General features: G+C 54.2%; 49 protein-coding genes (1 of these 49 running past the window's edge). 6 read left to right on the top strand and 43 right to left on the bottom strand.

The genetic code is table 11. The features are described from left to right. Nucleotides 1-154 precede the first annotated feature (154 nt). Nucleotides 155-2,308, bottom strand: a complete 2,154-nt coding sequence (gene glgB / locus JCM17207_RS04830; RefSeq protein ID WP_238316537.1) for a 1,4-alpha-glucan branching protein GlgB — start codon at nucleotides 2,306-2,308, stop codon at nucleotides 155-157. A gap of 278 nt (nucleotides 2,309-2,586) precedes the next feature. After that, a complete protein-coding gene (locus tag JCM17207_RS04835) occupies nucleotides 2,587-3,597 on the bottom strand; it encodes a resuscitation-promoting factor (RefSeq protein WP_238316538.1) in 1,011 nt (336 codons plus the stop codon). A 575-nt stretch (nucleotides 3,598-4,172) separates the two neighbouring features. Between JCM17207_RS04835 and JCM17207_RS04840 the strand changes: the two genes are divergently transcribed. Further along, nucleotides 4,173-5,759 carry a phage tail protein gene (locus JCM17207_RS04840; RefSeq protein WP_238316539.1) on the top strand — a complete coding sequence of 529 codons (1,587 nt, stop codon included), beginning with the start codon at nucleotides 4,173-4,175 and terminating at the stop codon, nucleotides 5,757-5,759. Nucleotides 5,760-5,813: 54 nt separating this feature from the next. On the opposite strand, the gene JCM17207_RS04845 is transcribed toward JCM17207_RS04840, so the two are convergent. From JCM17207_RS04845 to thiC, 8 genes are all read right to left on the bottom strand, one after another. Further along, the gene (locus JCM17207_RS04845) at nucleotides 5,814-6,245 is read right to left on the bottom strand and encodes a DUF2871 domain-containing protein (protein WP_238316540.1); all 432 of its coding nucleotides are present in this window, start codon (nucleotides 6,243-6,245) and stop codon (nucleotides 5,814-5,816) included. 19 nt (nucleotides 6,246-6,264) lie between these two features. Continuing rightward, a complete protein-coding gene (locus JCM17207_RS04850; RefSeq protein ID WP_238316541.1) occupies nucleotides 6,265-6,927 on the bottom strand; it encodes a hypothetical protein in 663 nt (220 codons plus the stop codon). Between the two features lie 131 nt (nucleotides 6,928-7,058). After that, a complete protein-coding gene (locus tag JCM17207_RS04855) occupies nucleotides 7,059-7,616 on the bottom strand; it encodes a TetR/AcrR family transcriptional regulator (protein ID WP_238316542.1) in 558 nt (185 codons plus the stop codon). Between the two features lie 168 nt (nucleotides 7,617-7,784). Next, nucleotides 7,785-9,176, bottom strand: a complete 1,392-nt coding sequence (locus JCM17207_RS04860) for a 6-phospho-beta-glucosidase (RefSeq protein ID WP_238316543.1) — start codon at nucleotides 9,174-9,176, stop codon at nucleotides 7,785-7,787. Between the two features lie 158 nt (nucleotides 9,177-9,334). Further along, the gene (locus JCM17207_RS04865; protein ID WP_238316544.1) at nucleotides 9,335-10,219 is read right to left on the bottom strand and encodes a MurR/RpiR family transcriptional regulator; all 885 of its coding nucleotides are present in this window, start codon (nucleotides 10,217-10,219) and stop codon (nucleotides 9,335-9,337) included. A 145-nt stretch (nucleotides 10,220-10,364) separates the two neighbouring features. Then, nucleotides 10,365-11,615 (bottom strand): tetratricopeptide repeat protein, encoded by a 1,251-nt coding sequence (locus JCM17207_RS04870; RefSeq protein ID WP_238316545.1) that lies wholly within the window; start codon nucleotides 11,613-11,615, stop codon nucleotides 10,365-10,367. 13 nt (nucleotides 11,616-11,628) lie between these two features. After that, nucleotides 11,629-13,278, bottom strand: coding sequence for a hypothetical protein (locus tag JCM17207_RS04875; RefSeq protein ID WP_238316546.1), 1,650 nt, complete (start codon nucleotides 13,276-13,278; stop codon nucleotides 11,629-11,631). A 134-nt stretch (nucleotides 13,279-13,412) separates the two neighbouring features. Beyond that, the gene (gene thiC, locus JCM17207_RS04880) at nucleotides 13,413-14,717 is read right to left on the bottom strand and encodes a phosphomethylpyrimidine synthase ThiC (RefSeq protein WP_238316547.1); all 1,305 of its coding nucleotides are present in this window, start codon (nucleotides 14,715-14,717) and stop codon (nucleotides 13,413-13,415) included. A gap of 563 nt (nucleotides 14,718-15,280) precedes the next feature. Here thiC and JCM17207_RS04885 point away from each other — a divergent pair. Continuing rightward, nucleotides 15,281-15,670, top strand: coding sequence for a TnpV protein (locus JCM17207_RS04885; protein ID WP_238316548.1), 390 nt, complete (start codon nucleotides 15,281-15,283; stop codon nucleotides 15,668-15,670). Then, nucleotides 15,667-15,930 carry a DUF6809 family protein gene (locus JCM17207_RS04890; protein WP_238316549.1) on the top strand — a complete coding sequence of 88 codons (264 nt, stop codon included), beginning with the start codon at nucleotides 15,667-15,669 and terminating at the stop codon, nucleotides 15,928-15,930. Before JCM17207_RS04885 ends, JCM17207_RS04890 begins: the two co-directional genes overlap by 4 nt. 109 nt (nucleotides 15,931-16,039) lie before the next feature. Here the strand turns inward: JCM17207_RS04890 and JCM17207_RS04895 are convergent, their stop codons facing one another. The 10 genes from JCM17207_RS04895 to JCM17207_RS04940 form a co-directional block, all read right to left on the bottom strand. Beyond that, nucleotides 16,040-16,618, bottom strand: coding sequence for a hypothetical protein (locus JCM17207_RS04895; protein WP_238316550.1), 579 nt, complete (start codon nucleotides 16,616-16,618; stop codon nucleotides 16,040-16,042). Nucleotides 16,619-16,624: 6 nt separating this feature from the next. Beyond that, on the bottom strand, nucleotides 16,625-16,843 hold the full coding sequence (locus JCM17207_RS04900; RefSeq protein WP_238316551.1) for a hypothetical protein: 219 nt from the start codon (nucleotides 16,841-16,843) through the stop codon (nucleotides 16,625-16,627). Further along, complete coding sequence (locus JCM17207_RS04905) at nucleotides 16,836-17,618, bottom strand: TIGR04255 family protein (protein ID WP_238316552.1); 783 nt, start codon at nucleotides 17,616-17,618, stop codon at nucleotides 16,836-16,838. Before JCM17207_RS04905 ends, JCM17207_RS04900 begins: the two co-directional genes overlap by 8 nt. 63 nt (nucleotides 17,619-17,681) lie before the next feature. Beyond that, nucleotides 17,682-20,684, bottom strand: a complete 3,003-nt coding sequence (locus tag JCM17207_RS04910) for a type I restriction endonuclease subunit R (RefSeq protein WP_238316553.1) — start codon at nucleotides 20,682-20,684, stop codon at nucleotides 17,682-17,684. Between the two features lies 1 nt (nucleotide 20,685). Then, nucleotides 20,686-21,936, bottom strand: coding sequence for a restriction endonuclease subunit S (locus JCM17207_RS04915; RefSeq protein ID WP_238316554.1), 1,251 nt, complete (start codon nucleotides 21,934-21,936; stop codon nucleotides 20,686-20,688). Next, nucleotides 21,936-24,068 (bottom strand): type I restriction-modification system subunit M, encoded by a 2,133-nt coding sequence (locus JCM17207_RS04920; protein WP_238316555.1) that lies wholly within the window; start codon nucleotides 24,066-24,068, stop codon nucleotides 21,936-21,938. Before JCM17207_RS04920 ends, JCM17207_RS04915 begins: the two co-directional genes overlap by 1 nt. Further along, nucleotides 24,065-24,484 (bottom strand): helix-turn-helix domain-containing protein, encoded by a 420-nt coding sequence (locus JCM17207_RS04925; protein WP_204897441.1) that lies wholly within the window; start codon nucleotides 24,482-24,484, stop codon nucleotides 24,065-24,067. Before JCM17207_RS04925 ends, JCM17207_RS04920 begins: the two co-directional genes overlap by 4 nt. Before the next feature lie 160 nt (nucleotides 24,485-24,644). After that, complete coding sequence (locus tag JCM17207_RS04930; RefSeq protein WP_238316556.1) at nucleotides 24,645-25,913, bottom strand: plasmid recombination protein; 1,269 nt, start codon at nucleotides 25,911-25,913, stop codon at nucleotides 24,645-24,647. Nucleotides 25,914-26,265: 352 nt separating this feature from the next. Then, nucleotides 26,266-28,575, bottom strand: a complete 2,310-nt coding sequence (locus JCM17207_RS04935) for a phage NrS-1 polymerase family protein (protein ID WP_238316557.1) — start codon at nucleotides 28,573-28,575, stop codon at nucleotides 26,266-26,268. Between the two features lie 136 nt (nucleotides 28,576-28,711). Further along, on the bottom strand, nucleotides 28,712-28,945 hold the full coding sequence (locus JCM17207_RS04940) for a hypothetical protein (protein WP_033121804.1): 234 nt from the start codon (nucleotides 28,943-28,945) through the stop codon (nucleotides 28,712-28,714). A 159-nt stretch (nucleotides 28,946-29,104) separates the two neighbouring features. Here JCM17207_RS04940 and JCM17207_RS04945 point away from each other — a divergent pair, with 159 nt between their 5' ends. Both JCM17207_RS04945 and JCM17207_RS04950 read left to right on the top strand, forming a co-directional pair. Continuing rightward, the gene (locus JCM17207_RS04945; protein ID WP_238316558.1) at nucleotides 29,105-29,731 is read left to right on the top strand and encodes a helix-turn-helix domain-containing protein; all 627 of its coding nucleotides are present in this window, start codon (nucleotides 29,105-29,107) and stop codon (nucleotides 29,729-29,731) included. Nucleotides 29,732-29,966: 235 nt separating this feature from the next. Beyond that, the gene (locus tag JCM17207_RS04950) at nucleotides 29,967-30,851 is read left to right on the top strand and encodes a tyrosine-type recombinase/integrase (RefSeq protein WP_309295402.1); all 885 of its coding nucleotides are present in this window, start codon (nucleotides 29,967-29,969) and stop codon (nucleotides 30,849-30,851) included. A 397-nt stretch (nucleotides 30,852-31,248) separates the two neighbouring features. On the opposite strand, the gene JCM17207_RS04955 is transcribed toward JCM17207_RS04950, so the two are convergent. The 9 genes from JCM17207_RS04955 to JCM17207_RS13780 all read right to left on the bottom strand — a co-directional run bounded on the left by JCM17207_RS04955 (nucleotide 31,249) and on the right by JCM17207_RS13780 (nucleotide 38,715). Continuing rightward, entirely contained in the window at nucleotides 31,249-32,460 is a 1,212-nt protein-coding gene (locus tag JCM17207_RS04955; protein ID WP_002576318.1) for a tyrosine-type recombinase/integrase, read from the bottom strand. Between the two features lie 145 nt (nucleotides 32,461-32,605). Beyond that, entirely contained in the window at nucleotides 32,606-33,817 is a 1,212-nt protein-coding gene (locus JCM17207_RS04960; protein ID WP_002576319.1) for a tyrosine-type recombinase/integrase, read from the bottom strand. 84 nt (nucleotides 33,818-33,901) lie between these two features. Next, complete coding sequence (locus JCM17207_RS04965; RefSeq protein WP_002576320.1) at nucleotides 33,902-34,132, bottom strand: hypothetical protein; 231 nt, start codon at nucleotides 34,130-34,132, stop codon at nucleotides 33,902-33,904. Nucleotides 34,133-34,608: 476 nt separating this feature from the next. Then, the gene (locus tag JCM17207_RS04970; protein ID WP_002576321.1) at nucleotides 34,609-35,079 is read right to left on the bottom strand and encodes an RNA polymerase subunit sigma-73; all 471 of its coding nucleotides are present in this window, start codon (nucleotides 35,077-35,079) and stop codon (nucleotides 34,609-34,611) included. A gap of 167 nt (nucleotides 35,080-35,246) precedes the next feature. Then, a complete protein-coding gene (bcrD, locus tag JCM17207_RS04975) occupies nucleotides 35,247-36,074 on the bottom strand; it encodes a bacitracin resistance undecaprenyl-diphosphatase BcrD (protein WP_002576322.1) in 828 nt (275 codons plus the stop codon). Further along, nucleotides 36,074-36,823: an ABC transporter permease gene (locus JCM17207_RS04980; RefSeq protein ID WP_002576323.1), complete on the bottom strand. Its 750-nt coding sequence runs from the start codon at nucleotides 36,821-36,823 to the stop codon at nucleotides 36,074-36,076. Before JCM17207_RS04980 ends, bcrD begins: the two co-directional genes overlap by 1 nt. Further along, nucleotides 36,816-37,733 (bottom strand): bacitracin ABC transporter ATP-binding protein BcrA, encoded by a 918-nt coding sequence (gene bcrA / locus JCM17207_RS04985; protein WP_002576324.1) that lies wholly within the window; start codon nucleotides 37,731-37,733, stop codon nucleotides 36,816-36,818. Before bcrA ends, JCM17207_RS04980 begins: the two co-directional genes overlap by 8 nt. Before the next feature lie 180 nt (nucleotides 37,734-37,913). Beyond that, nucleotides 37,914-38,528, bottom strand: coding sequence for a bacitracin resistance transcriptional activator BcrR (gene bcrR, locus JCM17207_RS04990; protein ID WP_002576325.1), 615 nt, complete (start codon nucleotides 38,526-38,528; stop codon nucleotides 37,914-37,916). Continuing rightward, nucleotides 38,518-38,715 carry a helix-turn-helix domain-containing protein gene (locus JCM17207_RS13780; RefSeq protein ID WP_009246557.1) on the bottom strand — a complete coding sequence of 66 codons (198 nt, stop codon included), beginning with the start codon at nucleotides 38,713-38,715 and terminating at the stop codon, nucleotides 38,518-38,520. Before JCM17207_RS13780 ends, bcrR begins: the two co-directional genes overlap by 11 nt. A gap of 159 nt (nucleotides 38,716-38,874) precedes the next feature. On the opposite strand from JCM17207_RS13780, the gene JCM17207_RS05000 reads away from it, so the two are divergent. Then, the gene (locus JCM17207_RS05000; protein ID WP_425330774.1) at nucleotides 38,875-39,234 is read left to right on the top strand and encodes a helix-turn-helix domain-containing protein; all 360 of its coding nucleotides are present in this window, start codon (nucleotides 38,875-38,877) and stop codon (nucleotides 39,232-39,234) included. 80 nt (nucleotides 39,235-39,314) lie between these two features. On the opposite strand, the gene JCM17207_RS05005 is transcribed toward JCM17207_RS05000, so the two are convergent. From JCM17207_RS05005 to JCM17207_RS05075, 14 genes are all read right to left on the bottom strand, one after another. Further along, complete coding sequence (locus JCM17207_RS05005) at nucleotides 39,315-39,611, bottom strand: hypothetical protein (protein WP_002576327.1); 297 nt, start codon at nucleotides 39,609-39,611, stop codon at nucleotides 39,315-39,317. Between the two features lie 251 nt (nucleotides 39,612-39,862). Then, nucleotides 39,863-41,275 carry a relaxase/mobilization nuclease domain-containing protein gene (locus JCM17207_RS05010; protein ID WP_002576328.1) on the bottom strand — a complete coding sequence of 471 codons (1,413 nt, stop codon included), beginning with the start codon at nucleotides 41,273-41,275 and terminating at the stop codon, nucleotides 39,863-39,865. Between the two features lie 58 nt (nucleotides 41,276-41,333). Next, entirely contained in the window at nucleotides 41,334-41,684 is a 351-nt protein-coding gene (locus JCM17207_RS05015; protein ID WP_002576329.1) for a hypothetical protein, read from the bottom strand. Next, complete coding sequence (locus JCM17207_RS05020) at nucleotides 41,681-42,529, bottom strand: nucleotidyl transferase AbiEii/AbiGii toxin family protein (protein ID WP_002576330.1); 849 nt, start codon at nucleotides 42,527-42,529, stop codon at nucleotides 41,681-41,683. The genes JCM17207_RS05015 and JCM17207_RS05020 overlap by 4 nt, the downstream gene beginning before the upstream one ends. Continuing rightward, a complete protein-coding gene (locus JCM17207_RS05025) occupies nucleotides 42,526-43,089 on the bottom strand; it encodes a type IV toxin-antitoxin system AbiEi family antitoxin domain-containing protein (protein ID WP_022008328.1) in 564 nt (187 codons plus the stop codon). The genes JCM17207_RS05020 and JCM17207_RS05025 overlap by 4 nt, the downstream gene beginning before the upstream one ends. A 133-nt stretch (nucleotides 43,090-43,222) precedes the next feature. Beyond that, nucleotides 43,223-43,534, bottom strand: coding sequence for a CD1845 family protein (locus JCM17207_RS05030; protein ID WP_002576332.1), 312 nt, complete (start codon nucleotides 43,532-43,534; stop codon nucleotides 43,223-43,225). Then, on the bottom strand, nucleotides 43,531-43,836 hold the full coding sequence (locus JCM17207_RS05035) for a hypothetical protein (protein WP_002576333.1): 306 nt from the start codon (nucleotides 43,834-43,836) through the stop codon (nucleotides 43,531-43,533). The genes JCM17207_RS05030 and JCM17207_RS05035 overlap by 4 nt, the downstream gene beginning before the upstream one ends. 142 nt (nucleotides 43,837-43,978) lie before the next feature. After that, nucleotides 43,979-44,323, bottom strand: coding sequence for a plasmid mobilization protein (locus tag JCM17207_RS05040; RefSeq protein ID WP_002576334.1), 345 nt, complete (start codon nucleotides 44,321-44,323; stop codon nucleotides 43,979-43,981). Then, entirely contained in the window at nucleotides 44,320-45,396 is a 1,077-nt protein-coding gene (locus JCM17207_RS05045; RefSeq protein ID WP_002576335.1) for a DUF3849 domain-containing protein, read from the bottom strand. Before JCM17207_RS05045 ends, JCM17207_RS05040 begins: the two co-directional genes overlap by 4 nt. A gap of 1 nt (nucleotide 45,397) precedes the next feature. Further along, a complete protein-coding gene (locus tag JCM17207_RS05050) occupies nucleotides 45,398-53,038 on the bottom strand; it encodes a helicase-like domain-containing protein (RefSeq protein ID WP_444979635.1) in 7,641 nt (2,546 codons plus the stop codon). Nucleotides 53,039-53,114: 76 nt separating this feature from the next. Next, nucleotides 53,115-53,330, bottom strand: a complete 216-nt coding sequence (locus JCM17207_RS05060; RefSeq protein ID WP_002576339.1) for a transposon-transfer assisting family protein — start codon at nucleotides 53,328-53,330, stop codon at nucleotides 53,115-53,117. Nucleotide 53,331: 1 nt separating this feature from the next. Beyond that, the gene (locus JCM17207_RS05065) at nucleotides 53,332-56,280 is read right to left on the bottom strand and encodes an LPD16 domain-containing protein (RefSeq protein ID WP_238316562.1); all 2,949 of its coding nucleotides are present in this window, start codon (nucleotides 56,278-56,280) and stop codon (nucleotides 53,332-53,334) included. Between the two features lie 2 nt (nucleotides 56,281-56,282). Next, on the bottom strand, nucleotides 56,283-56,564 hold the full coding sequence (locus JCM17207_RS05070; RefSeq protein ID WP_054334841.1) for a hypothetical protein: 282 nt from the start codon (nucleotides 56,562-56,564) through the stop codon (nucleotides 56,283-56,285). After that, nucleotides 56,561-57,671 carry the 3' portion of a type IA DNA topoisomerase gene (locus JCM17207_RS05075; RefSeq protein WP_237967058.1) on the bottom strand. The gene runs 989 nt beyond the window's last position, so only the last 1,111 of its 2,100 coding nucleotides appear in the window; the start codon falls outside the window, past its right edge; the stop codon is at nucleotides 56,561-56,563. The genes JCM17207_RS05070 and JCM17207_RS05075 overlap by 4 nt, the downstream gene beginning before the upstream one ends.

Genomic DNA, 57,671 nt, shown 5'->3' on the forward strand with positions numbered 1-57,671 from the left:
CACTTCTACAACCACGAGCGCCTCCAGACAAAGACTGGCCTGGCTCCGCTCTCGCTTCGCCAGGCCAGTCTTTGATTCGCTTGTTCTACCCCTTGCAGGCCTCTTTTTTGTACTGTCCGCACAATATGGGGCGGTTCACCCCGGGGCGGCCGCCTTATTTTTCGGCGGGCGTCTCCTCTTTGGGCTTGCGGGTGCGCTTGGCCGGGGCCTTCTTGGGGGCGGCGGCCTTCTCCTCTGCGGCCTTTTCTGCGGTGGCCTTGGCCTTGGTGGTCCGCTTCTTGGCGGGGGCCTTCTCCTCGGCCTTGGGCTCCGCCTTGGTGCGGCAGACGCGCTTGGTGGTCTTCTTGGTCTCGGCCTTTTCCTCGGTTGCCTTCTCCGCGGCGGTCTTGCGGGCCGGGCGCTTGGCGGGCACCTCGAAGTAGAGGGTACTCATGGGCGGCAGAGCCAGGGTGATGCTCTGGTCAAAGCCGTGCATGGGCTTTTTCTTGCTGCGGACGCTCTTGTTGTGGACGGTGCCGGCGCCGCCGAACTCCACATCGTCGCTGTTCAGGATCTCTTTGTAGGTGCCGGACACCGGGGCGCCCATGGTGTACTTCTCCCGCAGGACGGGGTTGAAGTTGCAGACCACCAGGATCTGCTTGCCGGCGGCGTCTTTCCGCAGGAAAGCCACCACGCTCTGCTGGAAGTCGTCGGGGACGATCCACTGGAAGCCCTCCCAGCTGTAATCCACCTGCCAGAAGGCGGGGTGATCCTTGTAGAACTGGTTCAGGGTCTTGACGTAGAGCTGGAGCTCCTTGTGCTTGTCGTAGTCGAGGAGCATCCAGTCCAGGGGCTTCATCTCGTTCCACTCGGCGAACTGGCCGAACTCCTGGCCCATGAAGAGCAGTTTCTTGCCCGGGTGGGCCATCATGTAGCCGTAGAAGGTGCGCAGGTTTGCGAACTTGGCCTCGTACTCGCCCGGCATCTTGTTGATCAGGCTGCACTTGCCGTGGACCACCTCGTCGTGGCTGATGGGCAGGACAAAATTCTCGCTGAATGCGTAGAAGAAGCTGAAAGTCACCTTGTTGTGGTTGCCCGACCGGAACAGAGGGTCGGTCTTCATGTAGCTGAGCATGTCGTTCATCCAGCCCATGTTCCACTTGAAGTTGAAGCCCAGGCCCCCGTCCGAGGCGGGTTTGGTGACCATGGGCCAGGCGGTGGACTCCTCGGCGATCATGTACTTTTCGGGGTGGCGGCCCAGCACGGTGGTGTTGAGCTTCTGGAGGAAGGCCACGGCTTCCAGGTTTTCCTTGCCGCCGTTCTTGTTGGGCTCCCACTCGCCGTCCCGGCGGTTGTAGTCGAGGTAAAGCATCGAAGCCACGGCGTCCACCCGCAGGCCGTCGATGTGGTACTGCTCCAGCCAGAACAGAGCGCTGGAGATCAGGAAGCTCTCCACCTCTTTGCGGCCGAAGTCAAAGACCATGGTGCCCCACTCTTTGTGCTCGCCCCGGCGGGGGTTGGGGTCCTCATAGCAGGGCTCGCCGTCGAACATGTACAGGCCGAACTGGTCTTTGGGGAAATGGGCGGGCACCCAGTCCATGATGACGCCGATGCCGGCCTGGTGCAGCTTATCCACAAAGGCCATGAAGTCCTTGGGGGTGCCGTACCGGCTGGTGGGGGCGAAGTAGCCCGACACCTGGTAGCCCCAGCTGCCGTCGAAGGGATACTCCATGACGGGCAGGAGCTCGACGTGGGTGTAGCCCATCTCCTGAATGTAGGGGATCAGAAGGTCCGCCAACTCGGAGTAGTTGTAGGGTTTGTCTCCCTCCTGCATCTTCCAGCTGCCCGCGTGCATCTCGTAGATGTTCATGGGGCCGTTGATGGCGTCCTTGGTTTTCTGGCTGGCCTGCCAGTCGGCGTCGTGCCAGACGAAATTGTCGATGTTGTAGACCTTGCTGCCGTTGGACGGCCGGGTCTCGGTATGGAATGCGTAGGGGTCGGACTTAAAGACCAGATCCCCGCCGCGGGTTGTTACGCAGTATTTATATACATCGAATTCCTTGATGCCCGGGATAAACAGCTCCCAGATGGAATCGTCGTCCACCTTTTTCATCGGGTGACTGCCCGGCTTCCAGCTGTTAAAGTCGCCCACTACGCTGATGGCGGCAGCGTGGGGCGCCCAGACACGGAACTCCACGCCCATCTCCCCGGCGCGCTCCTTCTGGTGGGCGCCAAAAAACCGGTACGCCTCGCAGTTATTGCCCTGCTTGAACAGGTACACCGGCAGATCCGCCGTGTTGTCCCGAATCTTTTCCTCAGTCGGTTTCATATGCAGCTCCTCCCTGCGCGAGCTACACTTGCCCGCACGTTTTACTCTCTTATATTAAATAATTTCAAGCAATTTTGCAAGGCTTTTCTGGAAAAACTGCTGCAATGTTTTTCATTTAAAAAGAACAAACCGTGGATTTTTACAAATATTTACAGATTTTCTATACATTCTCGACATACGCTCCCAAAACGGCAAAAAAAGCCCCCGCCGCTGTTCTGTGCCGAACAGCGGCGGGGGCTCGCTTGGTTTTGCAAAAGGGCCGAATCGGGGGCGGGCGCTCAGCCTACTACGTAGACATTGACGTTGATGGCGCCGTTGATCACCGATTCTGCGTAGGTCTCATAGAACAGGTCCACCAGCACCCGGCCGTCCTGAAGGGCGATGCCGGTATCGGTGGCGATGGCGTAGCCATAGACGAACTTGCCGTCGGTGGAGGCAATGTAGAGCAGGGTGCCATAGGGGATGACATCCGGGTCCACCGCCACGGTGCCGTAGCCCAGGCCCAGGCCGGAAGAGCCTTTGCCGCTCTTGGAGTAGTAGCCGGTGGCCTTGCCGGTGAGCACCTGGCTATACGAGGAGGGCGGGTTGGTGGTGCCGTCCGGGCCGGTCAGGGGGGAGACGGGGGCGCCCTCGCCGTAGACCTTGACGATGTTGTCCTGGGGCTCCACGGTGGTGGTCACATCCACCACGGTGCTGTTTTCCAGCTCGCCGTTGACCCAGCGCTGCTGGCTGGTGACGACGCACTCACCGTTCGCGCCCTTCTGGACGGTGGTGGTGCGGTCGGTGTCCCGGTAATAGAGGCTGGTGTAGATATACTCGGTCTCATAGGGGATGGTCTGGTACTCGGTGGTCTGGACGTACTCCACCCGGTGGACCTCGATCTTGCTGCCCACGGTGACGAAAGCGTCCAGGCTGGGGACGGTGTAGTCGTCGGGGCCCAGGGTGATGCCGGCCCGCTCCAAAGCGTCGGCCACGGTGCCGTAGACCATCTTGACGGTCTGCTCGGTGCCGTCCACCTGGATGGTCACCGAGAAGGCACGCTCAATGTTCAGGGTTGCCAGGTTGCCGCTGAAAGCGGTGTAGTAGATCCGGTCGCCCTCCCCTGCTTCCAGGCCGGACAGGCTCATCAGCCGGGTGGGGTCGCTCTCCTGGGTAAAGACCACCTGCCGCACGCCGGCAGAGTCGGTGATATAGGTCAGCCGCAGGCTGGCGGTGGTCACCATCAGGGTCACCACCAGGCACAGAGCCATGGCACACAGGGCCAGCGCCCGGGCCGAAACCCCGCGCACTGCGCCCGAACGGTTCTTCTCCGTTTGGTTTTCATTGTGGGAAATGATACGAAACAACTCCTCTCTTTTTACAGTTTGGATCTTCGCCGGCGGGCTCTCCTGCCCGCCTTAAACGGCCATAAACCGGGCCGCAGCGGTACGCCGACAGGACGGCGTTTTACTTCTTCGCATTCAGTTTTTATGCGTTGCATCGTTTGTTGCAACCTCCATATCTTAGCAGACAAACCCCTCTTTGTCAAATCGCCCCATCGGCGATTGATAGCTTTTTCACATACTTTTTTGTGCATCTTGCACAGTGTTTTCTCCCAAATGACGAATTTTAAGGCAGTTAGCCCTGATTTTCGACCGTTTCTAAAGTCATACTTGTTCATAAAATTTTAACATTTCGTTTTCTATTTATTCGAATTATGGCCCTTTTTTACAGTCCAAAAACGGGCGTTCGAGGGGCTGTCATTTTGCCACACCGGCAGAAACTCTTGGGTTTTTCGCCGGGTTTCTGCCCCAAAAAGGACGCGCTGGCCCCGCCCCGCTCCCGCCCGTACAATGGGCATAAAAAACGGAAGGAAGGTACCTCTATGAAGATCCAGATTACCGCCCTGGGCCGGGGCGGCTGCACCGACTTTGTAGCCCAGCCCCACCGGCTCCATCTGGGCGGCCAGGGGGCCGAAGGGGTAGACGCCCTCGACTTTGAGCTGCCCGAAGCCTGGGCGGGGAAAAACGTGGCCCTTTACATCCAGCACCAGGACGGCACCCGCCTGGCCCCGGTGCTGCTCTCAGCGGCAGGCTCGGTGCCGGTGGACCGGCGGTTCACCGGGGCGGAGGAAGGCCGGTGGATGCTGGCCGCCACCGACAGCCAGGGCTACGCCGCCTACACCCAGCCCGGCAGCTACGACGTCTACCCCACCCTCTCCCTGGAGGGGGAGGAAACCGAGCCCAGCCAGAGCCTCTACGAACAGTTCATCGCCCAGGTGATGGACAGCGCCCGGCTGGCCCAGGCCGCCGCCGACGATGCCGCCCAGGCCGGGGCCGATGCCGCCGCCGCGGTGGGGCAGGCCCAGGTCGCCGCCCAGACCGCCGGAACCAAGAGCGAGGCGGCGGCCGCCTCCGCCGCCCGGGCCGAAGAAGCCGCCCGCCGGGCCGAGGGCTACGCCCCCGAGGGGGGCGATGTGCTCAGCGTCAACGGCAAGGGCGGGGCGGTCTGGCTGGACGCCCAGGACGTGGAGGCCCTGCCCCGCCCCGCCGCAGCGGCCCCGGGCCAGCTGCTGCGGGTGCTGTCGGCGGACCCCGTCACCGGCCAGGTCACCACCGAAGCGGTGGCCGAAACCGCCCTCACCAGCTTTGTCCGCCGCACCGACAAACCCACCGCCGAGGCGGCGGGCCCCGTGAAACTGGCGGAGGGAAGCGGCCTGACCCTCACCGCCGCCGGGGTGCTGGAGACCGACCCCGCCACCGAACCCCAGCTGGACGCCATGACCGAGGAACACGCCCCCTTAACCCCCGCCCGGCTGCCCTACGGCGTCAAGAAAGCCCTGGCGGGATCCTGGCCGGGGGTGAGCTGGTCCGGGGAGGAACAGTCCGCCGCCTGCTCCGCCCTGGGTGCGGCGGCCGCCTCCGCCCTGAAGGCTCTGGTCCAGCGGGTGACCGCTCTGGAGAAGGGCCAGAGCGGCCAGCCCTCCTGGGCCGGCGCGCCGGTGGGCTCGGTGATCTACTTTGCGGGCAGCGCCGCCCCCGAGGGCTATCTGGTCTGCGACGGCTCCCTGGTGAACCGCCGGACCTATGCGGCCCTCTTCGCGGTGATCGGCACCACCTACGGCGCCGGCAACGGCTCCACCACCTTTGCCCTGCCCGATCTGCGGGACCGGGTGGCCTGGGGCAGCACCGACCCCGGTACCGCCCTGGAATCCGGCCTGCCCAACATCACCGGCCAGGTCTACGCCCTCTATACCATGCAGCCCTGGGACAATGGCGCTTTCTCCAACTATACCATCATGTCCTCTTACCGCTCCGGGTTCGAGGGAGAGTATTCCGGCGGGGTGTTCGACGAAGATGTGGTGAGCTTTATCGAGCACAATTTCAGCGCCAAGGCCTCCAGCCCCATCTACGGCAAGAGCGAGATCGTCCAGCCGCCCGCCCTGACCCTCCTGCCCTGCATCAAATACTGACCCAAACAAAAAAGGCCCCCGGAAAACTCCGGGAGCCTTTTTCACAGCTCTAAATCAGCGATTTGTTTTGGTTTCTGCGGCGGCGACGCTCCGGCCTACCTGGAGCAGAATTAGGATCAGCCCCACCCCCAGCAGGATGTGGCCGATGCCCGCCATGCCCGAGATGGCCGCGTCCAGCCCGCGGGCCAGTTCCATCCCCCGCACCTGGACCACGCCCCGGATCCCCAGCAAAAGGGCCGTCAGGTTGAGGCCGGTGTGGTAGACCGCCAGCGCCCGGCCGGTCTTGGCCCCAGTGAACCCGAAGCTCTTTTCCAGCAAGAGCAGCAGAAGGAAAAACACCATTCCCAGCATAAAGTAGTGGGTGTGGATCACCGAGAGGGTGGTTTTGGCGGTGTAGCCGTTGAACTTGGTGAACTCGCGGTAGAATACGCCCCCGGCCATGGCCAGCCCGGCGTAGAGGAGTGCGGAATTGAAATAACGCTTCATCTTATGTTTCCTCCCTGAATTACAGTTCTTTTTTCATGGCAGAATAGCCGATCCAGACGGTCCAGACATAGGCGCAGGTCTTGGGGATCATCAGCATCCCGATCATGGGCACGGTATCCGCCCAGAGCACCACCGGGATATAAAACCCGAAGCTCAGGACGATGGTCAGCCACATCCAGCGGAAGGCCTTGTCCCCCTTCTCTTTGGCGCTGTTGTAGAACAGCACAATGATCACCAGGCCCAGCAGGGTAAAGGGGATGTTCCGGTAGATGCCCCAGGAAAGGGGCGCCTCGGCGCTGAGCCACTGGTTCTGGGGCATCATGCAGAGAGCCACCCGGGCCGCCGCCAGGCCCCAGACCGCGGCGGTCAGACCATTTTTGCCGGTGACCTGATACCGGGCCCGCCAGACGTAGTAGAGCAGCACATAAAAGATGGTCATGGTCACCGAGGTGATCCACTTGCCCAGGCCCAGGGCCACGGTGTAATTCTCCAGGCCGGTGGTGCAGAGGGCCAGGGCCCGGGGCACCAGATGGAAGGCGTCCCCCGCCCCCAGCAGGACAGCCATGGCGCCGAAGAGGGCGAACTGGGCATTGCCCTTGCTGCCCCGGAGCATCCGGATGCCCAGGGTGATGACGGTGGTCAGATAGACCGCATCAAAAAGTGTTTCCACAATGGCTTGCATAAGCTTCTCCTTTTCTTTAAAAAGCAAATTCAGAGGGTTATTTCGGGTCGATTTTGGTGGAAAAAAGCGGAATCTGAACGAAGTTCAGTTTACCGCCTAAAAAACCCCCGCCCGCCGGGCGAGGCGTTTTTTCAGTAGAGAGTGCGGCGGACGATCTCCAGTACCGCGGCGGGGTCGTAGTCCTGCCGCAGCAGGGCCGACAACATCAGGGAAAAGAGGACGTCGGCGAACTTTTCGGGAGTGAACGCTGCGTCGAAAGCTCCGGGCCGGACCCGGGCGTCGTGCTTCAGGACAAAGCACAGCCCCTCCAGGATATGCTGCCAGGTTTTCTGCATCCGGCGCTTGCCGTCGGGCTTATCCTCCCGCATAAAGCCGATGGAGTGGAGGCTGAAAAAGCCCGGGTACTGCCGGCAGCCGTATTCCATCCGGCTGTACATCCAGCCGATGCAGGCCTCGGTATCCCGAAAGACGGCCTCGTCCTCCGGCAGGTGGAAGATCTCGCACCAGACGCTCTCCACCGTATCGCTCACCAGCTCAGCTTTGGAGGCAAAGTAGTTGTAGATGGAGCCCACCGACACGCCGCAGGCTTCGGCCACCGAACGGATGCTGACCGCATGCCAGCCCCCCTGGCGAACCAGCTCCCGGCTGGCCGTCAAAATCTGCTCTTTTGATGTGACGACGGTGTTCATCCGCTGCCCTCCCCTCGGCTCTGTTCAAAGTGAACTGCGTTCAGTTTATCAGAGGGCCCCTCTTTTGTCAAGAGGAAACTTCTGCTGCTGCGCAAAAAAGGGCCGCCGCAAGAAAGCGGCGGCCCCGGCAAGGGATAAGGAGAGATGAGTTCAGGAAAAACAGCAGGATCAGAGGCCCTGTTCGGTCAAGCTGCGGGCCACCTCGTCTTTAATGGTGACGCCCTCGGCTTCCAGCCGGGCGATGGTGTCGGCGAACTGGGGCAGGTACTTCTTGTGGGCGATGAGCAGCTCATCCAGCACCCGCTTGCCGGTCTTGCCCGAGGGGACCAGGGGGTTGAGGGTGAACGCCTGGAGGGCCATGCCGTAGTCGCCGGTGACGGCGGCCTCCTCGACGCAGAGCTCCATGTTCTTCATCAGCTGGAGCCAGCCCCGCTGGGCGGGGTGGAGCGGCCCAAAGGCCACGGCCTGGGCCCCGGCGGCCCCCACATAGGCCGAGACTTCCACCGCCACCTCAGGGGGCAGATCGGGCAGAGCGCCGTTGTTCCGGGTGGTCAGGACGATGTGGGTATTGGTGTTGCCGTAGATGGAGGCGATGGTCTCGCAGGCGGCGTCGGAGTAGTGGGCGCCGCCCCGCTTGGCCAGCTGTTCGGGCTTATAGTTCAGGTTCGGGTCCTTGTACAGCTCAAAGAGCTCGGCCTCGGTCTGTTTGACCTGCTGGGCCCGGGTGCCGATGGTGTTGTACTCCTCGATGGCGTGGCGGAGCATCTCCTCCTGGAGGTAGTAGTACCGGTGGTACATGCAGGGCATCATCCCCACCGCCTTGAGCTGCTCGGGGATGAATTCCAGCCCCGGGATGTTGGCCGGGCCGGAGACTTTGCCCGCCAGATAGGCGTCCACCACCTGGTCGGTGACCTCGTGGCCCTGGATGTCAAAGACCCGGTGCCAGTGGAAGTGGTTCAGACCCGCGAACCGGTAGACCAGCTCGCTGGCGTCCCGGCCGATGGCCCCCGGCTCGTCCAGCATGGCCCCCACCGGCACGTTGCACAGGCCCACGACTTTATCCCAGTGGCCGTACCGCATCACCGACTCGGTGACCATTCCGCTGGGATTGGTAAAGTTGATCAGCCAGGCGTCGGGGCAGAGCTCTTTCATGTCCTCCACAATGCTCAGGATCACCGGGATGGTGCGGAAGGCTTTGAACATGCCGCCGGCGCCGTTGGTCTCCTGGCCCAGCATCCCATAAGAGAGGGGGATCCGCTCGTCCTTGACCCGGGCGTTCAAAAGGCCCACCCGGAACTGGGTGGTGACAAAGTCCGCCCCAGGCAGAGCCTCCCGGCGGTCCAGGGTCATATGGACCTTGACCTTATAGGGGGAGGCATCCCACATCCGCTGGGCCATGGCCCCCACGATCTCCATCTTCTCGCGGCCTTCCTCCACGTCCACCAGCCACATCTCCCGGATGGGCAGGCGGTCGTACCGCTTGATGAAACCCTCCACCAGCTCGGGGGTGTAGCTGCTGCCGCCGCCGATGGTGACAATCTTGACCGGTTTTTTCTCCATGGATAAGCTCCTTTCTCGTTTACACGGGGGTGTTTTTTCTCTCTGGGTCCCAGTGTAAAACCAAAGGGCGGGAGCGTCAATCCATTTGGGCCAAACGGGCACAGCGTTTCCAAATCAGGCCGAAAAAGCCCCCAAAAGCCGAACGCTGTTCCCGGCGGTCAGGGGGCGTCGTCCTCCAGGATGGGGTTTTTGGAGTGGCGGCCGTCGTAGAGATCGGTGTCGGTCATCTTAAAGGCCAGGCTCCGGTCGTAGTCCCGGGCAAAGAGACAGCTATAAAGCAAATCCAGCAGAAAGACCATGGAGACGGTGGTGCCGTAGGCCCCGAGGTTCTGGGTGAGTTTTTCCCGGGTGGAGAGATAGAGCACGCAGTCGCCCAGCGCCGAAAGGCTGTTCGCACCGTAGGAGGTGACCGCGATAAAAGGGATGCCCTGCTTTTTCAGCTGGCGGGCCAGGCTCAAGGCCGCGGTGGTCTCGCCGGTATAAGAGAACAAAATAAAGCAGGTGTCTCCCCCGCTGGCCAGGGCCTTCCAGAGGGCCAGGTCGGTCTGGGAAATGGGGCAGACCTCCCGGCCGATCTTGGCCATCTTCTCCACGAAATCCGCCGCCACCCCCATGTGGGTGCCCGTACCGAAGAGGCAGATCCGCCGGGCCCGGGCCAATAGATCCACCGCCTGGCGGAGGGCCGCCGGGGTGAGCAGGCTGCGGCAGTCGGCCAGAATCTCCTGGTGGAGGGCCAGCATCTTGCCGATCATCACCCCTTCGGCGTCCCCCTTGGCAAAGGGATAGTTGGGGTCCAGCTGGCGGAAGTGGGAGGACAGGTATTCGATCTCTTTCAGGTAGTCGTCCCGCAGGGCGTTGAAGCCATCGTACCCCAGTTTCTGGGCCAGGCGCATCACCGACGAGGGGGCTACATAGAGCCGGGCGGCGATCTGGCGCACCGTCTCCCCCCGCAGCCCCTCGCCCCGGGCCAGCAGATAGTCGGCGATCCGGCGGTCCACCTCGGTAAAATGCTCGCCGCTTTGCAGTTTGTCCTGTACCAGCATGGTTGTGCCCTCCCCCGATGGGTCCCAAAAACCCGTTTTGCCCCAGTGTACCGCATCCGGCCCCGAAATGCAAACCGGGGGCAAACGAACAACCGGCTGCCTTTCGGGCAGCCGGTTGTTCTGTCTATTTTATTTCAGCGTTTTCTCAGCGGCGGACCCACTTGCCGAAGAAGGTTTTCTTGTACCCCAGCAGGGCCTGCTTTGCCTCGGGCAGGCTGCTCTGCTGCAAATACTCCACGCCCTTTTTGATGTCCTCGGGCACACCCAGGCCCTGGGTATACATCAGGCCCATGCCGTAATACCAGCTCTCGGTTTTCCGCTTGGGCTCAGTGTTATCCAGCAGCCACTTGGCCCGGGCATAGTCCTTCTGGCAGCCGTTGCCGGTGAGGTAGCAGCAGGCCAGCAGCTGGCTGTACCACAGATTCCCGCGGGCCACCGCCAGCTCCAGCAGCTGCACGCCCCGGGCCGGGTCCTGGGGGACCCCCTGCTCCCCCTTGAGATAGAGGTTGCCCAGCCAGCTGCAGCAATACTGATCCCCTTCGTCCTGGGCGCCCTTTTCCCAGATCTCCAGGGCCTTTTCCATGTCCCGGGAAACGCCCTTGGCCTCCTCGTAGGCGCTGCCCAGGTTGTAGCAGCTGCTCAGATCCCCCTGGGCCACCGCCTTCTCCATCCATTCCACGGCCTCGGTCAGCTTCTCGCCCTGGTGATAGAGCAGCTGGCCGTATTTGGCCTGCCAGTCGGGGTAGCCCAGCTCGGCGCCCCGGCGGGCCACCTCCCAGGCTTTTTCCTTCTGGGGCTCGATGCCCGCGTCCTTGTCCCCCTGGTCGTAGAGGTTATAGAGGTTCCGCCCGCCGAAGCCCAGGCCGCCGTAGAAGGCTTTTTCCAGCCAGGGAATACAGGCCAGGGTGGTCTGGCGCAGGTACTTCTGGCACTCTTCCCAGGTGGGGAAATCCTTGGGCCCCCGGCCCTCGATCCGAAGCATATCGCACCAGTAATAGGTGTTGCCGATCATGTACTGGCAGAACAGGCTGCCCGCCTCGGCCTTCTGGCGGATGACCTCCCAGGCCTCTTTCAGGTTCTCGAAGGGCATGGCCTCTTCCAGCTCAGGGGTCAGCATGCCGCAGCGCATGGCTCCCAGCACCGCTGCCGCGCTGCCCTGATGGATGGCCTGGCGCAAAAAGAAGTTGGCCCCCTCTTCGTCCTCCCGGAAAGGATGATAGTCCCAGCTGTAACAGTTGCCCGACAGGCAGCGGGAGAGGATATACGAGGCGTCCCCGTCCCCGGCTTTGGCCGCATCCAGCAGAGGCTGCAAAGCCGCCACTGCCCGGTCGGAGTCGTAACAATAATAGATGTCCTCGATGGCCTGATCCACTGCGTCGCTGAAATACTTGCCCATGGGTGTTTCCTCCTTAAGTATTGCTATTTGCTTTGGCTTTCGCCTTGTCTTTCTTTTTCAGTTCGGCCAGCACCTGCTTGGTGATGTTCTTCCACTGGCCCAGATCGGGGCGGAACCGGCCGTCCCCCAGATCCAGCAGCCACTGGCGGGCCTGGCCGTCGGTGCACTTGGTCTCGTAGAGTTCCACCTGCCCGGCGGCGGGATTATTGCACCGGGCGGTGAACCGGGCGTCGCTGGCGTCCCCCGCCAAAATCTGGAGGTACCAGGGGGACACCAGCAGAGTCACCTCACTGTACCGGCCCCGGTTGAGGCCCTCTCCGGCCAGTTCCAGGTCCCGCCGGGTGAAAAAGTCGTAGTCCCGGCAGGCCCCGCTGGTCTCCCGGAGGGTCAGCTGAACCCGGGGGCGCTCTTCTTCCGGCTCATCCACCGCCCGCAGGGGCTCCCACCCGGTCAGATCGGGGGGCTGGTGGGCGTCCAGCAGCCGGCCGAAGAGTTCCCCGGCCTGCTGGGCCGTGGTGGTCAGGCCCCAGCCCCGGTAGGTGCCGTCCTCCTGCCGGAAGACGGCGGTGACCACCAGGCCCTGCTCCACCAGGCCCGCCCCCATCTGGGTCAAACACCCTGCCTGACCCGCCGGCAGGGGCTCGATCAATTCCACCCCGAAATGCTGGCCGTATTCCGACAGCCCGGCCAGCTGGGTTTCCACCGCCGCCCGGTCCACCCGGGAGGAACGCAGCCCCCGCAGGTCGGTGAGGATGAAGTGGGCATTGGTCCCGGCGGCGGCCTTCTCTTTCTGGTATTCCCGGTCGGCCCGCTTGGCTTTCCGGGCCTGATACTGGTGTTCCAGCTCCCGCCAGTCGGCGTCGCTATATTTGCTGTAATCGTTAAAATCGCTGTAAGAGCAGAAGATGGCCTCCGGCACCCGCAGCCGCAGACATTCCAGAATCATGGGCAGCTCTTTTGGGTCCCGCAGGGTGGTGATCTGGGTCTGGCGCCGGTCGTCCAGAATATGCAGTTCCAGATACCGGGTCACCCGCACCCGCCCGCCGCTGGTGTGGCGCTCGATCTCATCCCGGCCGGCTACCACCCGCACCCGGTCCAGGGCGGTGACATCGTCCCCCAGAATCCACTTCCGGCCCACCGCCACCTGGTCAAACCACTGGCCGTTGGCCTTGATGTCCTCGTCCACCATGGCGAACAGCTCCGCCACCGGGGGCGCTTCCTCCGGGTAGGGCAGCTGATCCCGGATGGACTGGGCCAGCCGGCTTTTTTCGGGGCAGAAGGCGTCCCGCAGATACAAAAAGGCCAGATAGCCCCCCAGCCCCACCATCAGCAGGGTGACCACACCGGAGAAAATCCAGGTGCCGTATTCAATTCCCTCCCAGGTGGAGAAGTCCTCGAAGACGATGCAGCCCACAAAGTAGGCTCCCATCAAGAGGCCCAGAAAAAGGAGGATTCCCGACACCCACAGCTTCTTGAGCTGGCCGCGGGTGCGCTGGAGGCAGTAGCCTTCGGCAGGGCCGTCGGGCTGCTGCTTTTTGTTCCAGGCGCTCAGAACCAGAATCACCGGGATGGCAAAAATCCGCAAAACCAGGATCAGGGCAATATAGACCACCAGGTTCCAGGGCCATTTGAGATAAAACTTCGGCTTTGATTTCTCCTCCATAGGGGCATCCTCCCTTAAAAACAAATCACAAACCCAGTATAACAGCCCTTTCCCCCGGGGGCAATGGTTTTCTCCCCCCGGCGCAAAAAAGAGCCCCCGGAAAACCGGGAGCTCGGGTGTCTGGCCGCTTAGGCTCAGAGGATATCAATGTACTCGCCGCTCAGGGCCTTGTTCATGCTGCGGACGGCGCAGAACTTGCCGCACATGGAACAGCTGTCCTCCTGCTCGGGGGCGCGGGAGGCACGGATGGCCCGGGCCGTCTCGGGGTCGAGGGAGCACTCCCACTGTTTTTCCCAGTCAAAGGTCCGGCGGGCGTCGGCCATGGCGTCGTCTGCGTCCCGGGCGTGGGGGACCTTTTTGGCGATATCCGCCGCGTGGGCCGCGATCCGGGAGGCCATGATCCCCTGTTTCACGTCCTCCACATTGGGCAGTGCCAGATGCTCCGCCGGGGTCACATAGCACAGGAAAGCTGCGCCTGCCGCAGCGGCCATCGCTCCGCCGATGGCGGCGGTGATGTGGTCATACCCGGGGGCGATGTCGGTGACAATGGGCCCCAGCACATAGAAGGGCGCTCCGTGGCAGAGGGACTGCTGCAATTTCATATTGGCCTCGATCTGGTCCATGGGCATATGGCCCGGGCCCTCCACCATCACCTGAACGTCCTTCGCCCAGGCCCGGCGGGTCAGCTCGCCCAGCCGGACCAGCTCCTCAATCTGGCAGACGTCGCTTGCATCCGCCAGGCAGCCGGGGCGGCAGGCGTCCCCCAGAGAGATGGTCACATCGTACTCCCGGCAGATGTCCAGGATCTCGTCGAAATACTCGTAGAAGGGGTTTTCCTGGCCGGTCATGCTCATCCAGGCAAAGACCAGGGAGCCGCCCCGGGAGACGATGTTCATCTTCCGTTTCTGGGCCCGGATCTGGTCGATGGTCCGGCGGGTGATGCCGCAGTGGAGGGTCACAAAATCCACGCCGTCCTGAGCGTGGAGGCGGATCACCTCGATGAAATCCCGGGCGGTCAGGGTGGCCAGGTCCCGCTGGTAGTGGATCACGCTGTCGTAGATGGGCACGGTGCCGATCATGGCCGGGCACTCGGCGGTCAGTTTCCGGCGGAAGGGCTGGGTGTCCCCGTGGGAGGAAAGATCCATGATGGCCTCGGCGCCCATCTCCACGGCGGCCATCACCTTCTGCATCTCCACGTTATAGTCCTTGCAATCCCGGGAGACCCCCAGGTTGACGTTGATCTTGGTGCGCAGCATCGAGCCCACCCCGTTGGGGTCCAGGCATTTGTGGAGCCGGTTGGCACAGATGGCCACCCGGCCCTCCGCCACCCACTGGCGGATCTCTTCCGGGGTGCGGTACTCCTTGGCGGCCACCGCCTCCATCTCGGGGGTCACGATTCCTTTTTTGGCGGCCTCCATCTGGGTTGCATACTCTCTCATGACAAAATCTCCATCCTTTCCCTTGTTTTGGCAACAAAAAACGGGGATCATCCCCCTGGACAATCCCCGCAGCAATGCGAATGGAGTGATTTTCCCTACGTTGGCATTATCCAAATCAGGTGATCGGTCTCGGGTTCTACCCTACTCTCAGCCTGTAACACAAGCTCCCGTTTTTATTCGGTTGTGGTTTTTATTATACCGCATCCGACGAAAAAATCAACGCCCCGCCCCCGCGCAAAAAAGAGCCCCCGGAAAACCGGGAGCTCCGAAAAGATTCTGAATAAATCAGCGCTTGCAGAACTTCAAGGGTCTGGTGCTGACCCTGCCAAACACCCGGTGATTTCTTCGCTTTCCACCTGATTTTTGGCTTAATACTGCGGTTTTTCCGTACATCATGTTCTAATTTTCATCCCCGTGCATAGCGCACGAAAAACAAGTTTTGCTCCTTATGTGTGCCTTGCATATCGCTGCCCAGGGCGACGCAGGACAACAGTAGGGAAAGAAACTTGGTTGCTGTTCTTGTCTTCACCTCAAAATTAAATTCACACACGGAGGACAGCATAATGGAAAAATACATCTATGATCAAAGCAACGGCCTTTGGTATGAACTCCAAGGAGACTACTACATTCCCTGCTTAATGCTGAATGAACCGGATATAGCCCCCATCGGTATGTGGGGTAGAAAGCACCAGCAATACCTAAAAGAATATCGCCCCATGCTCTATTCCGATCTTGTTCTCAGCGGAGGATTGCACAGCTATCTGGCTGATATTGACACCCAGGCACGCAACAAACTCCATCTGCTCGTAACACAACTGGCAGAGAAAGAGGGTATCAATGAGCAGCTGAAAGCGCAGGATCAGATGGCATGGGTCGGAGCCATGAATAACATCCGCAATCGTGCAGAGGAAATCATCCTCCAAGAGCTGATCTATGGGGAGGATGCCGTATGAGAATTCTGGAAGAATTTTGGTATGGCAACATTGAACCGATCGAATATGATACAAACGCTTGCAAGGAATACAAAGAAGTGCTTCGCCTGATTATCCGAAATGAGGAAAAGCTTCTGGCTACTATGACGGATGAACAGAAAGAACTGTTCTCTCGATACACAGATGCTGTTCGTGAGTATCAAACCATGGCAGAGTGCCTGCTGTTCCAGAACAGCTTTAAGCTGGGTGCCAGAATGATGCTTGAGGTCATGGAGGAATAAATCAGCAACTAAATGAAGTGAATCAGCCGGGCAGTGGGATGCTGCTCGGCTGATTTATTACTTCTACTCGCACCTGACTCTTAAGCTTAACTATTTGCCTTGCAGTCTATTATGGAATTGCCACTCTCGCTAAATAAGTAGAAAACTTAAGAGTTACTTGCTCCGCAAATAAATCATCCAAATGAAGGATTCGATCTTTTTTGTGGGCAATAAGATACGTCATTGGAACTGTAAAATAATGTTTAAAATCAATAACTGCATTTTCTATTACATCTTTTTCGTCAACATTAACCGTTAATGCATGAATTCTATAATGCCAATCTCTCTTTGCGACTTTATAATCATCTCCTTGATAAGTGTTCTCGCTTTCAAAATTCAATGCCAGCTGTTCAAAAGCTTCTTTGATATGCTGACCTGATTTTGCAGCATTTTGCTCATAAATCGGGCACATTAATATTGAAGGCATAAATTTTGCGGGTTTACCACACTTTTTAACTGTAAGATCTTCCATAGCAATAACATCACATGCTTGGCTAATTATAAGTGCTAACGGAAATTCATACTCAACAATATTTACGCTTTCGCCGTCTTCGGAATCGATATAACTATACTTTACATTTTTAAAAATATCTCCTTGACAAATTTGATCTGTCGACCTACTTCGAAATGCTTTTGATTTAGTTGCCATGTCCTTTTACTTCCTTAACCTATATCTTCTTATAATTACTTTTTGTGGTGCCGTATACGAAACTGAATCTTGGATAATCTCTTCATATGCAGGAGGTTCTGCATATGTCATAGATGGTGTATCTGAACTCATCTCTAATACTACTGCACTATCAGGTGGGCTTTGTTTATAAGGAGCAGTACCAACCTGCTCCATTGACTCAATACTCTCAAGATACTTATTCAATGTCCATCACCTCACGTAGTGAGTCTGTAATAGACTGCTCAAACATAGATTGTATCTCGTTGTGACCTTTATCAAGCACTTGAAGAATTTCATCAGATGAATCAATAATCTCGTTTGAAAAGAAATCGAAATCTAATGCAAAATCATTTTTCTTCAAGAAATTGGGATATTCCGGATTAAACATTCCATATCTAAAATTCATAGTCATTTCATCAACACGATATTCAGCCATATGCATTGACCTTATTAGACGAGGTGTTTGTTCTTCTGCAATTCTTACATACAAAGAAGAAGCAATTTCTGAAGTAAAATATTTTTTCTGCAGTTTGATTTTGGATGTGTCAAAAATATTAATATAACGAATACCAGTTCGAGTCGCAGATACTCTATTTTTTTGAAAAAGTGCAAGTAATATCGACTGAAACCATTGCTTGTGCAGTTCAAAGCTGACATACTTATTGATTTCAAAAATAATAAACTTATTCGTTAAGATCAACTTGCTTCCACCGTCATTAGTAAAATACTCTCTCTGAATTCCTTCGATAATTTCACCGTTGGCATTTGGTAGGCCATTGTTTTTCTGGTCAAACACTACATTAATAGAATTAAAACGAATAATTTGATCTTTCCCACGTCGAGGGAATATTTTCAGTATTTCTTTTTCAATATTCTCATCAAACACCATATTTGTCTGAATAAATTGAGCAAAATCAACTCGGACAATAACTTGATTTAGAAAACTATTCTTATAACATACAGCAGAATATTCTAACATTGATAATACCTCCATTTAATCACATTTTTAATATATACTTTACGCATAATATATGTTATCTTATCACTCTCTTAGTCGCTTATAAATATCCTCCAAGAACACCTGCATCAGTTCCCGCTTCTTTTCGTCGTTATCAAGCAGAAGGGCAAAGAAGTCCTGGTTTTGCTCATACCCGGCAATCAGAGCATCCTGTACAGCGTCAAAATAGGCAAAGCGGAAATCTTTCAGCGAGTTATTCCGTGCACTGTCCCTCAGATGTCCATTCTTCAGCAAAATGTCCCTCATTTGCAATGCAGACTTAGAAGCTACGTCAACATCAAAGTTCTTGTTATACGCTGCATTAATCTCGTCAATGATCTCGGACAGCTTCTTTTTCACGGCTTCGTCCATGAAGACCTCATTGGGTGTCGGCAAGCTGACCTCCGGCTTGGATTCAATCTCGTGTGTTTTTTCCCCGGTCTTTTTCTGACGGAAATTAGAGGCCGTGATTTTGTCCGCAATATCAAAATCATTTCCACCGCTGCCCACTTCGATCTCTTTAACTAGGTATGAAAGGAAATTGTACTTCTTGTGCAGATCCACGCTTTCAAAACAGGTTGCCTGAATCAGGAAACTGTAAAAACGCAAGAAACGCTTGATCGTTGCACGAATTTCCAGCTTTTCCAGTTCCGGGTGGCGATTGATGATTTGCAGGGATTTATCCAGTAGCGCCCACATCCGAGCCTTTTCTTTAGATGTTCGTTTATCCTGATACAGGTATCCGTTAAATTCCTCAATATCGTCAATATCCAGAAAGTTATACTGATCCACCTGAGCTTCCACCGCCCGGATATCCGAAGGGGTGATAGTCTCGTTCAGAATTGTCTCGGTATAGAACGGGGCAAAGGACGCTTGAATATCCTCATATTCATTTTTGAAATCCAGCACAAAGGTTTTCTTATCATAGGGCGCACAAATACGGTTCAAGCGAGAAAGGGTCTGCACAGCATTGACTCCCCGCAGGCGCTTGTCCACATACATAGCGCAGAGCTTTGGCTGGTCAAAGCCGGTTTGATACTTATTCGCCACCAGCAACACCTGATAACTGTTGCTGTCAAACACTTCCGGCAAATCTTCTTCCTTTATGCCGTTCATCACTGCTTCGGTGTATTCGTGGCCGTCAAGAGAGACCTTACCCGAAAACGCCACCAATGCGCGAATCCCCGTGTACCCATGCTTGGAAATATAGGTTTCAAACTCGTTCCGGTATTTGACTGCTGCCTGCCGCGACGAAGTAATGACCATAGCCTTTGCTTTGCCGCCCAATTCCTGCATGATTCTGTTTTTGAAGTGCTCAATGATGATTTCCACTTTCTGGGCGATGTTTGTATCGTGCAGTTCAATATACTTGGCAATCTTACGCTTTGCGGCAATCGTTTCCAGTTCTGGATCGTCCTCAATAGCCTTATTAATTTCAAAATAAGTCTTATAGGTCACATAATTTTGCAGCACATCCAGAATAAAGCCTTCCTCAATCGCCTGTTTCATAGAATATAGGTCAAAAGCGACCTTTTTTCCTTCTTCATTCAAGCAGCCGAACAGCTGTAAGGTAGTCGGTTTCGGGGTTGCGGTAAAGGCGATCATGGAAACATTGGGTTGCTTTCCACTGCGGGCAATCTCATCTTCGATAATATCGCCCATAGATTTTTCTTCTTCGGATATATCGACAGGGGTGGCCTCGCTCAGCTTTCTGCTCTCCGAAAGAGCATACGTCACTGCTTCCATGGCAGTTCCGGCGGTAGAGGAATGCGCCTCGTCGATGATCACAGCAAAAGTCTTGCTTTTCAGCTCCTGCACAAGTTCCTGAATGTACATGAACTTGTGGATGGTAGTCACAATAATTTTTGTATTGCCGTTGAGGGCATCCGCAAGATCTTTGGACGTGCATTTTTCATCCATGACCTTGATCAGACCGGCCTTGTGCTCCAGTGACAGTACGGCATTCTGAAGCTGACGGTCTACCACGATACGATCAGTGATGATGCAAACCGTATCAAAAATGACTTTGTTTTCCCTGTCGTGCAAGGAGGCAAGACGGTGGGCCAACCATGCAATGGTATTGGTTTTGCCACTGCCCGCCGAGTGCTCAATCAGATAATTTTTCTCGCTATGGTGTTCTGCGACATCTGCCACCAGTTTGCGCACGGCATTGAACTGGTGATACCGGGGGAAAATCAGCGTTTCCTTGGTGACACGCTTACCGGTATCCGGGTCTTTCTTGGTTTCTTTTTGCAGGAAAATGATTTTATCAATCAGATACAGCACTGTATCTTTTTTGAGGATATCTTCCCACATATAAGAAACATTGATGCCGTTTTCGTTGTGGGGGTTGCCCTTACCAGAGTGAATTCCAACACCACAGCCCTTATTGAACGGCAGGAAAAAGGAAGATTTTCCTTTCAGATTGGTGCACATATAGACTTCATTCAAGTCCATGGCGAAGTGAGCCAGGCAGCCCGCCTTGAATTTCAGCAGACGGGTCTTGTAATCCCGATCAAACTTATACTGACGGATCGCATCCTCATAATTCTGTCCGCTGGTGTTGCATTTCAGCTCAAAGGTGAAAATGGCAATGCCGTTGAGGAAGATTACAAGGTCAATGCGCTCACCCTCTTTGTGCCAGACTTCCTCCATCACCGAGAGAACATTCTGCTGATACAGCGCCTCCGCTTTTTGGTTGAAGGTGGTGGCGGGCTTGCGGTACATAAGGGTTAGAGAGACGCCGTTGTCAAACTCCACGCCGTGCTTCAGTACATCCAGCAGGCTGCGGCTTTTCTTGTTGACCTCATTGTTGATGTAGTTGAGGATGGTCTGGCGGGTCTTGTCGCCATAGAGTTTTTCCAGCCGTGCCAATGCATCCGGCTGAGTTGCTTCCAAAAAGGAGAACAGCAGTTCCACATCCATGCCGTAGCCGGGATCGTAAGCGGTAGAGGGGCGCACCTGATAGCCGTTTTCCTGTTTCAGCATTTCCAGAATGTATGCCTGATAATCTGCCCGTTCTTTTAATTGTCCTGCTTTGATAGCCATCTCATCGCACCTCCTTCACTCGTTTTTTACCGGTGACATATTCATAGATAAGAGATTTTTTGTGCTGCTTGATTACAGATAATTGTTTGCCTTTTTCGTGTAATACCCTGTCGATTTTAGCACAATGATCGTCAAGAAACCTTGCTATATGTTGTTGTATATCGAATGGAGGAACAGTCAAAATCAAATTTTTTAAGCCCTCGATCCCAAGTTCTGGTCGTGTGCTTTGCATCGCAGAAATATCTTGTATTTGTTTTTGCACAATCGAAGAAGTCATCACATAATAAAAGTATTTTGCATCATGCACATTTGCTAAAGTGATTTTCCCAACATGAGAAGTGGTGTTACTCACGGGAAGTGAATCAGGCACAATCGCAGTTTTTCCTATCGTTGCTCCAGTTTTTGCAATCAAAATGTCATTAGGCTTTAACTCGCTATTTTTTATTAGACTATTCATCTCTTTAGAAATGAAAACTAAATTCTCCAGATTTAGACCGCTTCCCCAGGTTAAATTTAATACTCGAATATACGGAATACCTTCCGTTAAATAGTCATCAGCTTTAATCATTCCATGATCTCCATCACCAATAGGATATGGATGATGATTATCTGTCAAATATTTAATCCTACTTAGTTCCCATCCAACAGGAATTTCCCCGATCCACTCAACCCCACTGTCCTTCATTGGCACAGACTTGTCCAGCCCCTTGGTTACTATTTCGGTAATCAGGGATTTTTTGTATTGCTGCAAAAGAGCAATTTGTTTTTCCAAATCTGCGGCAATACTGTCAATCTGGGCACATTCTTTGTCGAGAAAATCTGCGATAGCTTTCTGATCTTTTTTGGGGGGCACAGCAATCTCTTGTGAACCCAAATCTCTTTGTGTCATAGACGGCAATGCTGTGGAGGTTACATAATAATCAAAAGGGAAACACAGAGCGCAATAATACAAATATTTCTCATACATAAAATCTTTGATTTTAGTATAAAACATTGTATCAACACACCAAAATGCGCCGTCCACAAATAGAGGTTTATCCACAGTACCCTTTCTGCCTAATAAAACTGATTTTCCACAATAGCTAAACTTGCTTGCTCTTGCAAATTCGCCACCGCTTCCAATTACAGGATAACCGCCTTCTTCAACTTCGATGTCAGAATACTCACCGCCGTTACAAATTTGAGCACAATATTTGAACCTTTTTATTGTCCAACTCGTTGGGAAATTCCGTTCAGTTATTAAACCAGGCATTATACTCCCTCGCTTTCCTGCAAGGCTGCAATTTTTTCGGAGAGGGATTTTTCCAGTTCCATAAACTGTGCCAGCAAATCATCCGCCTTTTCCGGCTCCTTGTACTCGTAGAAAAATCGGGTAAACGGGAACTCTGCGCCCAGTTTTTCTTTATTGGTAGCGCTTTCCTTTTTCTCCGGGTCAAATTCATAGGCCCAGATAGCATCCGGTACATGGGGATATACTTCCGCCTCAAAATATTTCTCCGGGTCCTGGGTGAGTTTGATGATCTCAGTGTCCTTGGTGGTGGTATCCTTGACAATTTCGCCCTTGCGGTCTTTCTGCACTACGGCGGTTTTGTCCATCACCGTCAGCACCATGGCAATGCCAGTCAACCGGCTGGAAGACATTCCCTCCACCTTGACCAACAAGGATTTCAGATACTTTTCAAACTCGCCATAATCCATAAACACACGGTCAGAGCGGTTGGCTTCCAGAATGGTCAACACATCCGTCACAAACTGCTGGCCCGCCAGATATTTCTGGTATTTCTTCTCGTCGGCAGCACTGCGGGGGTTCATCTCTTTCAACTGCTCAAAATCCGTCTCATTGAAAATGCTGGAGTTACTGGTGAAGTAACTGCTGGTCCGCAGCCGCTCGATGCTCTCCGCATCCAGCACACCCCGGCGCTGCAACGGCTGATAGACCGCATACTCCTTGTACATAAACTCCTCGTTGGGGAAAATCTTGCAATACTGGTTTTCCTCAAAGTTGGAGTACAGCTCGGTGATTTTTTTCATGCTATCCCGGTCAATTTCCCGACGTTTTTTGCCCAAAGATTTGCGAAGGGGCTTCCACATATCCACCGCATTGATCAGCTGCACCTTTCCACGGCGGTCAGGGCGCTTATTGCGGGACAGAATAAAGATATAAATGCCGATATCGGTGTTATAGAAAAGCTGGGTAGGCAGGGCAATAATGGCTTCAATTAAATCTTCCTCCAGCATCCAGCGCCGAATTTGGCTTTCACCGCTGGTGGTTCCGCCAGAGAAAAGAGGCGAGCCATTGGTAATGATCGCTGCACGCCCGTTTTTCTCATCCAGCTTATTGATGGCGTGCTGCATGAATAGCAGCTGGGCGTCACCCGTTCCAGGCAGACCATGTTCAAACCGTCCGCCCTTCTTGTTTTCCTCACGGACTTTCTTCTCTTGTCCTTCCGGTGCATCTTTGCCGCCCCAGGGTGTACCAAACGGGGGATTCATAATCACCAGCCGCATCTTCTGATCCGGAAAGCAGTCCGTTTTCAGGGTGTTGGCTTCCTCATCACCCATAATGTTTTTCACATCCTGGCCTTTGATGAGCATATCCGCCAGACAAATGGCGTAGGATTCGGGATTGATTTCCTGTCCAAACAAGCGCACATCCACATAGGGATTTTTGCGGCGCAGGAAATCATAGGTAGTGGACAGCATACCGCCCGAACCACAGGCAGCGTCCAGTACGGTTGCGATCTTGCCCTCATCGGTCAGCAGATCATTGCAGCCCTCTGCCAGCAGTACATTGACCATCAGACGAATCACTTCACGGGGCGTATAGTGATCACCGGCCTCGGCGTTTTCAGAAAAACGACGGATAATATCCTCGAAAATGTAGCCCATCTTCATGCTGTCTACATGGGCAGGGTACAAATCCAAATCGGAGAACTTTTTAACCACGCTGTAAAGACGGTTGCTCTTGTCCATCTTGTCGATCTGAGTACTGAATTTCAGCAGTTTTTCTAGAATCAACTGGATGTTGGCGGAAAAGCCTTCAATGTAAGACTTAAGATTGGACGCAATGCTGTCGCTGTCATCCAGAAGGCGTTTAAGAGTAAACTCGCTGGTGTTGTAAAAGGGGTACTTGGAAACCTGGCAAAGGAGCGCAGCAGGGAGGTTGGGGTTCTGCTTGTGCTTTGCCACAACTGCATCTTTGGTAGCCTCCAAAGCGCACTCAAACCGGCGGATAATGACCATGGGGATAATAACGTCCTTATATTTATCCGAGGTATAAGCTCCACGGAGAGAGTTGGCAATGGACCAGACCAATCCAACTTCCTTGCTTACGTCAATGGACGTATCATCAAACATAACTTCGTAAAAATACTTATCTCTCATTTTATGGGTTCTCCTTCACTATTCTCTTGAAAAGACGCAAACAGGGCAGCAACACTTTCGATCTGATCGGAGGTCAGATTACAGCCCTCCAGCTTTCGCATTGCATCTACCAAATCCTTGTTTTGTGTGATAGTTCGGCAAATATCCGGCGGAGGCACTTTCCGAATTGCCATATACAGGCGATCCATACGCTGGCGTGCCTGTAAATCTGGTTTCAGCTCTTTGATCAGCTTGTCATAGACTTCCGCTGTAGGGGCATTGACACCGTCTTCTATATATTTCATGTTAGAACGGGGCAGACCGACCCTTTTGGCTAATTGGGATTGGCTGAGCGTTCCACGGCAATCACGAATCAATAAACCGAGTTCGATTATCATGCCCTTGGCTTGTTGATCCACAGCCACCTTGTTAGGCAATTCGGCACCTCCTTTCCACAATTGTTCTATATTCTATAACATAGAACAATTATACCAATCCGGCATTGATAAATCAACAAAATTCATCGTTTTTCTGCGCTGTCTACAACAAAAATTTGCCCTATCCGTACGCAAAATACGAATAGGGCAAATGAAAATATTACAGGCGTTCTTCTTGTCTTGTGATATCTTTTGTTTTTGTGCTGGGTCGGAATAAATTCCACAGGCCATTTCGCTCTATCACCGTTTCGTAACGATGGAGTTTATTCCGCAAAAGTTCATTTTGCTGCTCTAAACCTGCGGTGTTGAGCTGACCACGAACGGACTTATACTCTGCCAGCTCTGCGGTCAGTGCGGCGACCTTAGCTTTCAACTCGCTTATCACTTTCATCGCTGCTTCCAAAGCCTTTTGTAGCTTGGATTCCTTGCGCTCCTGGACATAGAACTTCTTTGCCGTAGCTGCCAGATTTTCATATTCAGAACGTTCCAACATAACTTTAGAGGAAAACGGAACGGCATGGGGTTCTATTTGCTCCACTTTCTGAACGGCAATCTGCTGTTTTTGAATATTCTCAATTTTCTTTTCCAGCGAAGCTGCCTGTTGCTCTTTCTGCTGCGTTTGTGCGGTGAGTTGTTCCAATCGCTCCTGTTCCCGTTCCACCTTGAACTGGGTTACGGTCAAATGTTCCTCAGAACTTCCTCGTTCTCCACGCTCCACATCAGAATATCCGGCATTGCGCATGGCTTGGAAGAAATCATCCTGGAGAACGCTGTAAGACTTCCGCAACACCGGCTTACCATTCTTCTGAAGAATAGGCGCTCCCTGTTCGTCCAATGCCGGTTTGGACAACCATTTTTTGCTGCTGCTCACCTGCATAATCGTTTCCTTGACGGTTCCCACAAGTGATTTGTCTTTGCACCTCTTGGACCAGAGAATCTGCTTCTCCACAACCGGAACATAGACCACATGGAGATGATAGTGGAACACATCCTGCCCCAGTGCTTCGGACATAGCCCGGTTACGCTCATCAGCGTGCATAACAGCAGAGAGAATATACTGTTCGCCGCCAACGATCTCTACGGCAGCCTTGTAAGCGTCCTCATAAAATCGCTTGGCAAACTCATACCCGCCATGGTTATAGAAGTAGGCGGAGTTTACATCAAAAATCAATTCCCCGTAAAGGTTGGCGTCTGATTTCAGACCACGGGTGGAGATTACACCGTCTTTTTCCATCTGGGCAAACATCTCTGCATATCCGGCGGTAGGATTCTTAAAATGGATGTTCTGAGGGGTGCGTTCCGGTATAATATCTGGGTTGGTATAGGATTCTTTTTCTCGTTCGTTGTGCCGCTGGGCATTTCCGATTTTGGCGGCAGTCAGGTTTACGTTTCTTGCACTGGTACGGTCAATCCCGTCGTTTCTCGCCATAGAGCTCCTTTCACGTTTGTACGGCCTGCGGGCCGGAGCGCACTTCCTGCGGAAGTGTAATAACCCACTATGATACTTTCATCCTGCGGCTGCAAAGTATCGTGGGCTCTCCGAGGGGGATGCGGCTCCTGTGGGAGCATCCCTGGCTTGTGTGTGCTATCCACACAGCAAGTCAGGTGTGGTCGGCATCCTTGCTCTTGTAAGCAATCCTGCCGCCCACGGTTCGGGAAAATCCACCGGATTCTCCCGAACCATCCATCTCCAAATCTGCGGATTTTTCGATGGGGATGGTGGTGCGATACCAGAGTGCAACTCTGTGCAGGAAATGCAATAAATGCAGAAAATTGCGGTTTCATGTGGCGGGGTTCACAATGATTTTCACATCGGCTGGTCTGCCCACCGACTGGCGTTCCGGTTCTTCCAGCCGGATGTATCCATGCCCCTCCAGTAATTCCAAAGTCGGAAAAATCTCCTCCGTTTTCTTGAAAAACTTTCCCCGGCACATCTGAAAAAGCTCAGAACGCTTGATCACCGATACATTCTTCTTTTTCAGCTTTGCCAAGACAAATTTGGCTTTCTGGATGCTCAAGTCAGTACCCATCATAGAATAGGCGTAGGTGGAATGAGCCAGAAAATATTTGCCAATCTGAATTGCCCTGCTCATCGTAGAAGCTGTCACTTCTGTTTTGTCATCTTCCATATCAGCACAGTGCAACAGTCCTGCAATCCGGAGTACGGCACCGATATATTTGCTTGCCCAATCGGAAATTGCCTGCCCCTCGCCAACCAGAAACTTCTCATGTTCCTGAAAGTAATCGGCCATCAGGTCAAAGGCTTTTTCTGAAAGGTGTACCGTCTGGGCATCTCCACCAATCGGCAGAGCCATCAGGCGAAAAATCAGGCTGCGGTAAGCGGCGATTACTTCGGGCGGGATCGGCTGGGTACGAAAGACCCGGCTGCCAATTCTGGACGGTGGGGACGCATACAGGAAGCGGGCAATCAAGCCCCGCCCAGTCATGGTAGTATTGGACATGATTTCATCCAGCACACTGGGCTGAATAGAGAGGATAGCCGACAGTGCCGGGTGCATGATGCACTCTGCTTCACGGGTCATTCGGTCCACATAAATGGCATCTCCACAATGGCCTTTCAGCCAGACATCAATGTTGGATTTGTTGGAATACCGTCCGGCCATGATGTCAAAGATACCGCCCTCGGTGGAGATCACGGAGAACACTCCGTTGTTGGCCGCCATTAAGCTGGTCAGAGCTTCACTGGAACAATCGTCCGCAAAAAAGCGAACCGGCTTTAGTTCTGGAGTTTCTTCCAGCTGTTCCTGAAGCTGCCGCAGCTCCAACTCCATTTCCCGGCTTTCCTTGCGCTCCAGCTTCTTTTGCAGACCGGAGATCTGGCGCTCCATAGATTCCCTCTGCAAATGGTTTTCCCGTATTTCCATGCTGTGCGCCTTGTTATATTCCTGCTCGTATTCATAAAGGAATGTGGTCATATCCCGCATGACGCTGGACTTTCGCTCCCCCGGTGCGGCGATCACCACTGTGTACAAGCTCAAAGGCTCACAGTATCCCGGCGTTCCCTCTATCTTGTATTTTCCTTGTAAACAGGTTGCCAGCACACCCAGGCTGATCACCGCTGCCATGTCCGGGGCAGTCTGACTGTGTTCAGCTACCGCACTCACATAATTCCGAATCACATCCGGGAGAGCATCTACCGGAAAAGCAGGCAGATCACTCCACTGTGGCGTCAGCGGAACAATAGGTTGAAAAACTGGTGACGGCTCCGCTTTTGGAGTGTAAATCTCCCGGCAATGCTCGATTGCCTTCTGAATGGTGATTGCACCATACGTTGTGCCGGATTGCTGCCGGTCCCATTTATCCCGCATCAATCCCGACTGCCGGAACATAGTGTCCATCTTGGCAGCATCCCGTCCTGTCCAAAAGGCGAGATGACTGCACAGTGCCAGATCTGCCTCTGATGGGGACGAATATCCCTCCAACGAACCGTTCCAAAGGGCTGTGAACGCTGCCCCATTCTTACTGCTTTTTGCCAGTTGCAGAAGCTGCTCCATGCTTAAATCAGAGTTTTTTGCATTTATTGCATTTTCTGCGCCTACCTCTGGCCTGCGCATGAACTTGTCCAGTAACACTTGCAGCTCCTGGGTCCGGTCACTATACTCATAATCCTCACAGCGGTTTCCGGTCACGGTGACATATTTGTTGGTTGCTCCCGCCACATAAACCTCGATTCCGGCCTGATGGTTCATAATATAGAATCGCTTGGTGTCATACTGAAAGCCTTTTGCCGAAAAGAGGATGTGCAAACCGTTGCCGCTGGGGCTGTACTCGGTATAGCTGTGCATTAAGGCCACAATTTCTGCGGCGGTCTGGGTGTAATAGCCGCTGTCCGAAACGCAGTTGTCCAGGTCAATCGCACAGATACCGTTGAAAATGCCAATTCCGATGCCATCATATCCGCTGGCCTGCACTGCTGTTTTATAAGGTACAAAGCTGGAAGGATCATTGCTTTTCGCTCCCAGACCGGTTTCCGGCTGGTATGGCACCTTCGTTTTCCTCCCATTCCGTTCCTCGTACTTCCAGCAGCAGAACAGACCGTTTTGTATGATGCTGTCTGGTAAAGCTGTCAAATTCTGTTCCTCCTTAAATAATTGTTGAATTTGGCAGCTGTCGTGTTATAATATCCTTGCTGAGTGATAGTCACACGGCAGCTGCCGTTTGTACTGTCCGCCAAGAGTTCTCATCTGCCAGGATGAGGGCTCTTTTTTATGCGGTTTCCGGCTGGAAGTATCCAATTTCCTCCCACACCTTTCTGTCGGGGCAGTAGTAGTTGTACTCGTTGGAGTTCTCCAGCTTGATCGCATAACCGAATTTCAGGATTCCCTGCTGCAAACCAATGCGCACATACTGGGCATCCTTGTGCATGGCGGCTGCAATCTCGGTGATGGGGACATTGCGTCCAGTGAAGGGCGGCAGTTCGACATAAACTTTCTTCTCCATGTGAATGACCTCCTTATTGCTGGTATACGAATTATTAGTTCGTATTTTGATTATAAGCCATCCAAGACTGCTTGTCAACACTAAATACGAAAAAATTATTCGTATTACGACCTTGTAATTCGCACGGCTTCGTGTTACAATACAAGCGAGGTGATGACAATGCACAGCAACCCGGCTGAAATTGGCGAGAGAATCAAGGCAGCCCGCAAGGCCGCCCACTTGAGCCAAACAGAGCTGGCACAGCGTCTGGACAAGACGATGCGCACAGTTCAAAAATACGAAAGCGGTGAAATTGAACCATCCATAGCGATGATCAATGCCATCGCCAAAATCTTAGACATATCTCCGGCAGACCTGATTGGCTACCAAAAACCTGAAATCCAGCTGGACAGCCTGTCTGATGTGATTGCGGTTCTTTACCAATTAAACAAGAAGACCGGTATCCGCTTCGAGATTGACGTCCAACGCCCGCCCCGCAGCGAAGAATGGTCCTGCTCCCTGAAATTCAAGGGAAATGACCACTCGGCAGAGATGAATGATTCCCTGTGCCTGATTTTGGAAGAGTTCCGGGACGAGCGTGAAAAGCTGGAAACCTATTGGACCGATCAGGAATCCTTTGACCGCTGGATTGAAAAGGAACTGGCCTACTACGCAGATGCCAAGTTGCAGGATAGGGAAGTGGAAGTTCTTTCCGATTTGGAGCGCATTCAGCGGCGCAACGAACTGGATCGGCAGATGCTGGAGAAAATGAAAAAGGCCGCTGAGGAAAACGGCGACCAGGAATAACAGAGGGTGTTGCTTACCCTTTATCAAATTTAATTCAAACGCTGGGAGAAAGGAAGTTTGAGATTTTTTGAGATTACCCAACGGATATGGAAGCGTCAAGAAAATGTCCGGAAAGCGAAGAAGGCCCTATGCAGTGAGGAAAACGGTAGGGTGGCATGTTAACCCAGAAACAGGCAAGTCCGTTCAAGAGCAAATCACCATCGGCTATGCGGCAACCAGAGCAGAGGGGCTGCAAATGCTGGCAGAGTACAACAACAATCCCTTTGACATCAAGGCATCCAAGGCCACCTTCCAGGAGGTCTATGAACGCTGGTCAAAGGAGAAGTTCCCCACCATCTCCAAGTCAAATGTAAAAGGCTATGAGGCGTCCTATCGGGTGTGCGGAACACTTTACAACAAGGTGTTTCGGGACATTCGACTGATGGACCTTCAATTTGTGGTGGACACCTGCGAGAAGAATTACCCCACCCTGAAGAAGCTCAAGGGGCTGTTCAATCAGCTGTATGCCTACGCCATGAAAAATGACATCTGCAACAAGGATTATTCCGAGTTTGTGGATTTGAGCCGGTACAAGGATAAGAACCCCAACAAGCGTGACCGGAACAAGTTCACAAAGGAGCAGATCGCCCGATTGTGGGAACTTGCGGATGACCCGTACTATCAGATCGTACTGATGCTGATCTACAACGGTTGCCGCATCTCGGAGTTCCTCGACTTGAAGAAGGAAAATGTACATCTGGAAGAACAGTACTTTGATGTGATTGCCAGCAAAACCGAAAACGGCCTGCGGAAAGTTCCCATTGCCGACAAGGTGCTGCCATTCTACAAAGCGTGGTACGAAGGTTCTCAGTGTGAATATCTGCTCCATACGCCGGATCAAAAGCACTTTGATTACAGGAACTACTACGACAGTTACTTCACACCCCTGATGGAGCAGCTTGGATATGACCAGACGCCGCACTGTACCCGGCATACCTGCGTCTCCATGCTGACAGAAGCCCATGTAGACCAAACCACGATCAAGAAGATTGTTGGACACTCCGGTGCAATGACGCTCACTGAACGTGTCTACACCCACCTGGATATTGAAACACTGGTGGAGGCAATCAACAAGATCTAAACGAAAGAAGGAAAAGCCGTGCAGCACAAAAAAGCAGGAGATACGCTCCTTGCGGAACGATCTCCTGCTTCATAAGGCTTTTGTTTTCGCTTGCGCTTCTTGTTCCTTGTGTGCTCCTTGCTTGCTCCTTACGGAGTAAAACGGAACACTTCTGAGGAACTCTCACAACTCCAAAACCATCCAATTTTCTGCAAAACAGTGTCCAAAGACGTACTGAGAAGCAGTGGAAATTATCTCTTGGGTAAGTGAGATTAGCGCTTGGAGAACTGAGGCGCGCGACGGGCAGCCTTCAGGCCGTACTTCAATCGTCTGAGCGATGATTTTCCTTGATATTCCGGGCTTTTTTGAGCCTCGGCCCCTCGGTTGTCCTATTCCTTAACCAAAAAACAGGCCACTTTTACGAGGGGACAGCTTGATGAAATGCAGAATTTACTACATCGAATAGCTGTTCTGGTTTATTATACTTTACTCTTGCATAGATGTCCATAGTTGTCTTGCTGTTCTCATGTCCGGCAAGGTACTGGACCGTCTTGGGGTCAACACCTGCATACAGAAGATTGGTGATGTAGGTATGCCGCAGCAGGTGCGGTGTCACATCGAAGTCCAGGCTATACACAATGTTGGGATTGTTTTTCTGATGTCCTCCCAGACTCGGCTGAACAGTGTACTTGATGCTCTGTCCGTTCACATACTTATAATAGGTACGCTCCTTGGTAGACCGAACAACGATGTACTGCCAGACACGTTTGAACTGCGAATATGACAAGGGCTGTCCCTCACTATCGGCAATCACATATTCCGATTTGGAGGCAGCCTTGGCTTCCCGCAGACAATTCACAAGGCATTTGGGAATGGGAATATCCCTTCTTGCTGCTTTCGTCTTAAGCGTTGTAGAGATAACCGGTCTGTTATGCTCTGATCGCCATGCGCGCCGCACAGAGATATATGGAGTGGGTGCATCGAGGAACACACAATCCCATTGCAAGGCGAGAGCTTCTTCTCGGCGCAGACCGGCATATAAGCCGATCATGGTAAACAGATACGGCGGAAGTCCTTTGACGGTTTCCAGCAGCACTTCCACCTGCTGGTCTGTCAGCGAATCTTTCTTTTGGGTCGGTTTCCCTCCTTTTGCCGAAATCCCCTCACACGGATTGTATTCCAGCAACTGGCTCCGCTCTGCCGAGTAAAAAATGCACTTGAGGAGCATATTCACCGTATTGTGCAGGCTCTCGGACTTATTGGACAATGGGATCAGCGCCAGACGAATATCATCCGCTGTTACTTCCTCCATATACATATCTCCCAAAGGCTTGATAATGTAGTTCTTCATATTGGAGGCGTAGCCCTTCAGTGTAGCCGGCGACACTTTTGCGGATTGCATCAACAGCCACTTCTCACAATACTCGGCCACAGTAGGATGCTCCCGGTGGAAGATGATCTCCGCTACCTGGCGTCTCGCCTCCTGCTCTTTATCGTACAGTTCCTCGCAGGTAGTCCCATACAAGCTCACCTGCTTGCCGTCTGCGTCCAGAATCCGGGTTCTGTAATACAGGACACCCTTTCGTGTGACGGTTCCATATTGAGGTATGTTTTTTTTCTTCTTTGCCATAATTAATTTCCTTTCTCGCGTGGTGATGTATCTACACCTCCTTTTTATCAGAGATTTCAAATTGAATCAAAGATACGGCCAAGGAAAAACTAAGAGCGAGACATCCTTGTCTCGCTCTTACTTCATTTTCTGAATTGTTCGGAACTTACACAGCGTCCCATAAGTCAAAGGCACAGCCCATTGCTTTGACAAGATCATCCGGCCTGTTGTATTTGACCTTTGCGTAAATGTCCATCGTGATTTTGCTGCTTTCATGGCCCGCCAAATATTGTACCGTTTTGGGGTCCACCGAAGAATGAATCAGATTGGTGATGTAGGTGTGCCGCAGCTGATGCGGTGTCACTTCAAAATCCAGGCTATATACCACATGGCCGTTATTCCTGGCTTTTTCTCCAAGTTTCGGGTAAAGCATATATTTTACATACTTTCCGTCCACAAGTTTTCTGGCCATTCTCGGCTTTGCAGTCCGCGTCACAATATACTGCCACAGCCGCTTAAACTGTGTATAGGATAGCGGATCACCGTCCCGATTGGCAATCACATAATCCGAAGTGGATTTTTTCTTTGCATCTTTCAGACATTCAACCAGACAGACCGGGAGAGGAATGTTTCTTTGTGCCGCTTTGGTCTTTAGCTCGGTAAGAATGACCGGCCTGTTATGTTCTGTGTGCCATGCCCGCCGTACCGTTAAGTACGGAGCCTCTGCATCCAGATACACAGAATCCCATTGCAGCGCCAGGATTTCTTCCCGGCGCAGACCGGCATATAAACCGATCATCACAAATACATAGGGCGGCAAATCCCGGATCGTGTCCAAAAGCCGCTCAACCTGTTCATCCGTCAATGCCTGTCTTTCTTCCTGGGGAACTCCTCCCTTTGCATCCAGGTATATGGTCGGGTCCTCGTCAATCACATGGCTCTCCTTGGCCGCCCGGAAAATGGACTTGCAGAGAATCACCACAGACTTATAAACCGAAGCCGACTTCTTGGAAACAGGTACGAGGGCAAGTTGGATGTCATCCAGGGATACATCAGCCATTCTCTTGTCTCCCAGCCCTCCAATAATGTGCCGCCGCACCTTAGAGGTATAATCTGTCAAGGTGGTGGCCCGAACATGGACGGACTGCATCAGCAGCCACTTCTCACAGTACTCAGCAACCGTAGGCGATCTTCGACGAAACGTAGTACTGTCAATCTGCTCTAACGCCTCCAGTTCCTTGTCATAAAGCTTTTCGGGCGTCTTTGCATAAAGCGCCACTCTGTTTCCATCCGAATCTTCGACTCTGGTTCTATAATATTCAATGCCGTTAAGCACGACCGTACCATATTGAGGAATTGCCCTTTTTCTTTTTGCCAATTCCGTCACCTCCTAAGAATAATGTCCAGCGCTGTACCTTTGTTTTATCAGACATATTAGGTTCCAGCAAGGATACGGAACAGCTCAAGCTCGGACACTTCGCAGCTTGCGGTATGTAGCGCTTTTTTCCACTGGCTTTGCACGATGGGTGCATTTTGCGATATACTCCTGAAGGCCAGCATCTGTAAAGTACACGCAACCATTTTGCACATACTGAACATAGGAAATTAGCCCACTGTTTCGAGCTGCATCCAAAGTGGCAATGCTAATCCCCAGTAATTTGGCAGCCTCTTTCCGCGAAATCAATTTTTCCATAGGTGGTCCCCCTTTCTGTCAAAGATGTGGTTGTTGCTTTCAAAATCACATGAATGCGCTGGCAACCGAAGCTGCCAGCGCATGGTATCTGACTTTGAAAAATTTACTCGCCACATTTGCCACGCACCCCTGGCGATGGGGACATTCCGGTCTCCGCTGGCGCGGCTGTCATAACTCCACAGCGTCGTTTTACTCGTGCGCCGCAGAGTTCCCCCCAAGTCTTTAGGAGGCCGTGAGGAAGTATCTTTAACCCCTATGCAGTCATCGCGCCCTGAAATGCCACTTTCGGGTATCAGGCTGACGTGGATCGCTCGGAACAGTCCTATTCATCACCTCCTGGGGCTGTCCATCTTCGCGGCGTGCCTGATTCGCTCGTACATAGGTTATGTACCGGAAATGCCGTCTATGAAATTGTCAAGCTCCACATTGGGAGAATGTTCTTCCCTCAATGGGTAGGCACTGATACGCTTCATTTGTTAAGTGTTATTCAAAAATTTTTTTATTTTTTTAAATCTTTGTGCAACAGCACTTCTGGAACAATGCCAAAGACGTGCTACATCAATTTGACGATAACCATCCACAAAAAGTAATGTCAATAGCTCCAAATCTTTCTTCGACAGCTTCTTCAATCTCAACAGTAGTTGTTCGTTTTCCACCGAAGCCAACCATCCATATCGCGTTTGATCAATCTTATCAACATCCCATTGATAAGATAACGATGCAAACTTTCGGAACAGCTGTGATTGACCACATACTTCATCATATTGTTCACAAGGTATTGGTTGCGTATGGTTTTGAAAAACCCTTTGACTGCAAAACCATGCCCAGTCATATTCTTTCATGGCAGCAATCTGTTCTTCGCTCATCCCTGCATCACAATACTCAACTTCTAAACGCTTCCATCTACTATCAAACTTCTTTTTCTCATATCCATAATTAAATCCCATTATTAACCTCCTGTAGATTCAATTTGCAAAATTCACCATGCAAACTAAAATCAGGAGGAGATCGACAACGAGAATCTCTGGGTTGTTTTCCATCCCCAGAAACAAAAATGCCAGCTGATCTTAAGGACCAACTGGCATTTTTATTCGCGCACAAAGAAAACGCATTATTAAGATTTTATAAGTACAACAAGTATACCAAGCACAATTCGATACCAACCAAACACCTTAAAATCATGTTTTTTGATAAAGTTCATTAGGAATTTAATTACTAAGACAGATACCGCAAATGCCACAGCCATACCGAGAACAAGAGCGAGCAGTTCTGCACTTGTAAATTCAAACCCGAATTTTAACAGCTTAAAAGCACTTGCTCCAAGCATAGTAGGTACTGCGAGGAAAAAAGTAAACTCTGCTGCTGCCACTCGTGAAACTCCTATGAGTAAAGCACCTATAATCGTTGCTCCCGACCGTGATGTGCCGGGTATAAGTGATAACACTTGAAATGCCCCTATCAAGATTGCTGTTTTATAGCTGATGTCAGAAAGTGCCATAGTAGTAGGAGTACGCTTTTTATTCCAATTTTCTATGAGAATGAATAACAAACCATAAAAGATTAACATGATTGAAATCACAATGGGGGTTTGGAGGTAAGCATCCAAATAATCATCAAATAGAATCCCCATAATAGCTGACGGTACACAAGCTACCGCAACCTTGAACCACAACGAGAAAGTATCCTTTTTAACAATTGACTGTGCTTTGTTCTTAAATTGAAAGGGAAACATCTTGTTCCAAAACATTACAACCACTGCGAGTATAGCTCCAAGTTGAATAACAACAAAAAACATTTCTTTAAATGCTTCGCTCATATTAAGTGTGATAAATTCGTCCACAAGAATCATATGTCCTGTGCTGCTGATAGGTAGCCACTCAGTAATACCCTCAACAATTCCAAGAAAAATAACTTTTAAAATTTCTATAAAATCAAGTACCATTATTTCAAATCCTCCTTTTTAAAATGATGAAAGGTCATAAGAAAACCAACTGCTGATACAAGAATAATAATAGATACAGACAGCAGTGTAGGATAGCCGGTACTCTGAAGTTTACCCTGCACCAAGAAATAGGTGGCTGTCCACGGATACAACGCTCCCCATTCTTGATTTGAAAGTGCGGCACTTCCCATGACAATCACGGCAGAGCCAATCATCGGGGCGACAAATCCTTTTGTTTTCATAGCAACAAACACAAAAGGAGAAACTGTTAAAAACATCAGGATACTGCCAAACAAAAACTTGGGGAGCCATACTATTGCCACTAGTAAGCTATATCCCTCCAATGTAAAGACAGCGTCATATAGCCCACAAACGATAAATATACCTGCCCATGTTACAAGGGTTAGCATAACAATCCAAAGAAGCAGGGTGCAAAATTTTCCAATTAATAGTTTTGTCCTTGAAATGGGTATGGGCAATATGGTTTTGAGGGTGCTTTCTGTGTACTCTCTGCTAAACAAGTAAGCTGCAATTGCCACATATATCATAATGTTTACCAGCAGCATGATATACAGTACACTGTCGCTGTATATGTCAGACAAGGTAAAGATAATCTCCGGCTTATCAAAATGTGTTTGCAAGGCTTCTATTAACATCAAAAGTGGGGTAGATAATACCCCTGCCACACTAATTAGCACCATTTTTGAACGCTTTAGTTTTAATAATTCACAAGAAATAAGATTAAGCAATACCGCCACCTCCAATCAGTTTAGAAAAGTAGTCCTCTAAGTTTTCCTCACTATCATTTATCCTTGTCACGAGCAGTCCATTTCGTGCAAATTCTCGATTGATTTCTCCAACACTTTGGCTAAAGTCATAAATTCTCACCGTACCGTCCTGCACTGTAAAATCCGTCATGTGGTAGTGGTTTTCTAAAATCTTTCCGGCTATCTCACTGTCAGATAAATCAAATTGAATGTATTTTCGATTCCTTTTGTGAAGCTCGGATATATTCACTTCCTCTACTAAATGCCCCTCGTGCATAACGCCGATAATATCTGCTATCTGTTCAATCTCGCTTAAAACATGGCTTGAGATAAAAATGGTAATGCCATGATTGTGACTAAGTTCAGATAAAAATGAGCGTATTTCAACTATTCCAATGGGGTCAAGTCCGTTAATCGGTTCGTCAAGTATTAAAAGCTCCGGCTCGTGCATAATGGCGGCGGCAATACCAAGCCGTTGCTTCATTCCGAGGGAATAATCGGAAAAGACTTTTCTTTTCTCCTTATGCAGCCCCACAACTTCAAGAGCTTTTTCTACTCCACTTTTAGATACTCCCCCTCGCAGTTTAGCGAGAATTTGCAAATTCTCATACCCTGTTAAATTACTGTAAAATCCCGGTGTTTCGATAATAGAGCCTACTTTGCTATAAAGGGTATGGATATTTTCCTTATAGTTTGTGCCAAACAAGCGTACCGTTCCCTCCGTTGGGAAAGCAAGCTGCAACATCATTTTCATTGCTGTGGTTTTGCCTGCTCCGTTTCTGCCGAGCAAACCATAAATTTTGCCCTTTGGCACATGAAGATTTACCTTATCGACAACGGTGGCTGTTCCGTATCGCTTCGTAAGATTTTCTGTTTCAATGATATAATCCATATTTGATTCTCCTTTCCGTGGGTTGCTGTTCTTGTTTTCGCTGACCACAATCTTATTATCCACGAGTATTGCATAGAAGCCAAGAAATCTACCGTCACAATGCCGACACAATAGATGTCAGCACGAAAAAAGCTCCGACACTTATCGTGTCAGAGCCTATTTTAAAGGGTTTATGGCATTTTACTTTGTTTGGGTTTGCTTTATCCAGACAAATATTTTAGCAACAAATAGCAGAAACATAAGGGCGGTTACATAGGGTTGTCTTGCCGCAGCGAAGAAGCAGATAAAAAGCGTACTCAGCACGAGAGAGCATTTTGTGATTATGTTGCTCCATGATTCCTTTTCAAAACAAACACACATCAGTTTCGCTATCCCAAGTGCAATCAAAACAATAAAAACAATCCAATAGATTGCAAGATATATTGGGGTAGTGTCTGTAAATGAAAGTAGATTGACAGAATAAATATATCCGTCAACAAGGTTACCATACAACGGCAAAAGTATAAAAGTAACCGCCATCATATCTAATATTCCATAAATGAAACTGTAAATTTTTTTCAAGTTGGAACGATTTTCAGTTTCGGCAAGTGTAATCAGTTCTTCGCCCGATAGCAGTTCATCTATGGTCACAGAAAAGAATTTAGAAATACACTTGAGCGACTCAATGTTAGGGTAACCCTTGCCGCTTTCCCATTTTGAAATGGCTGTTCTTGATACATATAATTGCTCCGCAAGTTGTTCCTGCGTTAAGTTCTTTCCAGTCCTAAGCTGTTGTAGCTTTTCATTAAATTCCATGATTCTCCTCCTGTTTGTTCCTTGTTTTCATACGTCCATCAACGGGTTTTTCTGCATCTTTTGGTATCATCCATGCACGACCAAATTTTTCAGTTCCGTCAATGCGATTTTCCTCACATAATTTTTGTATCCGTCTTTCCGATATGCCCCATTTTTCAGAAGCGGCTTTCACAGAAATGTAATTCATAATATCAACTTCCTTTCGCAAAGAGTATATAATTATTATATACGGAATGACGAATAATAGCAAGTTTCTCTCCACTAATACGAAATTATACACTACTAAACATAAAATCATACTTCGTTCAAATATCATCACCCGAAATGTACAATGATATAGGATGATATTAAAATGTACCAAGATGAAAGAAAACTTGATTTTAAGCCGTTAGGTATAGCGATAAAAAAAGCTCGGGAAGCAAAAGGGTGGACACAGGAATATCTTGCCCAACTGGTAGACCTTACGCCACGCTCTATTATGTATATAGAGAACAGGGGGCAGCACCCAAGGCTTAACAAATTTTATCTCATTACTACCTTGCTTGACATCTCTGTAGACCAGTTCTTTTTTCCATGCAATGAAGATGGCGACAACAATCGCCGCAAACAAGTTGATGTACTGTTGAATGATATGGAAGAAAAGGAGCTTATCGTGATGGAAGCTACGGCTCAAGGCTTGAAAAAGGCAAGAGAAACTGCGGAATAATTAACGCTGTTTTCGTAAGCCAAGCCAACTGAAAAAAGTGCGACACCTACACAGGCTATCGCACTTTTTAGGTTATTTTTTTATTCTCCACACAAATCATAAAGCTGTTCACATCGGTTTTGAATATCTAAGATTTCTGTTTCGGTTAAACTCCTGCGGTTATGAGTAAGTTGTTGCTCTAAAAAATCACGATAGCCATCAAGTAAGGCATCCCGTAAAAGCTCGGGGGCTTTGCAATGTTCCACACCAAACCATTGCTCATCTTTTTCATCCCAAATCATAACGGTGTATCCTCGCTTAGTGTTCACCACCTCCAAAACACTATCTTTATTTAGGTAATCGTTGAATACTTCTAAAACCTTTTCAAAGGTCATCATTTTATCAGCCCTTTCATATTTTAGGTGCTTATATGTAAGTAGTTTATATACTTATTACGACTATGATAATAAAAGTAAATCATCGTGTAAAGGATACGGATATTGTTTGCGAACAAAAGTGGCAAGCAATGCCCCAGGATAGCCACGGCTCCCTAGCGCTGCTTGTTGAGGGATACCCCCAAGCCCCCTTTGAACGCAGAATTTCATTCTGCGGCTGCGCGTTCTAACGAACGCTTTTGACCATGACCAGCTCATCGCTGGCCGTGGTCTTTTTCTTTCTGTTGCGGCTCGGTCTGCTCCATCGCCAGGACCCGATCCACGTTATTCTTGACCGTCAGCAGCTCCCGCATGGTGGCGCGGGCCTGCCGGTACTCACCGTAAGCCTTTTTCTTGTCCGCCAGTAGCTGGGCGTACTCGGTCTGAAGCTCCTTGATGGTGGGCAGCTTCTTCACATTCAGCTCGTTGAAGGCTTCCTTGGCGGCCTGGTGCAGCAAGATTTCCTCCTCATGCTCCTGCCGGAATTTCTTTGAATACCCGGCCTTGCGGTAGGCCACATAGGTCTCGCGGGTCTTGGCGTAGTTGACGATGTGGGTGCGCAGCACGGCAATCTCGGCCATGCGCTTCTCAGCGGCCTTGATCTGATCGGACAGCGCATTATAGCGGGCCGTCGCCTCTGCTGTTTTGGTTTCCAAATCGGCATAATCCAGCAGCCCATGTTCGGACAGGTAGTTGAGGGTCTGTGCCATCTGCTTGAGGTTGAACACCTTGGCCCAGCGGGCGTACCCGGCACCTTTTCCGGCCTGGAGTTTTGCCTGGATGTCCACCAGCAGATTGACCTTCGGCGGAGCGGCCTGCGGGACGGCTTGCTTGCGGGGCATATGTTCTTTCTGGCCGGAGAGGACCGCCAACAGATCGTCCAGCGTGTAGCCGTCCCCCAGCCGGTCAAAGCGGACATTGTTGCCCCAGCCCTCCGCGCCGATGGAGATGTTTTTTCCGCGCCGGTGAACGGTGAAGCCGTCCTGTTCCAACAGGCGCAGCAGCTCCTCCAGGCTGGCCGGTTTCTGCGCCAGTGCCCGGTCAATGGCCTGACGCAGCTGCTCCTTGTGGGAGGGCTTCGCCGCGTCACCCAGCCACTTGTTGTAGCTCTGGCCGCGCCGCTTGGGAGCCTCCACAATGGAGTAACCGTTCTCAACGCAGATGGTATCGCTCAGACGGTGGACGGCGCGGGTGCTGCCCCAAAAGTTGCGGAACTTGCGGTCACACTCCAGCGTGGTGGAGTTCCATATAATATGGTTGTGGACGTGAGCCTTGTCAATGTGGGTGCAGACGATGAAAGCGTGCTTGTCCTTGGTAAATCGCCGGGCCAGCTCTACGCCCAACCGGTTGGCTTCCTCCGGCGTGATCTCGCCCGGCACAAAGGACTGCCGCAGGTGGTAGGCAATCACATCGTCCGCACCGCGCACCCGGCCGGTGCGGGCGGCGTAGGTCTGCTTGTCCAGCAGGAACTGCGCATCGGCCACGCGGCTGTCACACTGGTAGCTGGTGATGAGCCTGCCGTGGTCGGTCTTTTCTGGATTTTTTACATAACCAATGATATCGCTGATCGCCTTGCCGACCGTGCGGCCCTTGCCGGTGTGCAGCGGTATAATGCGGGTGGTGGCCATGTGGGGTCCGCCTCCTTTCCAAAAAATAAGCGGCCTGCTTATCACAGACCGCATCGGTTTACTCTATATCAGTTTCCTCGTCCATATAAAAATCGAAATCTTCCTCAAAGTCATCTTCCAATTCATCCAGTTCTATCCTGGGCGGGAACCGCATTTCATATTGTTCCGTCGCCAAGGTCCGCACGGCATCCCGCCGGTCTTTCATCCGTTTCTTCAACCACGAAAGCTGTTCTTTGGATAATCGCCAGGGAAGGTTGACCAGCCGGGTAAGTGCCATTTCTTCCGCCTGCTTTTCTGGCGGGAGGGCGGCGCAGGTTTTACAAATGTGCGCGGCGTGACCCTTGCCGGAAAACTTTTCGTTTGCCTTATACTCGCCACAGACCTTGCAGTAGTGTCCACGCTTTTTCATGCCGTGCCCTCGCAACGAGCGAACAGCTGACGGACCGCAGCCATGACCGTATTCCAGCCAAGGTCGGACGCATAGGAAAACTTTTTCTGATAGGCCACCCACAGGTCCTGCATGACCGGGCTGGCCTCCACTTCATCAAAGACTTCGGCGGCCTCGGCCAGATGGCGCTCGGTGCCGCGCTTGTGGGCTGTCGCCAGAAGCGCGTCATGGAGAACGTGCGGGTCCAGAGTGCTGCCATAGAGTTGTTGCAGGATGGCGATGTCGTAAAAATCTCTCATACGGGTGTTGGTCGTGGTCCGGGTGATGATGGTTTCCAGCTTTTCGGCCAGCACGGTCTCCAGGTTATAGGCCCAAACGTCGATGGAACGGTCCTCCAGCATGAGCTTGAAGCTGTACCGCACCTCTTTAGGGGTGATGGCGTCGCCGGTAGAAATGTCGATTTTCAGCGGGGTGCGCACCCCGTCAAAGAGCGTTGTCATCGTCACCCGAATGCCGGGATATTCCGCTTCATCCATGATTTCCGAAATGCTTTTCACCTGGAAGGTAACGCCGTCGTCAATGGGAACGGCGATGATCTCGGCCATCATGTTCTCCACATCCTCCACGCTGACGTTGGCCCCCTTGACCGTTGCGTCCAGGTCCATCGTGGAGCGGGCGTCCAGACCGACCATCGCGGCCACCAGCATACCACCCTTGAGGATGAACTTGTCCCGGTATGAGGAAAGAGAAATACGTTCAAGAAAACGCTCCATCATATAGTTGCGCATCAAAACCTGCGCATCCGCAGCATTTTTCTTTGACAGGTTACGGATCAAATCTTTCAGCTGTCTGGCTGTCTTTATCATAGCAGTACCTCCAAATACTGGCGTAAAATCTTCTCGACCCGGAACAGCTTGGCATAGCGCACCAGCGTCCGCAGGTCCTTATCTTTCCGGCGAGCATACGCTTTCAAAGCGTCCTGGAATGTCTGCATCTCGATATGGCTCCGGCTGCGCAGCACATCGCAGATCGTCCGTTCCATATCATATACCGGCACATCGTGACCGAAGGGGGTCTGCGCGGTTGTCAGGCCGACCTCATGCAGCTCCGCCTTGATGGTAAAGACCTGAACGCCCTCGTCCTTGAGCCGGGTCGGATTGTAGCCCGTCTTGACCGTAATGGAATAGGCCAGCGGCTCCCGGTCGGTCAGGTCATGGAAAAACAGCGCCGTTTCATGGGAAAAAACTGCCTGCGGACAGCGAAGATGCAGCAGATACATGGCGTCCACCCAGGCGTCTTTGGAAAGATAAATCCCATGCGCCGCCTGTTCCAGCCCACGAGACTGCACGAATTGATAAAAAACAGGTTTTGAGATCCCGGCCGCGAGGACCTGCCCGGTGCGCAGCATCCCATCCTGACGTTCCATCAGCTGGTCCAGCTGTTGAAATTGGCTCACGTTCTTCACCTTCCTTTCATGCTAATATTATACGCAAAATTAGCACGAAAGTAAAGTCAAAAAATTGCCGGGCACTCACTCCCGGCAATTCTTCGCTTCCTATTCAGCCATACACCGCGTCCTGGATCGCATACCGCAGGTCCTGTACCTTGCCCACCAGCCAGACGGCGGCCATCGGCAGGCCCAGCGGGCTGACCAGGAAGGCGATCACCAGCAGGATTACGCCGTTTTGCGGCGAGTAGGTCACAAGCACCGCGATCCCCAGCAGCGCCACCACCGTGGAGACCAGGCCGAAGATGAAGCTGGACACATACAGCAGCCAGAAGCACAGCCAGGTGAACAGCGTCAGCGCCAGCACCACCGGCACGGCAAGGATTTTCAGCCCCAATTTCAAAATAAACAGCACCGCTCTCATTTCAGCGCCTCCTTCCGCCAGTCCAGGTAGGGCTGGCACAGTTCTTTCACGGCTTTTTCATCGGCTTCTGTAACTTCCCGGCGGCCTTTCGTCCGGCGGAGCAATTCAAAGTCCTGGTAATCCGTGAGCAACAGGTCAAACAGTTCCTCCGGGATTCGGCAGAGGATACCGTCCACACAGTAGCGGGAATCCTTGTTCCAAGTCAATCGGACATAGCCGCGTTTACAAGGGAGAACTTCTTCCTCCGGGTCGTGCAGCAGGTACTCATGAAAAATCTCCAAGACGTTTTCAAACGTCAACATCAGCCATCACCTCGTTTCTGACTCCATTATCAATCACACCCCACCAAAACGCAACGATACGGGCAAAGAAAAAAAAGAGGGAGGCCCGGCGATGCAGTCTGCACGCGCCGGACCTCCCTCACAGCCGGGGCGTATGCCCCTGTCACGACAGCTTTGCCAGCTGGGTCAATACCTGATGCACCCCATCCCACAAAGCCTCCTGCCTCCGGGATATATCCTCCAGGTCGGCGTCGTAAATGCGCCCGGTTTCATGCGCACGGCGGGCCAGCTGGTTTAAGTTGTTGCTGGAATAGCGCATCAGGGACACCAACTCCTTCAGCTCCGGCAGTTCCAGGCGCACCACATAACCGTCCAAGGCCATCTTGCGCAGGTAGGCTTCCCGGTTCGTTGTTCCCAGCTGGGCCATCTTCTGTTCGATCAACGCCAGTTCTTCCGGCGAGACCCGGAAGTTCAGCTGCACCTCCCGCTTGCGCTTGGGGGCGCTCATCGCTCCGGCTCCTTTTTCTTATAGATGGGGGATTTTTTCTCCGGCTTTTCAGCGGGGCGCGGCTCCTGTTTCAGCTGGCGGCGGACCGAGGGGCGGCGCTGGCGCAGCTCTTTGGAACGGTCCTCGCTGGCCAAGATGGTGACATAGGTGCCGGGCAGTTCCTTCATGCCGGTGATCGCCAGACTGCGGAACGGCAGCAGCGTCATCAGCTGGTCATGGGCCTGGGTGCCTGCGCGGGCCAGAAAGTCTGGCGAAACGCGGGCCATGTAGTGGGTGCCGTGGGGGCTGTTGGGTGTACCCGGCGCACGAAGCTCCTGCAAAAGCCGGGCGGCCTCGGCACGGATTTCCTCCGGCGTCAGCGGCTGGAGCCGCAGATAATCCTGCCGCGCCTGGCTCAAGAACAGATCGACCAGGCCGGAGTGGCTGTCCACCACAAAGTCCAGGTTGCGTTCGCCGCCAAAGCCGTCCGGGTTGGGCGGGATGTCCACCGTCCTGGCCCACGCCTTGTTGGCCGGGCTGAAACGCTCATCCCACTCTTTCTGCTGCACGGTATTTGCCAGCACATAGAGGATGCGGGTGTAGCCGAACTGCTCGATCACCTGGGGTACCGCGTCCTTGTCCAGCCGGTTGTCCCGGTAATGTTCCGAAATGGCCGCCTCGATGGCCTCCTTGCAGGCGATGTTGGCGCGGCGGGACGCCCGGTACAAATCCAGGTCGCCCTGTTCGCGGGCATAGGCGGCGTCGTGGCGGTAGAGCGGCAGTTCCCGCTGGGCGTCCAGCGCCGCATCGGCCCGCTGCTCGATGCTGTCCCGCACCACATCCATGTAGGAAGTCTCCCGGTCAGAAAACTCCTTGTAGACATCGGCCAGCGGGGACGACGACGCCAGCAGCGCGGCGGCCCGGCTTTGGGGCAGATCCAGCTCCTCCATCGCCATCAGGATGTCCTCCCGGACCGTGTACTCATAGGTATGCTTTAGAATTTCCTCCGGGGGCTGGCTTTTCAGCCAGTCCCGGAACTTGTCCTGTTCGGCGGCCATCTTCTCATAGAGGGCCGTGTTTTTGTCGGTATTCATGTTATCGCACCTCCTGTTCGTGGTGTTTGGGTTTCTTTTCGGGGCAGCGCGGCGGCACCGGGCGTTTCAGACCCTCCAGCACCGAGGGGCGGCTGCTCTTGGCAAGCACCGCCTCCGGCGCAGGGCGGCCCCGGCCGTCCATGTTCAGCAGTACATCCAGCTCGGCCAGCCGGGCGGATTTGTCCCGCAGCTCCTGCTCCTGTGGGAAGGGCTTACCCACCTCTGCCTTGGCGGCGGCCTGCTGCTGGTAGAGGTTGTCCAGCTGGTTCTTCACCGCTTCCAGCCGCTGGGGCATCTGACTGAGCGCATTGTCGATACGGGTTAGATTTCCACGGGGGTCTGTGCCCAGCGTCGCCCGGTGGGTCATCTGGCCTTTCAGCAGGAGCATATACTCCTGCCGGAAAGCGTCAAACGACACCGACATAGTGAAGCCCCGGTAACTGCCCACCGGCACCGGGTCGGCCCCTTTGACCTCCTTGCAGGCGTCCAGCAGCGCCGCACCGGCGTTCTCCTTGTCGGTGAGGGTGTCGCCACGGACTTCCATCCCGGCAAAGCCGTCCTCCGGGTGAGGATGAGCGGCCAGGGTCGCCATATCCGCTTCCAGCCCGGCGATAAAGCCCTTGTTTTTCTCGATCTCCTCCGGGAAGGTTTTGAGCAGCTGGTCCTCCAGGCGGTACTGCTTGCTCTGGTGGTCGGCCTTCATCAGCTTTAACCGCGCCACGTCCACATCCAGGTCCATGCGTTCCTTGATGCGCGGGTCCCCGGCGCACAGCGCCTTGATCTCGGCAAAGGACAGCGCGGTTTCGTCCACATCGTCGCAGCTTCGCACCGGCGATTTGGAGGTCATAATCTGGCTGATGAATTTCTGTTTGTTTTCCACCGTCTGCCAGAGGTAGGCGTCAAACGTCCCCTCAGTGACATAGCGGTACACATGGACAGTCTCGTTCTGGTTGCCTTGGCGCTCAATGCGGCCCTTTCGCTGGGCCAGGTCGCCGGGCCGCCACGGGCAGTCCAGGTCATGCAGCGCCACCAGGCGATCCTGCACGTTGGTGCCTGCACCCATCTTGGCCGTGCTGCCCAGCAGGACGCGCACCTGGCCGGTGCGGACCTTGGAGAACAGCTCCTTTTTGCGCACCTCGGTGTTGGCCTCATGGATAAAGGCAATCTGCTCGGCGGGCACACCTTTAGCGATGAGCTTCTGCCGGATGTCCTCGTAGACCGTAAAGGCCGGTTCCGGCTCGTCCAGCGGCACCGCGTCCTCCAAAGCGTGGAGGGTCGGGTTGTCCAGCGCCTTCGCTACCTTTTTGGCAGGCCGGGCCTGGGGCGTGGAGATGTCGCAGAACACCAGCTGGGTCAGCTTGTCGGCCTCGCCGTCCCGCCAAATCTGCATGATATTGTCCACGCATTGATTGACCTTGGTGCCCGGCTCATCCGGCAGCAGCTGGTTGATGATCCGTTGGTCCAGCCCCAGCTTGCGCCCGTCGCTGGTGATCTTGAGCATATTGTCCTGGGACGGGTCCACCGTGCCGCTGTGTACCAGGGAAGCGCGTTCCGAGAGCGCCTTCACCATTTCCTGCTGCTGTTCGGTGGGCTGGGCCACGATGTTGTGATATTCTACCTCCGGGGTGGGAAGATGGAGCTGGTCGGCGGTCTTGATGTCTGCCACCTCTTTGAACAGGTTCATCAGCTCCGGCAGGTTGAAGAACTTGGAGAAGCGGGTCCGCGCCCGGTAGCCGGTCCCTTCCGGGGCAAGCTCCAAAGCGGTCACTGTCTCCCCGAAGCGGCTGGCCCAGCAGTCAAAGTGCGCCATGCCCAGCTCTTGCAGCCGGTCATATTGGAGATACCGCTGCATGGTGTAAAGCTCGGTCATGCTGTTGGAAACCGGCGTGCCGGTGGCAAAAACTACACCGCGCCCGCCTGTGATTTCATCCATGTACCGGCACTTGGCAAACATATCGCTGGATTTCTGCGCGTCCGTAGTGGAAAGGCCCGCCACATTCCGCATTTTTGTATAGAGGAACAGGTTTTTATAATTGTGCGCCTCGTCCACAAAGAGCCGGTCCACGCCCAGCTGTTCAAACGTCACCACATCGTCCTTGCGGTCCTCGGCTTGCAGCTTTTCCAGCCGCGCCTCCAAAGACTTTTTCGTGCGTTCCAGCTGCTTGACGGTGAACCGTTCCCCGCCGCTGGCCTCCACCTCGGCGATACCCTCGGTGATTTCCCAAATCTGCTCATGCAGCAGCCGCTCCTGGCGTTCCTTGCTGATGGGGATTTTCTCGAACTGGGAGTGACCCATGATGATGGCGTCGTAGTCGCCGGTGGCAATACGGGCACAGAACTTCTTGCGGTTGTGCTTCTCGAAGTCCTTTTTGGTTGTCACCAGGATGTTCGCGGACGGGTACAGACGCAGGAACTCCGAAGCCCACTGTTCGGTCAGGTGGTTGGGCACCACGAATAAGCTCTTTTGGCACAGCCCCAGCCGTTTGGCCTCCATCGCGGCCCCTACCATTTCAAACGTCTTGCCCGCGCCCACCTCATGGGCCAACAGCGTGTTGCCGCCGTACAGCACATGGGCGATGGCGTTTTTCTGGTGTTCCCGCAGGGTGATGGCCGGGTTCATGCCGCCAAAAACAATGTGGCTGCCATCATATTCGCGGGGGCGGGTGGCGTTCATTTCCTCATTGTACTGGCGCACCAGCGCCTGCCGACGTTCCGGGTCGCGCCAAATCCAGTCGCGGAAAGCATCCCGGATGGCCTGCTGCTTTTGGGCGGCCAGGGTGGTTTCCTTGGCGTTCAGCACCCGGCGTTCCTTGCCGTCCGCGTCCTCCACGGTGTCGTAGATACGCACATCCCGCAGATTGAGGGAATCTTCGAGGATTTTATAGGCGTTGGCGCGGCTGGTCCCGTAGGTCGAATAGGCGGCCACGTTGTTTTGCCCCACGACATTTTTGCCGGAGATCTGCCATTCCGCCGTAAAGGGGGTGTAGTGGACTTCAATGCTGCGCTGGAGGTAAAAAGGCGTGTCGAAGGTCTCGTACATGAATTGCTGGATGTACTCCTTGTCGATCCACGTCGCACCCAACCGCACCTCGATCTCGGAAGCGTCCAGGTCTTTGGGCTGGGCAGCGGTCAGGGCCTCCACGTTGACCGCAAAGGCCGGGTCCTGCTCCGCCGCCCGCTGGGCCTGGCGCAGCTTCCGGCGCACGTTGCCGGAGAGGTATTCATCGGCGGTCACATAATGGGGCGTTCCGTCCGGCTCAGTCTGGCCCGGTACACGGAAGATGACACCGCGCAGCTCGTCAGCCAATTCTTCGCCGGTTTTGCCGGTGAGCTGTTCCATGTAGGCCATATCCACGCAGGCTTTTTCAGAAATGGAGACCGCCAGGGCCTCGGAGGCGGTGTCTACGGTGGTGACGGCCTCATGTGGCTTGATCGTGCGTTTGGTGAACATATCTGCCTTGCGCTCCAACCGGCCATCCTCGTCCAGCACCTCCAGGGCACAGAGCAGGTAATAGCTGCTGTCATCGGCAAAGGCCAGCCGGTTCGCCCGGTCATTGATAAGTCCGTACTTGGCGGAAAAATCGTCATAGCGGCGGTTCAGTTCGGCTATCTGCGCCCGGATGTCGGCATCCGGCGCGGCGGCGTCCATCTCCAGGTCGATGAGCCGCTGCACACAATCCCGCAGCCCCACCAGCCCTTTGACGCGGGCCTCGGCGGTGGCGTTCAGGTCGGGGCGCACCATGCGGCTGTTTTCCCGGAAGTACACCGCGCCGTCCACCACCGTGTAGGAGTAGTTCTTCACATTGGGGTCAGCCGGGAGGGATTCGTCGATGTCCTCGCCCTCGCCCAGCTCCGGCAGCGCGGCCTCCTGGTAGGTGCCGCGAATGTACTTCACGGCATCGTGCAGCTGATCGGCCAGCTCCAGCCCCTCGATGGGGGCCACGGTGTAATCCTGTTTGCCGTATTGGGTGCTTTCGGCGGTGGGCCGCCCCAGCACCATCTCCGGGTGATCCAGAAAATACTGGTTGACCGTGAAGCCTTCCTCGGTCCGGCCGGTTTGGGTCCAGTCCGGGGCGATGTCCAGCGGGCGGTCCCGCTTTTGCAGAAACAGGATGTCGGACACCACATCGGTCCCGGCATTGGCGCGGAAAGCGTTGTTGGGCAGGCGGATCGCCCCCAGCAGCTCGGCCCGCTGGGCCAGATACCGGCGCACGGTGGAATCCTTGGCGTCCATTGTGTAGCGGCTGGTGACAAAGGCCACCACGCCGCCGGGGCGCACCTGGTCCAGCGCCTTGGCAAAAAAGTAGTTGTGGATGTTGAAGCCCAGCTTGTTGTAGGCTTTGTCGTTCACCTGGTACTGGCCGAAAGGGACGTTACCGATGGCAAGGTCATAGAAGTCCCGCCGGTCGGTGGTCTCGAAGCCCGCCACGGTGATGTCGGCCTTGGGGTAGAGCTGCCTGGCAATGCGCCCGGAAATGCTGTCCAGTTCCACGCCGTACAGACGGCTCCCGGCCATGCTCTCCGGCAGCATCCCGAAGAAATTGCCCACACCGCAGGACGGTTCCAGAATGTTGCCGGTGCGGAAGCCCATCTGTTCTACCGCGTCGTAGATGGCGCGAATCACAGTAGGGCTGGTGTAGTGGGCGTTGAGGGTAGAGGCGCGAGCAGCCGTGTATTCCTCCGGGGTCAGCAGTTCCTTCAGCTCCGCATACTCAGCGGCCCACGCGGGTTTGTCCGGGTCAAAGGCATCCGCCACGCCGCCCCAGCCCACATAGCGGGACAATACCTCCTGCTGTTCCGGCGTGGCCTGCCCGGTGGTCTCTTCCAGATATTTCAGCAGCTTGATCGCCGCCACATTGGCCTGGTACTTGGCCTTGGGGCCGCCCTCGCCCAGATGGTCGTCGGTGATGCGGAAGTTCTCGGCGTTGCGGCGCAGGTTGTCCCGGTACTCCTGATAGGCCGCCTGTTCGGCTGCCCTCTGGTTGGGGAAAGTCTGCCACTCACCGTTCACCGGGATGGCGACCGGGTGATCCGGCTTTTCCTCCGGCTGCGTGTCCGGCGTCGGTTCAGGCGGCGTGGGTTCCGGCCGGTCAACGTGCAGCCGTTCCACCACCACGTCATAGGGAAGTCCGTTTTTGTCACCGGGGTAGACGGCCACCGTCTCGGAGTGGAACGCCGGTGCCTCAGCAGCTTCTTCAATGGGCTTGGCGGTTTCGGCAGGTTCTTCCACGGCGGCAGGGGCTTCCATATACGGTTCATCCTGCTCCTGCACAAAGCCGTCCAGCTGGCGGGCATATAGCCCGCGCAGCAGCGGTGCAACCTCATCCCAGCGGAAGAACAGCATGGCCAGTCGCTTCTCGTCCGCGTCCAGCACTTCCAGCTCGATGCCTTCGGGTATGGTTCGGTAGTCGGCGGTATCGCCGGTCTCCAGCTCCATCGTCTCGATGATGTCAGGATAGGCCCGGCTCAGCCACAGGGCGACCTCCCGGTTGCTCTTGCCGGTGCGCAGCAGTTCGGAAAGCTCCGCCTTGTTCGGCGCGCCGATCAGGCCGTGGGCCAGCACGTCCCGCAGGTCCTGGTCCGCCGTGTCAGGGTTGACGGGCAGGAACTCGGTGTAGAAGTCGTTGCGGTTGTCTGCCCGCAAAAGCTGCTCGAACCGCTCCCGGCTCTCGACCCGGTAGATGGGATAGCTCATGCCGGTGGGCAGCAGCTGCACCGTATCCTCCCGCAGTTCGGTAATTTGATGGGCGCGGTCATCCAGATAGACGGTATTGCCCACATTGTAAACCGGGGCGGACGGATCGTAGGCGGTGCGCTCCGGGATGGTGCCCCGGATGGCGGCATATTCCTCGTCCGACACCGTGATGTCGATCTCATGGGTGGGTTCGCCGCTGCCAATGGTGAGGGTGTCGCCCTCGCGGGTGACGGGCTGGCCGGATAAGTCCGGCACAGGCGGCTTTGCCGCTGCCTCGGCCTGTTCCTCGGTTGCGACGGCCTCCACATCCCGCATGACCTGCCGGATGAATGGATCACTGTCCAGCTTTTCCGGGTCCACCACCTGGCCGTTCACGATGCCGCGCTCGGCCAGGGCCTCCCGGATGGCGATGGAGTCGATGTTGTCAAATCGGTCCTGCTCCGCCTCGGTGTAGAACCGATCTTCCTTGATGAGCTGGACGATCCGGCGCTGCACCTTGGGCCAGGGCACGTCGCCCGCCGCGCCGTCCACCGTCACAGGCAGGGCCGGGAGATCATCGCCGTACTCCTGCCGCAGCCAGGCGGCGGTATCCTTTTCACGGGCATGGTCCTTCATGTAGCGGACAACCGCGTGCTTACTTTCAATATTGCCGTTCCATTCCTGGATGGCGGCGTCGATCTCCGCCTGGGTCAGCGCCCGGCGCACAGGTTCCGCCTGCGCAGCGGGTTTGGGCATAGAAAAAGCAGAGGGCGTTTTCACACTCTCTGCTTCGTCGATTTTATGGATTTGTTCCGCTTCGGAGAGGAACAGGTTTAAGGTCAGCTGTTGATAAGTTCCGCCAGCAGGATCTCCTCCGCCTGGGCCTTGCAGGTGTTCATCAGGCCCACCCACTGCATGGGGTCGCTGGCTTTCAGCTGCTCCGTCGCGCCCGCTGCCTCCGCCAGCCGGGGCATCATCTGCTCCAGACGGCTGTTCGCGGTCTCGTCGATCTCCCGAAGGTGCGGGTACAGCTTCTCGCTCATCAGCAGCTGGTTGTAGAGGATGGGCCGGTGTTCCTTCAGGTACGCTTTGCGCATCCTGCCGTACTTGCCCAGGGGCTTCTCCGGCTGTTCGGACAGCTTCAGGTCGGGGATCAGGTAATCGCCGTTCCTCGTGTAAGTCAGGTTGTTTTCCATGTGTGGCACTCCTTTCCGCGCCCTTGGCGCGCTCATAGTTCTGGATGGTGACGCCGATCTGCCGCAGTACCTGCTGGTTTATCTGGCTGACCGCCGTGCCCAGCGCCCCCACGGTGGCGGGGGTGTTGAAGTCGAAGATCGCCATGAAATCCTCATGGCTGAAATACTGCTCCGGCTCCAGCCCACAGCGGGACATCAGGGCATAGGTGATGCTGACAGCGGCGGTGGATTTGAACTGGACTTCGATGTTGTACTCATCGTACTCTTCCAAAAAGGAACCGTCAACGATAGGGAGAATATCCCGCCGGTGGTCGGCCCAGTATTCCTCCGCCAGCTTGGCGGCCACATCGGCCAGCTGCTGGGCCAGGTCGCCGCCGCTCACATCATAGTTGCGTTCCAGCATCGCCATGACCGGCGCGGTGTGTTCCTCGTTCATCGTCCACAGCCAGGGGGTGCGGGAGTGTTCACGGGTGCCGGTGTCGGAAATGTCGAATACATACCGCAGTCGGGGCCGGTCCCCGGAATCATCCACCAGGGCGATGCCCTTGGACCCGCGCCGCACATACCGGCCCATGCGGTTGTTCCACAGGTCGTACTCGGCGCAGGCGGTAGCGTCCGGGCGCTGGGCGTAGATCATCAGCTGTTCATGGAACGGATATTTGTAGAGGCGGGCGGCGGTGGTGAGAAAGCCCGCCCACTCCTGCCAGCTGCCGGTGAGCTGCCGCGCCACCTGGTCGGCCATCTGCGCGTATTGTTCTGCTTTGGTTGGCATGGGATTCTGTCCTCCTTCCTGGTCTTATATAAAAGCAGGGCGGCACGGTGGCCGCCCTGCGGGTCAAAACAGTGTGTTATTCATCAAAATCCGGGTACAGCTCCAGCTCGTCAAACTCGGCGTCGGTCATGGCGCGCAGCTTGGCGAGGGTACTGTCGGTCAGGGCCAGCAGCTCGTCCTCGTCCGCCTGCAAGTGGCCGCGCATCTCGGTCAGGGCCTCGATGGCCCCCTGGCGGGTGCCGGGGTTGTAGATGCACAGCAGGTTGGTTTCCTCAAAAGTCAAAGCGTTCATATCAGATCTCCCTTTCCGCGCTCTTTTTGGGCGCTGTCTTTTTATGTTCGGGTTTGGGCTGGCTTTTCAGCTGCTCCACAACGGACTTCCGTTTTTCCGGCAACTCCCGTTGGGGCGGCTGCCGCTGGCCGTTGTTGAGAATGCCGTCGATCATGCCGTAGTCATCCTCCACGGCCATTTCCGCATTTTTCAGCGGGTTGTCCGGCAGGAAGCCGGGAACCTCGGCAAAGCCGAAGCTGTCGCAGTAGTGACAGGATACCTTGCCGTCCCGCTTGATGGCAACGATGTCGCTGACGCTCATGGACGGGTGACGGTAGTCGGCGGGGTGTTCATTGTTGAAGCGGTAAAAAAGCTGTTCGGCAGTATCGCCCTTCAAATCGGAGGGCAGCAGCGGCGCGGTGTAGACTAGATCGTAGTTGTCCCGCTGCGCCGTCTGCCCGATGGACTTGAGCCATTCCAGCCCCTCATAGCGGATGTCCCGCAACTCGTCGGTGTGCTTCACCTGATAAATAGCGAAGCAGTCGCCCTTGTGATCGAGGAACGCCTGCTCCCGTTCCTGCTGGTGGTCCATGCGCTCCTTGACCTGAGCATCGAAAGCCGGGCTTTCCTCCCATTCCTCGCGGGTGACGGCGAAGATCCCGTCGTAGGCGTCCAGGTCGGTGGTATCAAAAGCCATCGCCGGATTCTCACCCTGCTGGACGATATAAACGGTCAGGTCGCGCTCCATCAGCTCATAGGCCCGCTCTTTGGAGAGGGGCAGAAGGTCCCCGTCCAGATAGCCGCTCTTTTCCAAATCGTCCTGGGTCAGCGTGGGGTCCGGCATGGGGTACTCGTCCAGGTGCTGCTCCGGGGCGTCCGGCAGCATGGTAGTTTCCGGGGCGGCGGCCTGGGCCGCTGCCTGCATCTGCTGGACAGCCGCCTCCTGCAAAGTTTCGATCATGGACAGCGGCGCATACTGAATGGATTGGCCGCCCATGTCGTGCATCTCGCAGATTTTCAGCGCGGCGGTGGACAGGGGCAGCTCCGGGGCGTCCAGCTGGCCGCCGTCCAATGCCCGCATTGTGCCCTTGTCGTAGATAGTGTAGTCATAACCGCCGTCACAGGGCTGGACGTGGAGGTACAGCCGTCCGTCCAACTCATAGAGCTTTTCCGCCTGCGCCTGGGCCTTGACCTGCTCAGCCGTCATACTGCCATCTTGAAGGGCGTTGTGCAGTTTTACACACTCGTCATAGGTTCCCGCATAAAGTACCTCTCCGGGGATAAGGGATAAATCATCCGCAACGGTATATTCCTGGATATAGGTACTGTCTGCCGGTGAGGTACGCTCAAAATTGCTGTGGAGCTTGTAAGCATGGCGGGCGGGAGCCTGCATGGGGACCTCCGCCTCCGATGCGGCTTCCTGCTGCGGCACTGTCTGTTCCGACTGGGCGGCCAGGTCAATACCGCGCTCCTTGCAGATAACCTTATAATGCCGGTCAATGTCCGCGATCAGTTCCCCGGCTGCCTTGTTGATGGTCTCTAAACTGGCCCGCAACTCCGGCAGCTCCTTACCCTGGCTCCAGTTGGCGATATAGCCGAAGCTGTTCTCGCCGGTCTGGATACCGTAATACTGGCAAACCGCGTAGGAAATGCTCTCGGCCTCCACCTCCTCGGTGTTGCGGTCTTTCTTCTTGGGCGGCTCCTTGTCACCGGCCCTGGCCGCTTCCTCCTGTGCCTTGGCGTAGTTGTGCAGCTTGCTGTGGGCGATCTCATGGACGGCGGCGGAAACGGTCTGTACCTCGCTCATGCCTGCTCGGATGGCGATGCGCTGCTGGTCCGGCGAGAAATACCCGTCCATGTTGGCGGCCATCGGCTCCACAGAAAGCGGCACCGGCGCGGACCGGCGCAGGGCTTCCATGAAAGCCTCGTAGTTCTGGACGTTCCCGGACAGGGAGGACGCCAGCTCCGGCAGCGGTTTCCCGTCTGTCTGGCTTACATCGAACACCTTCACCGGACGGAACATGGGAATCTCAACTTCCCGTTCCTCCATGACCGCCTTGCCCTCTGCGTCCAGGATGGGGGCCTTGGTGTCCGGGTCCAGCTTCTGTTCCTCGATCTTTTTCTTGAACGGCGTGGGCGCGATGATGGTAATACCATGCTCACCCTTTTTTACATGGCGCTCAAACTGATTTTTCCACTTGTTGTACCCGGCCACCAGCGTGGCGTCCGGCTTCTGCATATAAATGAGCATGGTGTTGTTGACGGAGTAGCGGTGGAAACGGGACATCACGGACAGGTAGCGCATATACTTTTCGCTCTCGAACAGCTCCTTGATACCCTGTTCAATGCCCGCCGTGATTTGCTGCAACCGTTCCCGGTTGGTAGGTTTGTCAGCCATGATGTTCACTCTCCTCCCTATGGCCGAAATTTCAGCGGTGTGTTCTGCGATCCACTGGTCCTGTTCCTCGGTGCTGCTGTCGAGGAAGGTGTCCAGCAGATAGCCCATGTAATCTTTTTTCTGGATGGCCTCCAAAAAGCGCGGGTGTGGGTCCTCGTCCGGCGTCTTGGGGGAATAGTCGGCCTCCCATTTTCGGAGCAAGTGGTAGTAGTCCGTCAGGACACGCCAGCCGTGTTCCCGTTTTTCTTTCCGCGCCTGCGCCTCGGATTTTTGCCGGACATAACTTCGCCGGGGCGGGGCCTTGCTGTCATAGGAAAGGCCAAAATCCTGGGCCAGCTTTTCGGCGGCCTCCTTGGGGGACAGGTCATAGAGCCGGGCGGTGAAGTCGATCACATCGCCGTCTGCTCCGCAGCCAAAACAGTGGAAACGGGCGTCCACCTTCATGCTGGGGTGGCGGTCATCGTGGAAGGGGCAGCAGGCCATGCCGCCGCGCCCCACCGCGATGCCGTAAAGCTCCGCCGCCTCTCTGGCGGTGACGGACTGTTTTACGACTTCAAAGACGCTCTCGCCCATGCTCACTTGCCGCCCGCTTTGGGGACGGGCGGTTTGTACCCAGCAGCCTTGGCCCGTTCGCTGGCGGCCTTGCGGCGCTCGGCGCTGTACGGCTCCCGCACCGACACGCAGCGTTTGGGCACCGTAAAGGTCTGACGGTCCTTTTTCACGATCTGGTCCGGGTATTTTTCCGCCAGCCGCCGCAGCTTTTCCAGCAGGCGCGGGTCGTGGGAATAGACCTCGGCGGTGGCCTCGGCCTGGTTGTAGAGGATAATCGTTTCCTGTTCATACAAACTCAGTTTCATTTGCCGCCGCCTTTCTGCCGGTCAAAGTCCAGCTTGAAGTTGACGTACTGGCCGGTATCTTCCAGCACCACGGTGGCGTCGTAGGTCTTGCCGCTTTTCTCAGAGTACAGCCCCGTCACATGGGCGCGGCCATCTTTGAGCAGCGCCGCCACAATGGCCTTGGTGGGTTGTTTGCGCTTCGCTGCCCACCAGTTGTTGTTCTTCCAGATCGCAAATTTGCAAGATTTGTCCTGACAGAAGAAGCCTTTTTGCATTTCTGCAATTTCACCGCCGCAGCGGGGGCATTTGCCCACCACCTCGCGGGGCGGGGTGAACAGGTACTCGCTGCCCTTGATGACCTGATAGGTTCCCACCAGCTCCTTCAGCATGGCGGTGATCTCGGCCATGAAGTCCTCCGGGGCCAGCTCGCCGCGCTCGATCTCGCCCAGCCGGTACTCCCATTCGGCAGTCAGTAGCGGGGATTGCAGCTGCTCCGGCAGGACGGTAATCAGGGAAATGGCGTCGTGGGACGGCAAAAGCTGCACGGTTTTCTTACTCTTTTTCCGTTCCAGAAAGCCGGTGGACACCAGCTTCTCCAAAATCCCGGCACGGGTGGCGGGGGTGCCCAGCCCTTTACGTTCGGCATCCTCCGGCATATCTTTGGCACCAGCGGTCTCCATCGCGGCAAGAAGCGTATCTTCTGAAAAATGTTTGGGCGGGGTGGTCTTGCCCTCCTTGACGGCGGCCCCCGTGACCGGCAGCTCCTGGCCCTCGGTCAGTTCTGGCAGGGCCTTGTCCTCGGCCTCTTTGTCCGTCTCCACATTTTTCATGCTGGCCCGGTAGGCGGTGTCCAGCGCCCGCCAGCCGGATTGCTTCACCGTGCGGCCCTTGGTGGTAAACTCCGCACCGGCGCACTCCACCGTGACAGAAGTTTCATCGTAGATATAGGACGGGGCCACCGCACACAGCAGCCGCAGCGCCACCAGCTCCAGAATGGCCCGTTCCCCCACTGGCAAAGCAGACAGATCCGCCTCCCGGATGTTCCGGGTCGGGATCACCGCATGGTGGTCGGTCACTTTCTTGTCGTTGATGACCGTTGCTACATCGCAGGAGATGGCGATGCCTTTG

Origin of the sequence: Faecalibacterium gallinarum (assembly GCF_022180365.1) — a bacterium.
Classification (GTDB): Bacteria; Bacillota; Clostridia; order Oscillospirales; family Ruminococcaceae; genus Faecalibacterium; species Faecalibacterium gallinarum.

Excerpts from the sequence above, each read along its gene's own strand:
- JCM17207_RS04910 (WP_238316553.1), bottom strand. The coding sequence starts at position 20,684 with ATGGCTATCAAAGCAGGACAATTAAAAGAACGGGCAGATTATCAGGCA.
- JCM17207_RS05040 (WP_002576334.1), bottom strand. The coding sequence starts at position 44,323 with ATGAGCGCCCCCAAGCGCAAGCGGGAGGTGCAGCTGAACTTCCGGGTC.
- bcrD (WP_002576322.1), bottom strand. The coding sequence starts at position 36,074 with ATGGTACTTGATTTTATAGAAATTTTAAAAGTTATTTTTCTTGGAATT.
- JCM17207_RS04855 (WP_238316542.1), bottom strand. The coding sequence starts at position 7,616 with ATGAACACCGTCGTCACATCAAAAGAGCAGATTTTGACGGCCAGCCGG.
- JCM17207_RS04865 (WP_238316544.1), bottom strand. The coding sequence starts at position 10,219 with ATGCTGGTACAGGACAAACTGCAAAGCGGCGAGCATTTTACCGAGGTG.
- JCM17207_RS04950 (WP_309295402.1), top strand. The coding sequence starts at position 29,967 with ATGCTGGCAGAGTACAACAACAATCCCTTTGACATCAAGGCATCCAAG.
- JCM17207_RS05025 (WP_022008328.1), bottom strand. The coding sequence starts at position 43,089 with ATGGAACGTCAGGATGGGATGCTGCGCACCGGGCAGGTCCTCGCGGCC.
- bcrA (WP_002576324.1), bottom strand. The coding sequence starts at position 37,733 with ATGGATTATATCATTGAAACAGAAAATCTTACGAAGCGATACGGAACA.
- JCM17207_RS04875 (WP_238316546.1), bottom strand. The coding sequence starts at position 13,278 with ATGGAGGAGAAATCAAAGCCGAAGTTTTATCTCAAATGGCCCTGGAAC.
- JCM17207_RS04895 (WP_238316550.1), bottom strand. The coding sequence starts at position 16,618 with ATGGCAACTAAATCAAAAGCATTTCGAAGTAGGTCGACAGATCAAATT.
- JCM17207_RS05030 (WP_002576332.1), bottom strand. The coding sequence starts at position 43,534 with ATGAGAGCGGTGCTGTTTATTTTGAAATTGGGGCTGAAAATCCTTGCC.
- JCM17207_RS05045 (WP_002576335.1), bottom strand. The coding sequence starts at position 45,396 with ATGAATACCGACAAAAACACGGCCCTCTATGAGAAGATGGCCGCCGAA.
- JCM17207_RS04940 (WP_033121804.1), bottom strand. The coding sequence starts at position 28,945 with ATGGAGAAGAAAGTTTATGTCGAACTGCCGCCCTTCACTGGACGCAAT.
- JCM17207_RS04840 (WP_238316539.1), top strand. The coding sequence starts at position 4,173 with ATGAAGATCCAGATTACCGCCCTGGGCCGGGGCGGCTGCACCGACTTT.
- JCM17207_RS04860 (WP_238316543.1), bottom strand. The coding sequence starts at position 9,176 with ATGGAGAAAAAACCGGTCAAGATTGTCACCATCGGCGGCGGCAGCAGC.
- JCM17207_RS04870 (WP_238316545.1), bottom strand. The coding sequence starts at position 11,615 with ATGGGCAAGTATTTCAGCGACGCAGTGGATCAGGCCATCGAGGACATC.
- JCM17207_RS04915 (WP_238316554.1), bottom strand. The coding sequence starts at position 21,936 with ATGCCTGGTTTAATAACTGAACGGAATTTCCCAACGAGTTGGACAATA.
- JCM17207_RS04945 (WP_238316558.1), top strand. The coding sequence starts at position 29,105 with ATGCACAGCAACCCGGCTGAAATTGGCGAGAGAATCAAGGCAGCCCGC.
- JCM17207_RS05010 (WP_002576328.1), bottom strand. The coding sequence starts at position 41,275 with ATGGCCACCACCCGCATTATACCGCTGCACACCGGCAAGGGCCGCACG.
- JCM17207_RS04850 (WP_238316541.1), bottom strand. The coding sequence starts at position 6,927 with ATGCAAGCCATTGTGGAAACACTTTTTGATGCGGTCTATCTGACCACC.
- JCM17207_RS05035 (WP_002576333.1), bottom strand. The coding sequence starts at position 43,836 with ATGTTGACGTTTGAAAACGTCTTGGAGATTTTTCATGAGTACCTGCTG.
- JCM17207_RS04955 (WP_002576318.1), bottom strand. The coding sequence starts at position 32,460 with ATGGCAAAGAAGAAAAAAAACATACCTCAATATGGAACCGTCACACGA.
- JCM17207_RS04965 (WP_002576320.1), bottom strand. The coding sequence starts at position 34,132 with ATGGAAAAATTGATTTCGCGGAAAGAGGCTGCCAAATTACTGGGGATT.
- JCM17207_RS04890 (WP_238316549.1), top strand. The coding sequence starts at position 15,667 with ATGAGAATTCTGGAAGAATTTTGGTATGGCAACATTGAACCGATCGAA.
- JCM17207_RS04930 (WP_238316556.1), bottom strand. The coding sequence starts at position 25,913 with ATGGCGAGAAACGACGGGATTGACCGTACCAGTGCAAGAAACGTAAAC.
- JCM17207_RS04905 (WP_238316552.1), bottom strand. The coding sequence starts at position 17,618 with ATGTTAGAATATTCTGCTGTATGTTATAAGAATAGTTTTCTAAATCAA.
- glgB (WP_238316537.1), bottom strand. The coding sequence starts at position 2,308 with ATGAAACCGACTGAGGAAAAGATTCGGGACAACACGGCGGATCTGCCG.
- JCM17207_RS05005 (WP_002576327.1), bottom strand. The coding sequence starts at position 39,611 with ATGATGACCTTTGAAAAGGTTTTAGAAGTATTCAACGATTACCTAAAT.
- JCM17207_RS04885 (WP_238316548.1), top strand. The coding sequence starts at position 15,281 with ATGGAAAAATACATCTATGATCAAAGCAACGGCCTTTGGTATGAACTC.
- JCM17207_RS05065 (WP_238316562.1), bottom strand. The coding sequence starts at position 56,280 with ATGGGCGAGAGCGTCTTTGAAGTCGTAAAACAGTCCGTCACCGCCAGA.
- JCM17207_RS05050 (WP_444979635.1), bottom strand. The coding sequence starts at position 53,038 with ATGCCAACCAAAGCAGAACAATACGCGCAGATGGCCGACCAGGTGGCG.
- JCM17207_RS05070 (WP_054334841.1), bottom strand. The coding sequence starts at position 56,564 with ATGAAACTGAGTTTGTATGAACAGGAAACGATTATCCTCTACAACCAG.
- thiC (WP_238316547.1), bottom strand. The coding sequence starts at position 14,717 with ATGAGAGAGTATGCAACCCAGATGGAGGCCGCCAAAAAAGGAATCGTG.
- bcrR (WP_002576325.1), bottom strand. The coding sequence starts at position 38,528 with ATGGAATTTAATGAAAAGCTACAACAGCTTAGGACTGGAAAGAACTTA.
- JCM17207_RS05020 (WP_002576330.1), bottom strand. The coding sequence starts at position 42,529 with ATGATAAAGACAGCCAGACAGCTGAAAGATTTGATCCGTAACCTGTCA.
- JCM17207_RS04970 (WP_002576321.1), bottom strand. The coding sequence starts at position 35,079 with ATGGGATTTAATTATGGATATGAGAAAAAGAAGTTTGATAGTAGATGG.
- JCM17207_RS04845 (WP_238316540.1), bottom strand. The coding sequence starts at position 6,245 with ATGAAGCGTTATTTCAATTCCGCACTCCTCTACGCCGGGCTGGCCATG.
- JCM17207_RS04920 (WP_238316555.1), bottom strand. The coding sequence starts at position 24,068 with ATGAGAGATAAGTATTTTTACGAAGTTATGTTTGATGATACGTCCATT.
- JCM17207_RS13780 (WP_009246557.1), bottom strand. The coding sequence starts at position 38,715 with ATGAATTACATTTCTGTGAAAGCCGCTTCTGAAAAATGGGGCATATCG.
- JCM17207_RS05060 (WP_002576339.1), bottom strand. The coding sequence starts at position 53,330 with ATGAACGCTTTGACTTTTGAGGAAACCAACCTGCTGTGCATCTACAAC.
- JCM17207_RS05015 (WP_002576329.1), bottom strand. The coding sequence starts at position 41,684 with ATGAAAAAGCGTGGACACTACTGCAAGGTCTGTGGCGAGTATAAGGCA.